Genomic DNA, 57,671 nt, shown 5'->3' on the forward strand with positions numbered 1-57,671 from the left:
CGCACCAGCAGGTCCAGGCCCTGCAGGGCCTGGACCTCCACGCCCTGGGCGGTGAAGATCCGCACCAGGCGGTCGCAGACGATCAGGGCGTCGTGGCCGTAGGCGGGCTGCTCCCGGCTTTCGGTGACGCGTCGTTCCAGGTCGGCCAGTGTGACGTTGCCGCGCTCGGTGGTNCCGGACGTGTNCTGACTCATGATCGTTCCCCCATCCGGAGTTCGGTTCCTTCTCCCCGTCGTCCTGTCAGCCAGGCCTGCACCGCCAGCACCACGCAGGCCAGCACCACCAGCGAGGCCGACGGCAGAAGCAGCGACAGCGGATCCGTGCGAAGCACCGCCTGGGACACCCCGGTGACCGGCTCGCCCGCGGAGAAGGCCAGCGCGGTCAGATCCACCCCCTGACGCAGCAGCGGCACCGTGGCCAGGCTGACCAGGATGCCGCCCAGCGCACCGAGCAGGACCTGCGGCAGCGTCTCCAGGACGGCGATCCACTGCCGTTGGCGGCTCGTCATGCCCATCGTCCGCAATCGGGAGAGGAGCGCCTTGCGCTGCGGTGTGTGCACCATCAGGGACAGCAGCAGGGCCAGTGCGCTGTAGCCGGCGCCCGCCGCCACGGCCGCCAGATACACCTGGCGCGCACCGGTCTGGAGGGCCGAGGAGGTGAACGAGGCGCGCTCCTGCGAGCGCAGAGTGGCCGTCAGGTCCGATGCGGCGGTGCGCGCGACGGCGTCCAGCGCCCGTCCGTCCACCCGCGGCCCGGTCACATAGAGCGCGGTGGCGGCCTGGACGGGGGAGCGGGCGGTCTCGGGATGCGTGCGGGCCAGCCCCTCGGCGGAGATGATCACGAAGTCGCCGCCCAGGACGGCCGGGGTCACGTCGCGCACGGCGACCGTGCGCACCGGCGTCGCCCCGGCGGAGGCCTGCACGGTCGTGGTCGTCGTGCCGAACTCCCCTTCCAGCCCGGGGGAGACGACTGCGGGGAGCGGACCGGTGCCGTCGCCCTCCAGGCTCGCGGCGGGGAAGGGGGCCCCGATCCCCGTCGACGCCACCAGGGCGGCGTAACGCGCCGGATCCACGACCACCAGGTCGTAGGAGGTCCCGGCGGGCGTCGTCGACAGTCCCGTCTCGATCCGCACGGGCGAGGTGCCGAGCACGCCGTGCACCCGGCGGACCCGCGCGTCCAGCCCCTCCGGGAGCGTGGCGAGCGACTCGATCCGCGCGTCGCCGCCGACCGCGCGCGTGGCGGCGCGGTCGCGGCCGCTCTCGACGCCGGTGAGGACGGAGCCGCCGAACGATGTCACCGCCAGCGCCACCAGCACCGCCACCAGCGGCAGTGCCGTGGCGGAGGGCGTACGGCCGGCACGGGCCAGCCCCAGGTACAGGACGGTGCCCCGCAGCCGGGCCGCGGGGCGGGACAGCAGCCGCAACGGCAGCGGGTACAGCCGCAGCAGGACGAGCGCCCCGATGACTGCGACCAGCACCGGTGCCGCCGCGGTCAGCAGGTCGGCGCCGCCCTCCGCGGTGCCACGGCGCCGCAATGCCACGACCGCGCCGGTCACGACGACCGCCACCGTCAGCTCGGCCACCGTACGGCGGCGCGAGGGCCGGGTCTGCACGAGGTCGTCGCGCTGCTCCGGTCCCGTCCGGCGGGCGAGCACCACTGCCCGCAGTGGCAGCGCCGGGACGGCGACCGCCGCCACCAGCACCCCCGCGAGAACGGACACCGCCGTCCGTTCGGCCGGTACCAGCAGCAGCGCGAGCAGCACCCCGGCCGCCGCGCACGGGACGACCACGACCGCGCTCTCCGTCAGCAGCCGGGCGCACAGGCCCGTCAGGCTGCTCCCGCGAGCGCGCAGCAGCCGCAGTTCGGCCCGGCGGCGGGTCGCCGACAGGCCGCCCGCCATCAGCAGCACGATGCCCGCCACCGTGCCCACGCCCACCGTCGCTATCAGCACCAGCGGTGCGGCGGCCTCCCGCTCCCGTACGAACGGCCCCAGCAGTTCGGCGAGTCCGTCCTGGCCCACGGTGATGGCCGGGCTGCCCGTCGTCAGGCGCAGCCGGGTGGAGTCCGGCCCGCCCGACAGCGACGCCAGCCGGTCGCGCAGCGCGGGCACGTCGCGGGCGGAGAGCGCGCCGACGTCGGCGGGGTGGTGCCAGTACAGGCGGGCGCCCTCGGGCAGGTCGAGCACCACGCCCGCCGCGTCCTGGCCGATCAGCGCGGTGAAGTGCCAGTAGTGCTCGGGGTCCTCGCCGGGCGGTCCGGGGACGCTCACCAGGGTCGGGGCCAGCAGGTCCTGCTCGGCGTTCCAGAAGGCCTCGCCGGGCGAGCGGGGCTGGACGATCCCGGTGATCCGCACGGTCAGTCCGGCCCCGGTCGTGTCCATCAGGCGGACCGAGGAACCCGCGCGCAGCCCCATCACCTTCGCGGTCCGGGCGGTGAGCGCCGCCTCCACCTCGCGTTCACCGGAGGTGGACGCGGGCATGCGCCCCGCGAGGAGCCGGGAGCGGGCGGCGAGGCCCGGCTGCGAGACGAGCGTCGCCCGCGGGTCGCGCTCCTTGGTCGGTCGCGGCAGGCCGGGATCGGTCGCGGCCGCCGCCACCGCGTTGCGTACCCCGTACACCGTCTGCGCGGTGTCCAGGGCCAACGGGGGCCGCACCACACCGCGGAACGCGTCCTCGGTCCTGGCGAGGGCGCTTGCTTGGAACGGTGAACCGCCCCCGACGCGCACCCCGGAGTACGACACGTCCAAGGTGGCGGTGACGCTGCGGTCGGAAAGGGAGGCCCGCCGCAGGGTGTCCCGCAGCGCGGTGTCCTCGTAGCCCTCGACGGTGCGCGGCAGCGCGGCCGCCAGGAACGCGGTCACCAGCACCAGGGCCGCCAGTGCCAGCGCCCCGCCCGGGGCGGCGCGCAGACGGGCGGCGGTCCACGAGGACTGCCGGGCCGAACGCGTCTCGGTCAACTCACTCCCCTCCCTGCCGGCGCAACGCGCGGACCGGATCGGCCGTGCGCAGTGCCGCCACCGCCACCGCGAGCAGCGGCAGCACCGCCACCGCGGCCAGCAGCTCCAGCAGCGGCACGGCCGGCAACTCCACTCGCACCGCGGGCACCGGGCTGTCCGCCCGCGCCGTCAGCACGATCAACGGCACGATCGAGCGGGTCAGCAGACCGCCCAGCAACGCCCCCACCGCGACGGCCGTGAGCACCAGCAGCCCCTGCTCCGCCGCGATGACCCGGGCCAGCGACCTCCTTGGCGCCCCCAGCGCCCGCAGCACCGCGAACTCCTCCGAGCGCTCCCGTACGGCACCCGCCGCGGCGACCGCGAAACCGACGGCGGCCAGCACGGCGGCCGCCACCACCGCCGCCGGCAGGGCCGACAGCGGACCCGCGCCCAGCGGATCACGCCGCAACTCCGCCCGCGCCTCGTCGCGGACCACGATCGTGGCGGCGTCGCCCCGGGCCCGCAGGGCCGAGGCCACCCGGGGCGCGCCGGCCGGCCCCGCGGCGAGCCACCACTCGGTGGGTTCCAGCGGGCGCTGTTCCTGGAAGGCGAGCGCGCGGTCGAGGCTCGCCAGGTCCAGCAGGACGGCGCCGCCACCGGTTCCGGTGGAGCCGTCCCGCCCGGTGGTGGGCAGCGCGCGGACCGACCCCGTGATGCGCAGGGACAGCCGTGTGCCGCTCAGTTCGACCGGGACGGTGCTGCCGGGCCTCGCGTCGACCGCGTCCAGGAAGGCGTCGGTGACGACCGCGGGCAGCACCGCGGGCGGCGGAGGCCCCGCCCGCAGGGTGAGGGAGGCCGCGTCGGCGCCGCCCGGTGTGTCCTTCTGGAAGGGCTCCTCGCCCGTGTCGTAGCGGACGCTCAGCGGGGCTCCGGCCGTTGAGCGCGGTGTGCCGGCGTGCGAGGGGCGGTAGCCGAGGCCGGGAGCCTCGGGGAAGTCGGGGTTGTCGATCTGCGTGCGGGCGGACCACGTCGTCGTGGTGGGGGCGGGCACCTCGCGCGGGCCGCCACCGGTCACCGCGTGTACGCCGGTGACGGTCAGGCTGTGCCGCTCGTTGCGCCGGGGCACCGGGTACTCGGCCCGCAGGCCCGTCAGACGCAGCGGCCCGGCCGGGGCCGCGCCCCGCGCGCGGCCGGTCACGTATCCGAAGTCGGCCTCCAGCACGTGCTGCTCGCCGTCGGCCCGGACCTCGCCCAGAGGGAGGGTGTACGGGACGCCGTAGCGGTCGGTCAGCGTCGCGAACAGCAGGTCGGTGACGGTGCCCGCGACGGTACGGTCCCCGGCCCCCAGGGACCGGAGGCGGACCGCCAGGCGGAGCCGGTCCGTGCCGTCGGGCAGTGCGAACCCGGCGCTGCGGGCGGCGGGGCCGCCGTCCGCCCGCAGCGGCCGCATGAGGTCGGCGAGGGGCTGGGCGGACAGGTCGTCGCGTAGTCGCAGGACGCGGGCGGCCGAGGTGGTGTCCACGGCGACGACGGTGGCGTCGCGGTCGCGGGGCAGGGACACCGTGTCGCGGACGGCCGGGGTGACGGCCGCGATGCCGGGTACGTCGTCGTAGCTGCCGCCCTGTCCGAACGCGGGTGTGGCGGAGCCGGACACGCGAAGGTCCGCGCCGACCGCGAAGTCCGCCTGGTCGGCCTGCGAACGCGTCCAGGTGCCGTTCTCCCCGATCGCGAACATGCTGATCGACACGGCGAAGACGAGCAGCAGGGCGGGCCCCGCCCCGCGCCCCGGACGGCGCGCCAGCTGCCAGCCGACCAGGGACGCCGGCAGCCCGCGGGCCCTCGCCGCGCGGCGCTCGCCGAGCCGGGCCGCCAGCGGCAGCAGCCGCAACGCCAGCACCGCACCCGCCAGCAGGCACAGCGCGGGCGCCCCGACCAGGACCGGGTCCAGCCCCAGCCGTCCCGAGGTGTCCGTGCTCAGCGCCCCGCTGCCCGCCTCGCGACGGGACAACTGCCAGAACGCCAGGCCGGCCACGAGCACCAGACCCGCGTCCGCACCCGCCTGCGCGGCGGCGGGCAGCGCCCGCCGACGCCGCCGTGCGGTGGACTGCTGCGCGTACGTCCCCGAGTGCCGCAGTACGGGTCCGACGACGGCGAGCGCGCAGGCGAACGCGGTGAGCGCCGCCACCCACCAGGCGGTCGCGGGCGAGGGCTCCAGCCGTACCCCCGCCCTGGACAGCGCACCGTGACCGGCCAGCAGCCGCACCAGCGGCCCGGCCAGCAGCGGGGCCAGCACCACGGCCGGAACGGTCAGCAGCAGGGCCTCGGCCGCGGCGAGGCCGGCCATCTGGGCGCGCGAGCCGCCGCGGGCCCGCAACTGCGCGGTCTCGCCGGATCGTTCCTCCACGAGCAGCCCGGCCACCAGCAGCAGCGACAGCGCCGCCAGCAGCATCAGCTGCAGCACGCTGATCAGCAGGGTCGACCGGCTGACCAGCAAGGTGCCGCGCAACTCGGTGAGCAGGCCGGGCAGTTCGCTGTCCGCCGTGACGGAGTTCGCGGCCCGCAGGGTGTCCAGCCGCTGCACGGTCCGCCGGACGCTCCCGCTGACGTCGTCGGCGCGGGCGGTGGTCATCGCCGTGAAGTCCCCGCGGGTCTGCCACACCATCTGCACCGCGGGGACGCCGCCGGAGCCGAAGGCCGCCGGGTCGGCGAGCATCGGCCCGTACGTGGTGAAGGAGAGCGTGCGCACGCCGCGGCCCTCCAGCGGGTCGAGCCGCCAGTACAGGGCGTACCGGTCGACCGGCCGGTACGTCCCGGTCACGCGCACCCGCAGCGCGCCGCGGTGCAGGCGGTCGGTCAGGGAGATCACCTGCCCGGTGCGCACCTTCAGCGCCGCGGAGGCCGCTTCCGGCAGTGCCACCGGGACGGGGCCACCCTCCGCAGGCGGACCGGGCAGGGCGCCCTCGGTCATGGTCACCCGCGCCCGGTCCAGCGTCGACAGCACCGTCAGGTCCGGGTCCACGGTGCGCGGGGAACCGGGCGGGCGGAGCGCCGCCGGCAGCCCGTACGGGCCGGAACGGGTGACCCCGGCGACGGAGACCGGAAGGCCGTCGTAGGCGCCGCTCAACGTCGCGCGCACGGCCCTGTCCGCGGCGCCCGGGTCCTTGCCGTCCACGTCGGCGGTGATCTCGACCAGCGTCCGTGCGGCCGACTGCTCCTGCAGCGCGCGGCGCAGACCGGCGTCCCCCACGGCCGAGCTGAACGCGGCGAGCGCCGCGACCGCGCAGGTGGTGAGAAGCACGGAGAGCACCGCCGCGCCGAGCAGCAGACGATGCGCGCGCAGACGCAGGAACACGAACGCCGACACCACGCCCCCCGTTCTCGATGGCCCGTGCAATGAGATGGCACAGACTAACGCCCGCCCGGCCCGGGTGAGAGGCTTCGTCGGTCACCGGTTGCGGACCCAACACGCGTTGCCCTGAGCGTTGTTGGACGAACGGCGCGGACGGTGCCCCCGGCGGTGGCCGGGAGGCACCGTGCGGCCGGGGCCGGCGGCTCAGCGGGTGGCGCGCCCGGCGCGCTCGTAGAGCGGCCCGGTGACGGCGGAGGCGGGTTGCCGGACGACGGCCGGGTCAGCGCCACGATCCGCTCCGGCGTCCAGTGGTCGAGGACGGCCCGCCGCTCGGCCCGGCTGACCGCCTGGTCGTGGGTGGCCGCGGCGGCAGTGTCCGGCGGGACGGCCCCGAAGGCGTCCGCCGCCGGGGCCGTGACGAGCACGGCCGCGGCGGCGAGGACGGCCGCGAGGAGCGGCCGGTGGAAGTGCGCGGAACGCGGTGGCTGATGTGACGGCATGCTGCTCCTCGGGACGCCGATCGCCCGCCCGGGAGGCCGCGCGCCGGATGGCACGGGGACCTCCGGGCGGAAGGACGTGCGATACAGACGTCCGGGAGGGGCAGTCGGTTGGGACGGATCCCGGGGCGCCCGCGGCGGGGCGTGCCTCAGGCCTTCGGCTGTGTGAAGCGGATGCTGTTGCCGAAGGGGTCGCGCAGACCGCAGTCGATCCCGTACGGGCGCTCGGTCGGCTCCTCGGTGAACTCCACGCCGAGGTCCCGGAGCGTCTCGTACGTCTTGCGGCAGTCATCGGTGCTGAAGATCAGGTGGCCGCCCATGGCGCCCTTGGTGACCAGCTCGCGGACCTGCCGCGCGGTCTCCTCGGACAGCGCCGGCGGGCCCGGCTTCTCCAGCAGGATCTGGCGCTCCGGGTGGCCGGGGACGCTCACCGTGAGCCAGCGCATGAAGCCCAGGTCGACGTCGGCGTTCACCTCCAGGCCGAGCTTGCCGACGTAGAAGTCGAGGGCCTCGTCCTGGTCGAGGACGTAGATCTGTGAGTGCGTGATGGCGTTGAACATGGACATCACGCTACTGGCCGGGCCGGCGGAAAACTTATCCAAAACTGCTCGGTCGGCCGGGTCGGCCGGGTCGGCCGGGTAGGCGGGGCTTGGCCGGCCCACGAGGTCCGCCCGCCTCCGCCGGCGGTCAGGCCCTCGGCCGCATCCAGGCCTTGGCGAAGCAGGTCGGCACGTCCACCGCCGTCGCCTGCCCGCGGTACGCCCGCGGCGACGTGCCCACGATGTCCCGGAAGGTGCGGCTGAAGGTCCCAGGGCTGCCGAAGCCGACCTCGAAGCAGATGTCCGTCACGCTGCGGTCGCTCTCCCGCAGCAGGAACATCGCCCGCTCGACCCGGCGGCGCTGCAGGTAGCGGTGCGGCGTCTCGCCGAAGGTGGCCCGGAAGGTGCGCGTGAAGTGCGCCTCCGACACATGGGCGATCCGCGCCAGCGCCGGTACGTCCAGCGGCTGGGCGTACGCGCGGTCCATCGCGTCCCGTGCCCGGAGCATCCGGCGGTTGGTCTCTTCTGCGGCGCGCCTCACGCAGCCCATGAGACCACAGGTTTCCGGCGCCCCGGACAGGGGCGGTGGACGGCGTACGCGACGGCCGCCCTCACACCGGGTTCACCAGGACCGGCACCCGTCGGGCGAGCCGGAAGGCCGGACCGCCCGGTGGACGCCCTGGGCCGACCGGCGGGTCCGGCATTCCGACGACCCCGGCCGGCGGCCCTGGCCGTCCCGGCACGAGTCGGTGCCGTAGGAGCAGTACTCGGCGGGGGTCACCGTGACCGTCGCCTTGGCGTTCGAGGCGAAGCAGTTGACGTTCCCGTTGTACGCGGCCGTGATCGTGTGCGTCCCGGTGGCCGCGAACCTGGCCACGTAGCTGGCGAACCCGTTGGCCACGACCGGCCGCGTATCGAGGATGTTCCCGCCGTCGAAGAACGTCACTCCGAGGCCGACGCCACCGCCCGGCTCACCGGGGCAGAACACCCGCGCGGTCAGCTGCACGGGTGACCCGGCGGCGGCTGTCGTGGGTGAGATCTGGAGCGTCGTCGTCGACTGATCGGCCGCCGCCGCCGGCGAGGCGGCACCCACCACCGCGGTCATCGCGGCGAAGGCCGCGGCCGTCCACGTCCTTCGTATATCCCAAGGCTTCACGGAACAGGCTCCTTGTTCGACTCTGAGCGGAATGTCACAGCTGGTCATGGAGCGTCACGTTACGTTGCCGTACCGGGTCCCGCACGTGGAACCAGGCGCCCTTTGCCCCCGGACCTGCGGTCTCGGCCTAGATCTCCGGAGCCGCAACACGGGTGTAGACGAGGGAGTTGCTGGTGCCGCCGGATGTGGTGACGTCGACCGGGACGGTGCCCGCGGCGCCGGCCGGGGCGACGGCGGCGACGGTGGTGTCGGAGAGCACGGTGAACGCGGCGGATGCGGCGCCGAAGTGCACGGCGATCGTGGTGGTAAGCCCCGTGCCGGTGAGGGTGACGCCGGATCCCGCACCGGTCGGTCCCTGCGAGGGGGTGAGGGCGGTGAGGACCGGGGACCCCACATAGCTGTAGGCGACGGAGTTGCTGGTGCCGCCCGGTGTGGTGACGGTGATCGCGACGGATCCCGTTCCCGCCGGGGCGACCGCGGTGATCTGCGTGGGGGAGTCGACGGTGTAGCCGGTGGCGGGCGTGGCGCCGAAGACGACCGCCGTGGCCCCGCTGAGGTTCGTTCCGGTGAGGGTGACCGCCGTCCCGCCGGCGCTCGGCCCCTGAGCCGGCGAGACGGAGACGAGAACGGGCGCGTTCAGGTAGAAGAAGAACACGGAGTTGCTGGTGCCGCCCGGTGTGGTGACGGTGACGGGGGCGGCTCCGGTACCCGCCGGGGTGACCGCGGTGATCTGCGTGGCCGAGTTGACCGTGTACGACGTCGCCGCCGTCGTGCCGAACTTGACGGCGGTGGCTCCGGAGAAGCCCGAACCGGTGAGGGTGACCGTCGTGCCGCCGGTGGCCGGTCCCTGACTCGGTGAGACGGAGACGAGAGCGGGCTGCGCCGTGTAGGTGTACGTCAACGAGTTGCTGGTGCCGCCCGGTGTGGTGACGGTGATCGCGACGGATCCCGTCCCCGCCGGGGCGACAGCGGTGATCTGCGAGGCCGAGTTGACGATGTAGCCCACCGCCGCGATGGCGCCGAACTTGACGGCGGTGGCTCCGGTGAAGCCGCTGCCGCCCAGGACGACGTTGTTGTTGCCCGCCGCGGGGCCGGTGTTGGGGACGGCCGAGGTGAGGACGGGGGCGGCGGCGACGGCGGAAGGGCGGGCCGCCGCCGACCGTGCTGTGTCTTTCACGGGATCTCCGTACGTGTCGGACCGGCCCGGAGGCCTGTCGGTGTCCTTGCGCGGCGCCCGGTCGGGCCGGGCGTCGGGCCCGTGCGGGCCGTCCGGGCCGGGGCCCGGGAGGCGCGGGTGAGGTCAGATGCCCGGGCCCGCGAGGTAGGTGTACGCGCCCACCGCGGTCGCGCTGCCCCCGTCGGTGGTCACGGTGACGTCGACGGTGCCGACGGTCCCCGCAGGAGCGGTCGCGGAGACCACGCTGCTGTTGATCACCGTGAAGTGCGCCGGGTTGCCGTCGAAGGTGACCGAGCTGGTGCTGGTGAGCGCCGTGCCGATCAGGGTCACCGAGGTGCCGCTGGAGGCCGGGCCCTGTGCCGGGGTGACGCTCGTCAGCGTGGGAGCGTCGAAGTAGGTGTACGTGAACCCGTTGTTGGTGCCGCCGGCGGTGGTGACGCTGACGCTCACCGACCCGGCCGTACCGGACGGTGTGACAACCGTGATCTGCCCGTCGGACACCACGGCGGGCACCGCGGTGTTGGAGCCGAAGGCGACGCTGCTCGCGGTGTACAGGCCGGTGCCGTTGATGGTGACCGACTGCCCGCCTGCCGACGGTCCGCTGATCGGGCTGATGCTCTGCTTGAACGGCGCCCCGATGTAGTAGAAGGGGAGCGGGTTGCTCGTTCCGCCCGCGGTGGTGACGGTGACGTTGACCGCCCCGCTGCCGGAGGGCGAGACGACGGTGATGCTCGTCGGCGTGTTGGCGGTGATGGTCGCGAGCCGCGTTCCGAAGCGCACGGCGGTGGCACCCGCGAGGTTGACGCCGGTGATGGTGACCACGGTGCCGCCGGCGGTGGATCCCTGGTTCGGGCTGATGGGCATGAGCGGTTCCTCCTGGCTCGGAATGCGCTACACCGACGAGCGGTGATGAGGGTTTTCGGTCAGCACGCGTACCGGGGTGGTGCGAGTCGGTTCTCGTGTCCACCGGCCGGGTGGCGACCCGATGGCCCCTACACCGGTGAATTCGGCCGGCGGTGTTTCGCCGCCGTCCGAGCGCGGGGCTCGTCGGGGGAGAACGGTCGCTGCCCAGGTGTGAGTTGACAACCGAACAGGGGCTTGCCCACGTCCGTCTGCAAAGTCGAATGCCGCCGATACGGACCCTCGAAGTAACCCATAAGGGTGATTGAGCGACAAGGCTTCAGTCGGGAAATCTACCTTTCGGGTGAGCGTCACGGCGTGAACAGGAGCGGTCCACCGGCGTATTCACGACTTTCTTTTCATATGCCAATCATTCCGGCGAGGAATCGCCTGTGCCGATGGGAGAGAAGGCCCGGCCGCGGGAAGCCGAACGGCGAGCGGCCCGTCCGGTGGACGCCGCCGATGGGGGCGCGGGTGCTCGTCCGGTCCGGGACCAGGCCGAGCGCGCCGAAGGGGGATCTCGACGACGTATCGATGCCCCAGGCCGTGGCGCCCGTGATGGACACGGCGTGCGGCAGGGCGTCCGTCAGGTCAGACCGCGACCGGGTCCGGTGCGCAGGCCTCCATCAGGTGCGCCGCGGTGTCCGGGGCGAAGAGCGCGGCCGCGGCCGGGGAGGGGGTGCGGCGCTCGCGGCGCGGACGGGTGAGGCCGTCCAGGACGTCGATCAGCGTCCACGGGTCGGGGGCGAAGCGGGTCAGCCCGAGCGCGGCCATCTGGTGCGCCCCGGCCTTGCCGTGGCCCGGGATGGGGCGGTGGCCGACGACGGGCAGGCCCATCGCCAGCGCCTCCAGCGCGGTCTGCCCGGCGGCGTTGTCCACCAGCGCGTCCGCCGCGCTCATCAGCGCGGGCATGTCCCGCTCCCAGCCCAGCGCGAGCGTCCCGGGGACGCGGGAGAGGCGGGCCCGCAGCCGCCGGTTCTCGCCGCACAGCGCCACCGGCAGGAAACCGGCCCGGGCGAGCAGGGCGGCGGTGTCCGCCAGGTGTGTGCCGGCTCCCCAGGCGCCGGCGGAGAGCAGGACGGCCGGCCGCTCCGGGGCCCGGGCACGGAACACCCGCTGCCAGGGCCCGGCGTCCGGGGCGGGCGCCAGGAAGCGGGAGGCCACCAGGGGCCCGGTCGCCGCGGCCGGCCGGCCGGTGGCCTCCCGCACCCGGCGGGCGGCGCTCTCCGTGAGGCAGCAGTACAGGTCGTTGCCGGGGTGCAGCCACTGGCCGTGCACGTCGAAGTCCGTGACGACCACCGCGCTCGGCACCTGCAGCGATCCGCGCGCCCGCATCCCGCCGGTGAGCTGGGCCGCCAGGTGGAAGACCGGGACGACCAGCCCCGGCCGCTCGCGCCGGACGAGTTCGGCGAGCCCGCGCTCGGCGAGCCCGGCGAGCCCGCCCGGGCCGGGGGCGCGGCGTGACCCGCCCGGACGCAGGAACGTCGCGTAGATGCCCGCGTAGAGCAGCGGGAGGTGCAGGACAGTGGCGCGGTAGAACCCGCGCAGCGCCGCGCCTGCGTGCGCGGGCAGGAGGTCCAGGACATCGGCCCGTTGGGCCTGCCCGCCGCGGGCGGTGAGCCGCGCGACGAGCTCGTCGGCGACGGCGTCGTGACCGGCGCCCATGGAGGCGCTGAGCACGAGGAAACGCCGGGGCGCACGGGCCGCCCGCCCGGTGTGCGTCACCGCGACACCCCGCCCCGCCGGGAGGAAGCGGGCGGGGCAGCTGCGAGCACATCCGGCACGTGATCACCTCGTACACCAGTCGCGGACTACTCGGGTCTAACCGATTTGCCCCGTCTTGAAACGAATCGTGGATGCCTCTCCGTTTCACCCCCGACGATCCGGTGACGCGCGTCGCGGTGCGGCGGGCGGCAGGGCCGTCCGCGTCGCACGGTCGCGGCCCGCCGGACGTCACCCCTGGCCCGGGCGCACCGGCCCCTCGTCTCCCGGCGGGGTCGCCCACAGAGCCGGTCCGGCGATCGGGCGGTTTACTGAGACCGGAGGGGGACGTGCCCCGGGGAGCCGCACCAGGCCCTCCCGGGCGGCAGCTGCAGCGGCAGGGACAGAAAGCGGTGCCATGACCTCTCACCCTCCCCAAGCGGTCCCCGACGGCGGCAAGGCCGTGCACGGCGAGCCCGTGCGCGGCCCGGCGGACACGGGCGGCGGACCGGCCCCGGTCGCGCTGGTCACCGGCGCGTCCTCGGGCATCGGCGCGGCGGTCGCCGACCGCCTCGCCGCCGAGGGCTGGCGACTGCTGGTCAGCGGCCGCGACCACGAGCGACTGCGGGCGGTGGCCGAGCGCACCTCGGCGACCGCGCTGCCGGCCGACCTGGAGGACCCCGGGGGCACCGGCCGGCTGGTGCGCGACGCCGCGCTCGTGACGGGCGGCCGGGTCGACCTGCTGGTGGCCGGGGCGGGCATCGGCTGGGCGGGCCCCTTCGCCTCGATGCCGCAGGGCGTCATCGAACGGATCTTCATGGTGGACGTCGTCTCGGCGATGGAGCTGGTCCGCCGGGTGCTGCCTGGCATGCTGGCGCGGCGCGGCGGCCACATCGTGCTGATCGGCTCCTTCGCGGGCACCGTCGGCGTCCGCGAGGAGGCCGCCTACTCCGCGGCCAAGGCGGCACTCGGCGCCTTCGCCGACTCGCTCCGCTACGAGCTGGCCGGCAGCGGGGTCAGGATCACCCATGTCGTCCCGGGCGTCGTCGACACGCCGTTCTTCGCGACGCGGGGTGTGGCGTACACCCGCTCCCGGCCCCGCCCGATGCCCGTCGAGCGGGTGGCCAGGGTGGTGACCGACGCGATCCGCCGCGGACGGGACGAGGTGTATGTGCCCCGCTGGCTGCGTATCCCGGTCGCGGTGCGCGGTGTGATGCCGTGGGTCTACCGGCGCCTCGCGGGCAAGTACGGATGACGCGGTGCCCGTCCTGACGGTCGTGCTGGCGCTGCTGGCGGCCCTCGCGAATGGCGCGGCCTCCGCGCTGCAGCGGCGCGCCGCCCTGCAGCAGGAGGAGGAAGAGGGCGCGGGGCACGGTCTGCGCGGGCGGCTGCGGCACCTGCTGGAACTGGTCCGGCGCCCGTTCTGGGCGGCCGGGATGGCGGCGCTCGTCGTCTCCGGGGCCCTGCAGGCGAGCGCCCTGGCGGTGGGGCAGCTGTCGGTCGTGCAGCCGCTGATGGCGACCGAGCTGCTGTTCACCCTGATGGCGGGAAGCCTCGCGTTCTCCCGGCGGCCCGACGCCGGGACCTGGTTGTGGTTCCTCGCGCTGGCCGGGGGACTGGCCCTGTTCCTCGGCGCCGCGAGGCCCTCCGGCGGCGAGGCGCAGGCCCTGCCGGGCACCTGGCCGCGCGCCGCCGTGCCGCTGGCGCTGCTGGTGCTCGTCCTGTGGCTCGTCGGGAGGGCGCTGAGCGGTGGCGCGCGGGCCTGCGTCCTGGGGTGCGCCACCGCGGCGTGTTTCGCATGTACGGCGGCGCTGATCAAGGACGTCACGGGCCTCGTCCCGGACGGCCTGGCCCGGGTTTTCGCCTCCTGGCAGCTGTACGCGGCGGGCGCCGTCGGGCTGCTCAGCCTGCTGCTGCTCCAGGTCACCCTGCGGGCCGGCAGCCTCGCGGCGTCCCAGCCGGCGCTCACCATCGGGGACGCGGTGGTGAGCGTGGCGCTGGGCTGGGTGATCTTCGAGGAGCGGATCGCGCTCGGGGCGCAGGTGGTGCCCGAGGCGGCGGGCGTCGCCCTGATGGCCGCCGGGGCCGTCGGGCTGTCGCGCTCGCCCGCGGTGGCCGGCGGCTGGGACGAGCCGCGGGGGCACGGCCCGGGCGCGGCGCAGGGCCGTCACCGTCCCGTCCGCGGCGGGCCGCGGTGAGGCCCGGCGGCGACGTCCGGCGGGCCGCGCTCGCGGCGGGCGTCCTGGCGGCCGGCCACATCGTCCCGGCCGCCACCTGGCTCCCCGGACTGCGCCGCCGCGCCTTCCCCGCCCTGGCCGGCCTCGGACGTCCCGACCATGTGGCCCTCACCTTCGACGACGGACCGGATCCGCTCTCCACACCGCGCTTCCTGGACGCCCTCGACGAACTGTCGGTCCGTGCCACCTTCTTCGTCCTGGGCGCACGGGTGGACGGCCATCCCCGGGTCGTGCGCGAGGCCGTCCGGCGCGGCCACGAGATCGCCGTCCACGGCTGGACCCACGACCGACCCTGGCTGCCGGACGCCGCACGCGAGCGGGTGGGCCTGGCCCGCGCCGTCCTGGCGGTCCGCGACACCTGCGGCACCGCGCCGCTCTGGTACCGCCCCCCGTACGGCATCCTCACCGGCGGCCGATGGGCGGCGGCCCGCCGCGCCGGCCTGACCCCGGTCCTGTGGAGCGCCTGGGGCCGCGACTGGACGCCCGGCGCCACCGCGGAATCCGTGCTGGCGACCCTCCGCCCCGATCTGCGCGCGGGCGCCACCGTCCTGCTCCACGACAGCGACCACGCCTCGGCCCCGGGGTCCTGGCGGGCGACCCTCGCGGCGCTCCCCGCGCTGGTCACGGCCTGCCGGGAGGCCGGTCTGACGGTCGGTCCCCTGGGGGACCACGGGGTCGGTGCGGGCGTTTGACGCCCGGCAGGAGCCGACGGAGACTCCATAGATAGGTGCCCGATACATGTCACTCGGAGTGACAATCGCGCCTCGGAGCCGGCCAGGGCCGACCCGATCCGTGACGCAGCGGACGACGGCCGGGCACAGTTAGAGCCCGGAGGCATAGGCATGTGCGGAATCGCCGGATGGATCTCGTTCCGCAGGGACCTGCGCAACGAGCAGGCAACAGTCGACGCGATGACCGAGACGATGGCCTGCCGCGGGCCCGACGACCGCGGCACCTGGGTGGACGGGCCCGCCGCGCTCGGACACCGAAGGCTCGCGATCATCGACCTGCCGGGCGGCCGGCAGCCGATGAGCGCCGAGGGACCCGAGGGCGGCGCGGTGGCGATGGTCTACTCGGGCGAGGCCTACAACTTCGCCGAACTGCGCGAGGAACTGACCGCGCGCGGCCACCGCTTCACCACCACCTCCGACACCGAAGTGGTGCTCCGCGGCTACCTGGAGTGGGGTGAGGCCGTCGCCGAACGGCTCAACGGCATGTACGCCTTCGCCATCTGGGACAGCCGTGAGCAGAAGCTCGTGATGATCCGCGACCGGATGGGGATCAAGCCCTTCTACTTCTACCCGACCGACGACGGCGTGCTGTTCGGGTCCGAGCCCAAGGCGATCCTGGCCAACCCCCTCGTCCCGCGCCGCGTGACCCTGGACGGGCTGCGGGAGCTCTTCGCCTTCGTCAAGACGCCCGGTCACGCGATCTGGGACGGCATGCGCGAGGTCGAGCCCGGCACGGTGGTCACCGTCGGGCGGGGCGGCATCCGCACCCACGTCTACTGGTCGCTGCGGACCGAGCCGCACACCGACGACAAGGAGACCTCGATCGCGCGCGTGCGCGAGCTGCTCGAGGACATCGTGCGCCGCCAGCTCGTCTCCGACGTGCCGCGCTGCACCCTGCTGTCGGGCGGCCTCGACTCCTCGGCGATGACCGCGCTAGCGGCGCGGCAGCTCGGCGAACAGGGCGAGAAGGTGCGCAGTTTCGCGGTCGACTTCGTCGGCCAGACCGAGCACTTCGTCCCCGACAGCCTGCGCGGGACGCCCGACACCCCGTTCGTCCACGACGTCGCGGAGCTGTGCGGGACCGAGCACCAGGACATCGTCCTCGACTCCGACCAGCTCGCCGATCCCGAGGTGCGGGCGAGGGTGATCCGCGCCCGCGACATCCCGGCCGGGCTCGGGGACATGGACTCCTCGCTCTACCTGCTGTTCAAGGCCATCCGGCAGCACTCCACCGTCGCCCTCTCGGGCGAGTCCGCGGACGAGGTCTTCGGCGGCTACCGCCAGTTCTTCGACGAGGAGGCCCGCAGGGCCGACACCTTCCCCTGGCTGGTGCGGTTCTCGACCGAGTTCGGCGACGACGGCAACATCCTCACGGACCAGATGGCCAAGGCCCTGGACCTGCAGGGCTACGTCCACGACGGCTACCGGCGCGCGGTCGCCGGGGTCGATCGCCTCGACGGCGAGAGCGGCTTCGAGTACCGGATGCGCGTCATCAGCCACCTGCACGTCACCCGCTTCGTGCGCATCCTCCTCGACCGCAAGGACCGGGCGAGCATGGCGAACGGGCTGGAGGTCAGGGTCCCGTTCTGCGACCACCGACTGGTCCAGTACGTCTACAACGCGCCCTGGTCGCTGAAGTCCTTCGACGGCAGGGAGAAGAGCCTGCTGCGCGAGGCCACCGCCGATGTGCTGCCCCGTTCGGTCTACGACCGGGTCAAGAGCCCCTACCCCTCCACCCAGGACCCGAGGTACTTCGTCGCGCTCCAGGACAACGCCAAGGACCTGCTGGCCAGGCCCACGCACCCGGTGTTCGACCTGGTCAGCCGGACCTGGCTGGAGGACGCGGTGAGGACCGACACCCCGGTCAGCGGCCAGGCCGCCCGGCACGGCCTGGAACGCGCCCTCGACCTGGCGCTGTGGATGGACCTGTACTCGCCGACGATCGGGATTCCCTGACCCGGCACGGACGAAGCGAGGGCGCGGACGATGGCGGCGGTCGGCGAGGAAGAGGCCCTGGACTTCGTGGTCTCCCTGCACCGCCTGGTGCGGCTGCTGCGCCGGGGCCGCCCCGAGCCGCGGGTCCAGCCGACCCCGCTGATCGTCCTCGCCCTGCTCAACCAGTACGGTCCCTGCCGCGTCGGCGTCCTTGCCGAGCGGGCCGCCTGCACCCAGCCCACGATCACCGCCGCGGTGGGCAGGCTGGAGGCGGGCGGACTGGTGCGCCGCGAACCCGACCCGGCCGACGGCCGTGCCACCCGGGTCGTCATGACCGCGCCGGGGAGGCGGGAACTCGTCCGGATGGCCCGCGGCGAGGCGGAGGCGCTCGCCGGGCGCCTCGCCACCCTGCCGCCGGAGGACGCGCGCAAGGTCCTCGAGGCGGGCCGGGTGCTGCGCCGCCTCACGGACTGCGACTGACACCCGGACGCGATCGGCACCCGGACGCGCACCCGGACGCGACCGACGCTGGACGCCACGGCCACGCGCCACCGGCCTGGCCGATCACCGCGGGTGACGGGCGATGGGCCTGAAGTACGCTCCCGGCGGGAGCACCCTCGCGGCGGGGCGGGCTCCACCGCACCCGACGACGCGATGGGGAGGCCCCGTGACCGGTACGGACGCCCGCCGGCGCGCGGACGCGCTCCGGAACCGGGAGCACATCCTGCGGGTGGCCCAGGAGGCCTTCGCCGAATCGGGCGCCGCCTCGCTCAACACCATCGCCAAGCGGGCGGGCGTCGGCGCCGGCACGCTGTACCGGCACTTCCCGACCCGCGAGGCCCTCGTCCTGGCCGTCTACCGGCACGACGTCCAGCGCCTGATCGACTCCGTCGACGACCTCCTCGCCGCGCACGGCCCGCTGGAGGCGTTCCGCATCTGGTTCACGTCCCTCGCGGACTGCGTCCGCGTCAAGCACGGACTCGGCGAGGCCCTGCACGGCGCGGCGGCCCGGGACACCGTCGTCCACGAGACCTGCGGCCGCGTCGTCGGCGCAGTCGGTACGCTGCTGCGCGCCTGCGAGGCGGACGGCAGTGTCCGCCCCGGACTCGCCCCGCAGGACGTGCTGCTGCTGATGGGCTTCCTCTGGCGCGTCGGCGGCGACACCCTCGGCCGGGACCGGGACCGGGACCGCCGTGTCACCGAGCTGGTGGTCAACGGACTGCGGGCCAACGGCGGTTGACGTGCCGGCGCCCCGTGCGCGCGTCGGCTGTGCCTGTGGCGGCGTCGAGTCATGCAGCTCGTCCACGCCCACCCCGAATGCCATGTCCCGGACGCCGAGCCGCCGTCTGACCTCGCGCCGCTCGTCCGCGAACATGCCGTCCCGGAGAGGGCCGTGGAGCACCTGGTGCTGCACGCCGAACCGCGAGTGAAGCCGATGATCGTCGCCCACGTTCCCGCCCGGTAGCCGCAGGAGGCGGAGCGCGCCGCAGGTGCCGTGGTCTGCCGGGCGCGGGCCGGCGTTCACGGGCTGAGCCTTACGGGCCGGCGCCCAGCGCCCACTCCGTGCCACTGGCGCCGGTGCGTTCGCAGAGCCGTTCCAGCGCGGTGGCGGCCGCCTCGGGCCGGCCGCTGCGGGCGGCCGCGCTCCACAGCAGCGCCACATCGCCGGTCGGTTCGGCCGCGGCGGTCAGCAGCAGCCGGCGGCTGTCCCGCGGCAGCGACAGGAACCGCCGGCGGAACGCGCTCTCCACGTGGCCCGCCGCCGCACACCTGCCCGGGAGCCAGAAGCCGCCCGCCAGCTCGGAGGGGGTGAGCGTACTCGGCAGGTGCAGCAGGACCATCGGGTTGCCGTGGGCTTCGGCGACGATCCGGTCCCGCACCAGCGGGTCGAGCGGCACGCGGGTGATCTCCTGCCTGACGTGGTCCTTTTGGTTCATTTATACGTTTTGGGGGGAGTTGCTCCGGGCTGCCGCCCCCGGGGTGCCGGGGATCACCCCGGGGGTGCGGCCCCGGGGTGATCCCCGGGGGTTCCACCGGGGCGATGCCCGCTCCTTTCGGCCACCTTGGGTGAGCCGGCGACGCAGGGTCGCCGCAGACGACGAGGAGAGCCAGATGTCCTTCACTCCGCAGAACCCGGAGATCCGTCCGTTCACGTTCGAGTTCTCCGATGCGGAACTCGCGGACCTGCGCGCACGCATCGAGGCGGCGCGCTTCCCCGAGAAGGAGACCGTCGACGACCAGTCGCAGGGCACCCAGCTCGCCACGGTCAAGGAACTCGCCCGCTACTGGGCGACGGAGTACGACTGGCGCAAGGTCGAGGCGAGGCTGAAGGCGCTGCCGCACTTCATCACCGAGATCGACGGGCTGGACATCCACTTCGTCCACGTGCGCTCGAAGCACGCGGACGCCCTGCCGGTGATCGTGACGCACGGCTGGCCGGGCTCGATCGTCGAGCAGCTGAAGATCGTCGAGCCGCTCACCGACCCCACCGCCCACGGCGGCGACGCCTCCGACGCCTTCCACGTGGTCATCCCCTCGATGCCGGGCTACGGCTTCTCCGGCAAGCCCGCCGCCAAGGGCTGGGGGCCGGAGCGCATAGCCGCCGCCTGGGGCGAGCTGATGAAGCGCCTGGGCTACACCAAGTACGTCGCGCAGGGCGGCGACTGGGGCGCGGTCGTCACGGACCTCATGGGCGTGCAGGAGCCCGAGGGACTGGCCGGCATCCACACCAACATGCCGAAGGTGATCCCGCCCGCCATCGAGGAGGCGATCGTGGCCGGCAACCCGCTGCCGTCCGACGTCGTCCTCGCCAACGACGAGGAGAAGGCCGCCGTCGAGCAGCTCGACTTCGTGTACCGGCACGTGTACTACGCGTACATGATGGGCTCGCGCCCGCAGTCGCTGACGGCCCTGGCGGACTCCCCGGTGGGCCTGGCGGCCTTCATGCTCGACCACGACAAGGCCAGCCTGGAGCTGATCACCCGCTCCTTCGAGGGCGTGAGCGAGGGCCTGTCCCGCGACGACGTCCTGGACAACATCACGCTGTTCTGGCTGACCAACACGGCGGTCTCCGCGGCCCGCCTCTACGGGGAGAACACGACCCCGTTCTTCGGTGCGAAGGGCGTCAAGCTTCCCGTCGCCGTCAGCGTCTTCCCGGACGAGCTCTACCAGGCCCCCAGGAGCTGGGCCGAGCAGGCCTACCCGAACCTGGTCCACTACAACCGGCTCCCCAAGGGCGGGCACTTCGCCGCCTGGGAGCAGCCGGAGTTGTTCGTGAACGAGCTCCGCACGGGCTTCCGCGCGATGCGCTAGGCCGTGTAGTCGAATGAGCTCCCCCGGCTACCGCTGGGAGGGGCCCCAGGTGCGGTGCGTCGCAAGGCGGAGGATCGTCCTCGTGGTGGGCTGCTCGGACGTTGCGACAACGCAGCGTGAGGGCACCTCCCGGCGTCAGTTGGGGGAGTGCGGTGCCAGGCGCCGCGGGGTGAGGACGCCCCCGGCCGAAGGTGCGGCGAGGGCATGTGACGACACGGCCCAGTCGCCCCGGGTTGCGGAATCCCACCGTCCGCGCGGACGGTGGGATTCCGGGCCCATCACAGAGGAGGTTCCGCCATGGACGTTCCGACCCTGGCCGGGCTCCTGCACGAGACCGAGGACCGCCACGGCGCGTACGAGGCGACCGCACCGGAGCACCACTGGTGGGACTGGTACGCCGCCTACCTGTTCGCCCGCGAGCAGGGCCGCACCCCGGACGAGGCCGCCCGCGAGGCCGCGGCCCACATGGAGGCGCTGCTGAAGTAGGCGGCCGCCGTCCCGGCTCAGGACGTGAGTGCCTCGGCCCAGTCCCGGTACCACTCCCGGGGCCGCAGCCCGGCGATGCCGTGCCGGCCGGAGACCCAGGTGGGCGTGGAGTGGACGCCGTACCGCACGGCGAGCGATTTCGACGCGGCCAGCGCGCCGTTCATCGCCGGGGAATCCCATGCCGCGCGCAGTCCGTCCGCGTCGCCGCCGGACTCGGCCGCGAGGGAGAGCAGCAGCTCCCGGGACTCGATGTCGAGGCGGTCGGCGAAGTTGGCGTCGAACACGGCGGCGGCGAAGCGGCAGGCGGCCTCCGGGGCGGTGGCGGCGAGCCACTCGTGGGCCGCCAGCGCCGGGCGGGAGCAGGCGACGCGGTCCGTCCAGTGCAGCGGGAGGCCGGCGGCCTCGGCCTCCCGTGCGAGGAACGCGTAGCCGGGGCCCGTGCGCGGGCCGGCCGGTACGCCGCCGGGCCCGATCCCGGGGTGGATCTGCAGCGCGTGCCCGACCACGTGGACCCCGTGCTCCCGGAGGATCCGGGAGCGGTCCTGGGCGACGTAGCAGTAGGGGCAGATGAAGTCGAACCAGTGCTCGGCGGTCGCGATGCGCGGCGGCGAGCCGGTCCCGGGGGCGAGGGTGGCAGGCATCGGGTCCTCCTCGAGGGGGGTTCCCATGTTTCGTTACGACTGATGTCCGTAACGAAGTCCTCTCCCGTCCTCTTCCCCTCACCCGGGCGCGCGTGCGTGCGGAGGTCAGGAGGCGATGAGCGTGCGCAGTGCCGTCGCGACGAGTTCCGGGTCCTCCTCCGCCATGAAGTGGCCGCAGCCGACCGTGGTGTGCGTCAGATCCGGTGCCCAGGCCTGCCAGAGTGCGCGGGCGTCGTAGCCGAGGGCGGCGCCCCAGTCCTGCTGGAGGACCGCGACCGGTATCCGCAGCCGCCGCCCCGCATCCCGGTCGGCGCGGTCGTGGTCGATGTCGACCGTCGCCGAGGCGCGGTAGTCGGCCACGATCGAGGGGACGGCCGCGCGGCACGCGTCCAGGTACGCGGTGCGCACCCCGGGCGGGACGGCGTCCGGGGACGGGTTCCACACGTCGAGGAAGTGGCCGAAGAAGGCGTCGGGCGCGGCGCCGATCAACGCCTCGGGCAGGCCCGGAGGCTGGGCCATCAGGTAGAGGTGGAAGGCGACGGCCGCGTCGGCGCCGCGCAGCACGTCCCACATGTCCAGGGTCGGCAGCACGTCGAGACAGGCCAGCCGGCTGACCGCGTCGGGATGGTCGAGCCCGGCGCGGAAGGCGACCAGGGCGCCGCGGTCGTGTCCGGCGAGCGCGAAGCGGTCGTGACCGAGCGCGCGGGCCAGCGCGACGACGTCCGCGGCCATGGTGCGCTTGGCGTACGTGGTGGGTCCCGTCGCGGCCGGCTTGTCGCTGGCACCGTAACCCCGCAGGTCGGGGCAGATCACGGTGTGGTCGGCGGCCAGGTCGGCGGCGACGTGCCGCCACATGAGATGGGTCTGCGGGAAGCCGTGCAGCAGCACGACGGGGCTGCCAGAGCCGCCGACGGCGACGTTGAGGGCGACGCCGTCGGCGACGGGGACGCGGTGGTGGGTGAAGCCGGGGACGACCGGTGTCATGGTGCGTTCTCTCGTTCCGTGGTCGGGGAGTCGGGTGCCCGCCGGCGGCGGACGAACCGAGCCTCCCGCCCGCGAATCAGCAACCGGTCAGCGCGTACCGTGGCAGCGGGGATGACGGCCGGAGAGGTGGGCAGGGTGCGGGTCGCGTTCGGTGTGCTCGGGCCGGTCGCCGCCTGGGACGGCGACGGTCGCGCGCTCGCGCTCGGGGGACCGCGGCACCGGGAGGTGCTGGCCCGGCTGGTCGTGGCACGCCGCCGCGTCGTACCGGTGAACCGCCTGGTGGCGGATCTGTGGGACGAGCCGCCGGCCGGAGCCGTCGGGGCCGTGCAGACCTTCGTAGGGGCGCTGCGCCGCGAGCTGGAACCTGGGCGGCCGCCCCGGGCACCGGCCCGGCTCCTGGTCACCGCGGGCACCGGGTACGCCCTGCGGGCGGACCCGGACAGCGTGGACGCCTGGCGGTTCGAGGCAGCCGTCGACGCCGCCGCGGCCCTGCCGCCCGCGCCGGCCCTGGCGCGGCTCGGCGAGGCCCTGGAACTGTGGCGCGGTCCCTCGTACGGCGAGTACGCCCACCGGCAGTGGGCCCGCGGCGAGCGCTCCCGCCTCGCCGAACTGCGGTTGCGGGCCGTGGAGCGGCGCGCCGAGGCCCGGCTGCGCCTCGGCCTGGCCGCCGAGGCGGTGCCCGACCTGGACGCGCACCTGACCGAGCACCCGTGGCGTGAGGACGCCTGGCGCCTCCTGGCGCTCGCGCTGTACCGCTCGGGCCGCCAGGGGGACGCGCTCGCCGTGCTGCGCAGGGCCCGGGCGATGCTGGCCCAGGGCCTGGGGCTCGACCCGGGACCGGCGCTGCGCCGCCTGGAGGCGGACGTACTCGCCCAGGACCCGCGGCTGGACGCGCAGGCGCCGTTGCCCGCCGGCCCGGGCGACACGGCCGCCCGCGTGTGGACGCGGGCGGCCGAGGCGTACGACCGCACCGTCGCCGCCGGGGCCCGCGCACGGCTGGAATCGACGGTCGGCCTGCTGCGCAATCTCGCGCTGACCGGGGGCGGCGGCCTGGAAGCCGCCCGCGAACACCGTCTCGCGGCCGTCACCGCGGCGGAGGAGACCGGCGACCCGGAGCTGGCCGCCCGGGTGATCGGCGCCTACGACGTGCCCGCGATCTGGACCCGAGGGGACGACCCGGAACAGGCCCGGAGCGTCGTCGCCGCGGCCGAGCGCACCCTGGCCGCACTGCCCGCCGACGCCGCGCACGAGACGGCCCGCTGCCGGCTGCTGGCCACGATCGCGGTGGAGACCCGCGGCGTCCGCACCCCGCGCGGACCGCTGGCGGCGCGGCAGGCCGAGGAGACGGCCCGCCGGCTCGACGATCCGGCGCTCCTCGCGTTCGCCCTCAACGGGGTGTTCATGCAGACGTGCACCCGGGCGGGCCTCGCCCCGCGCAGGGACGAGATCGGCGCCGAACTGGTCTCGCTGTCCCGGCGGCACGGCCTGACGACGTACGAGGTGCTCGGGCACCTGATCCGCCTCCAGGCCCGCAGCGCCCTCGCCGACTTCCCCGCGGCCGACGTGCACGCCGCCGCGGTCGACGTCCTCGCCGAACGTCATGAACTGCCCCTGGCGGGCCTCTTCACCCAGTGGTACGGCGCGCTGCGCACGGCCGCCTCCGGGGACGGGGGCACCGCGCGGGCCGAAGCCGCCTACCGGGCCGCCGCGGCGCGACTGGAGGGCGCCGGGATGCCGGGCGTCGAACGCGGCCTGCTCCCGCTCTCGCTGCTCTGCCTCGACCTGGCCGACGGCGCCGTCCCGGCGGCGCGGCTCGCCGAGCGCGTGGACCCGGCCGCGGACTGGGGGCCGTACCGGCCGTGGGCGGAACCCTTCGCCCTGCTGCGCGCCGGCCGCCGCGGCGAGGCCCTGGCGGCCCTGCGGGTCCTGCCCGAGCCGCCTCCCGACCTGCTGTACGAGGCGCTGTGCTGTCTGCAGGGCGTGCTCGCCGTCGAGCTCGGCGACCGCGATGTCCTCGAGGCAGTCCACGCCCGCCTGCTCCCCGCCGCCGGGCAACTGGCGGGAGCCGGCAGCGGTCTGCTCACCGCGGGCCCGGTGGACCGCCACCTGGGCGCCGTCGCGGCGGCGCTCGCCCTTTAGTCCCGGGGCCCGCGCCGCCCCCGGGGAAGAGGAAGGGCCGGCACCCCGAGAGGTGCCGGCCCCTTGCATCCCCGGTGGATCAGATGGGGAGGATGTTCTCCGCCTGCGGGCCCTTCTGGCCCTGCGTGACGTCGAAGCTCACCTTCTGGCCCTCCTGGAGCTCACGGAAGCCCGAGGTGGCGATGTTGGAGTAGTGAGCGAAGACGTCGGCGCCGCCGCCGTCCTGCTCGATGAAGCCGAAGCCCTTTTCCGAGTTGAACCACTTCACGGTGCCGGTCGCCATGGGAATCTCCTTTGGGAGCAGTACATGAAGGCCGCACTTTGCGACCTCCCGTCGCCGCAATGACCCCTCCGGAAGGACCGGAAAACAAAAGTGCACCTGTCGGTTACATCCCGGCAGGTGCACGTAAAGTTCATGGGTACCAAAACTGCAACGCGCTTAACGTAGCACAGGTGTCACCACGTGGCCGTGGAGGCCGGGTCCGCCGTCTGTGCGTGGCGGACCCGGCCCCGTGGGCCCGCGGTCAGTAGGCGAACCGCTGGAGCCCGTTGGCCCAGGGGTTCACCAGGAAGACCGTGCGCGTGTCGGTGTCGAGGAACAGCCCGCGCCGGCCGGTGAAGTCGAAGTTGCTGGTGCTGAGCGTGGAGTTGACGAGGTTGGCGACGGGGTGCCGGGCGAGCACCCTGCCCGTGTCGGGGTCGAGGACGGTGATCTCGCTCAGGGCGTTGTTGTCGCCGGTGGTGGCCTCCTCGTAGAGATGGGCGACGAGGGCGACGTGGTGCCGGGTGTCGAGCACCGGCCACATGACGCCCCGGGTGCCCAGGTCGGCCGGGGCGGCGGTGACCAGGGACTTCTGGTCGGCCGAACGCCAGGTGCTGGTGGGGAACTCGCCCGCGGTGTAGCTGGGCGTGGCCGGCCCGGCTGCGACGTAGACCCGGTCGCCCTTGCCGTCGGGCAGGAGCCCGGCGGTGCAGGCCGGCATGGTCGTCAGCGGCGACACCTTGCGGGTGCCGGGGTCGACCGAGACCGCCCAGTAGGGGACGCGTCCGGACAGGCAGGGGCCCATGGTGCCGGTGGTGGCCGCGAAGAACGTGCCGGTCGACGCGTCGACGGAGACGTTGCCGAAGGTGCGACCCGGGTTGTCCGCGTTGAGCGGGATCGGCGCGGAGACCTCGCCGGTGGCCATGTCGACGGTCCACAGCGAGGCCACGCCCGAGACCCCGTCGAAGGTCGTCACGGCCGCCCGGTGACGGGCCGGGTCGACGACTCCGCCCTGGAAGTAGACCGACGCCGAGCCGGTGCCCGGGTCGAGCGTGCCGAGCTTCACGCGCTCACCGGTCGCGGTGTCGCGCAGGTCGACCTCGGGGAGAACGCCGCCGTCGAACGGCCGGTGGCCGATGAGGGTGTGTCCCGTGCCGGGGTCGGCGCCCAGCACCTCCTGCATCATCGAGGTGCCGGTCTCGCGGGACACCGTGGTGCCGAGGGTGCCCTCGGAGAGCGAGTACGCGGTGGTGGTGGAACTCTCCAGGTGGATCCAGCCGTCGTCCCCCTCGGTGAAGTCGTCGGTGGAGAGCAACGCCTTGCCGCCGCTGACCTCGATGTTCTCCAGGGTGCCGGAGACCGTGTCGCCGTCGAGGTACTGCACGAACGACGTGGGCGAGGCCTGCCCCACGGGCTTGCCGGCCCGGGTGGGGAGGATCCGGACCGGGTACTGCAGACCGGTCGGCAGACCGAGCGCCCTCAGGTCGAGCACGGTCCGGCCCTTCAGCGACGGCAGGGGCCGGAAGAGGGTTGAGGCGTGGTCGACGCCGTTGTCGTCACGGCCGCTGCCGTTCTGGTTGGTGGCGGTGTTGAGCGCCCCGTACAGGGTGGGGGCCGGGGTGAGGAACTCGATGGCCGCGCCGTCGGCGTGCCGCACCGAGGAGGCGTCCCAGGAGACCGTCAGCCTCGGCTCCGGGCGGCTCAGTTCGACGGCGTGCGCCGTGGCGGACCTCCCCTGGCCCAGCAGCGGTGCCTGCGGCCGCTGGTCCGCGCCGGGCCCGATGCGCAGGGCGCGGAAGTCCCCGAAGACCTGGCCGTCGTAGAGCGTGACGCCGATGCCGTAGAGCCCGGAGCCACCCGGCGCGAAGGCGGAGGCGGGGATGGTCACCGTGCCCTTGGTGCCGGTGAGCGGGGTGCGCCACTGGGCACGCCACTTGTCGCTGGTGGTGAAGGGCGTCCAGTGGCCGACCGAGGAGAGCACCAGCTCGGGGGAGGTCGTGTCCCGCAGTCCGGTGAGGTCGTAGTGCACGGTGACGGGCTTGCCCAGCGGGGCCGAGCCGGGCGCGGTCGGGGCCTTGGGCTGCACGTAAGTGCCGTCGGCCGCGCCGAAGGTGAGCCGCCGGGCGGTCGAGGCGACCACCTTGCTCCCGGAGAGCGCCTCGAACGTCACTTGCAGGGTGCGCGGTTCGCCGGAGGCCGGCGGCAGGCCGGCGGCGGCCAGCAGCTCACGGGGCAGGACGCGCAGGCTCGGGCCCGCGGACGGGATCGTGCCCCTGTCGCCGACGCGCAGACGGTACGTCAGCTTCCGGTGGGCGCCGGTGAGGTCCAGACCGAAGGTGATGGGCGAGACCGCGTTCTGCCCGGACGGGTTGCCCCAGGCGTCGGCGGGGCCCGCCAGGTCGATGGCGGAGGGGTCGGTGGCCTCGACGAAGGCGGTGGTCGGGCTCACCGACAACAGTTGGCGTTCGGCGACGGACAGCCGCACCGCGGCCGGGCTGAGGTCGTGGCGCTTGGCGAGCACCTTCTCCACCGCCGCGGTCACGTCCAGCTGCGGGCCCATGCGCAGTTCCCGGTCGGCCTGCGGGGGCTGGGCGATCGGGCGGCCGGTGTCGACCAGCAGCTTCCTGACCTCACGCGGGCTGAGCTTCTGCCCGGTCGCCTCGGCGGCCGCCAGCACGTTGGCCGCCGCGGCGGCGATCATCGGGGCGGAGGCCGAGGTGCCGCCGTTGAGCACCACGCCCGGTCCCTCCGGGGTGTGGATCAGCGAGGGCAGGTTGTCACCGGGCGCCGCCAGGTCGATCCGCGTGCCGAACCCCGAGGAGTATCCGGCGGACCCGTTGTAGCGGGTCGTCGGGTAGACGGCGGTGCGTACGTCGTCCGAGCTCAGGGTGTCGTCTACGGTGGTGCCGCCGGCGGCGATCACCCCGGTGTCGCGGACCAGGGTGGGGGTGGTGGTGGGTGCGACGTCGTCGATGGACGTCTGCGCGCTGCCGTTCGACGTCACGTCGGTCGGGGTGCTGCCGCCGTCGGGGCCCACGGAGACCGGAAGCCCCAGGCGGGTGCCGTCGTTGGACGAGACGACCACGACGATCCCCGAGTCCACGATCGAGCGCAGGGTGTCCCTGATCTCCGGGTCGTCCTCCAGCCACCGCGAGGGGAAGCCGATCGAGCCGTCCGTGCCGAAGCCGAGGCTCGCGGTGATGACGTCCGGCCGGGGCTTCTGGGCGGCCGCCGCCCGCAGCGCGGCGGCGATGCCCACGGCGGAGGGCTCCTCGGGGATCACGAGCCGGTACTGCGCGCCGGGCGCGATGCCCAGCAGGTCGGTGGCGCCGCTCCCGGTGGCCTCCGGGCGCTGCCGGTCGTGCGGCAGCGGGGCCATCATCGAGAAGTCCAGGAGCACTTCGGCGAGGTTGGGGTCCTGGCCCTCGATGGCACCGGCCGGGTCGAGGCGGCCCTTGTTGTCGCTGGTGTAGGTCGGTATCAGCGGCAGGGAGGGGAAGTCCAGGTAGCGCCTGCCGTCGCGGAGCACCGTGGTCGGGCCGTTGAGGCGCACGTACTCGTCGCCCGCGTCGGCCATGCCCTGGTCGGTGAGGTCGCCCAGCGACACATTGGTGACGATCTGCCCCTTACCTGGCAGCGCGCGCAGATACGTGGCGGTGTCGTGGAAGGCGCCGACCGCGTTGACGCCGCCCGCGTTGAGGTACGACTGGAAGGACGTCGACAGGCCCTCGTTCGAGGGCAGGTCCTTGGCGCCGGTGGCGGGAGACGCGGTGCGTGCCGCGGCCCGGTCGCCGATGCCGTCGACGGCCGCGAGGACGTCCTTCGACAGCGGCACGGCACCGGAGTTCATCGTGCGGGGCCGGACCGCGGAGCCGGGGCCGGTGGACGCGCCCACGCTGTACGGCGTCAGCGCGGCGGCGTCGGCCCGGCGCCGGAGGATCTCGGCCGAGGGGGTCAGCGGGTCGCCGAACGCGCTGCGGCCCTTGCCGGCCGCCACGGGGAAGGCCCGGGTGGTGCCGTCCTTGCGGGTCAGGGTGCCTGAGCCGTCGTCGGACCAGCGCAGCACCGAACCGTCGGAGAGGGTGAGGGAGTGCGCCGAGGGGGCCGCCTGCGCCGCGGACCGGGACGCGGGGGCGTCCGGGTCCGCGGCGTGGGCGACGGAAGGCACGGCGATCGTGGACAACAGGGCGGCGAGCGCCGTCAAGCGCGCTCGTCTGAAGCGGTGGGACATGCAACGCCCTTCGGGATCGGGTGAGGAACGTGCAGAGGGCCGGCGGGTCTTCGGGACGGGCGGACGGAGCTCACCTTGACGGTGTCACGTCACGTCGGACAAGCTTCGGCAGCTGCGGGTTTGTGCAGTTGCCCACATGCGCGGGGCGTCGCCGCGGCCAGGCCGGGCGGTCACGCGCCGCCGCGCTCCGCGAGGCGGACCAGGTGTACCGCCGAGCTGGCCCAGTCCCCGGGCGGCAGGTCGAGCGAGAGCCCGTACCCGCCGAGCACGGTCGCGTGGTGCACGGTCCCCGTGCGCGTGTCGCGATAGCGTGCCCCCGGGGTGAGACCGCCCAGCCGCACCGGCCCCCGCGGGCCGCCGTGCCGCTGGACGCGCTGCCAGGCGAGCACCAGCGCCTCGCTCCCGTCGTGCGCGGCGTACTCCACCACGGTGGGGCCCTCGTCCCCGGGTCCGCGCAGGCGGTGCAGCGCGCCGTGCTGGACGAGGTGCCGGACCCGCTTGTACCCGGCCACCAGCTCGGCGCCTTCGGCCAGTTCCTCCTCGGACCAGCGGGTGAGGTCACCGCCGATGCCCAGCAGCCCGGCCATCGCGACGTGGAAGCGGAAGCGCAGCGGCACCGTGCGCCGGGTCAGCTGGTTCGGCACGTCGGTCACCCAGGCGGCCATCGTGCGCGCGGGATAGACCTGGCCGTAGCCGTGCTGGATGGCCACGCGGTCGGCGGCGTCGGTGTTGTCCGAGGGCCACGCCTGGTCGGTGCGGGAGAGGATGCCGAGGTCCACCCGGCCCCCGCCGCCGCTGCAGGACTCGATCCGCAACCGCGGGTGGTCGGCGCGGAGCCGGTCGATCACCCCGTAGAGGTTGTGCACGTACCGCGTCCACAGCCGGTCCGCGCCGTCGTCGCGGCCGGGCCAGCCGGCCTCGCTGAAGGCGCGGTTCATGTCCCACTTGAGGAAGTCCACGCCGTTCTTCGCGACGAGCCGGGTGAGCCAGTCGTACGCCCAGTCGGCGACGTCCTGGCGCGCGAAGTTGAGGACCAGCTGGTTGCGCAGCTCGGTGCGGGTGCGGTCCGGCACGTGCAGCACCCAGTCCGGGTGCTCGCGGTACAGGTCGCTGTCGGGGTTGACCATCTCCGGCTCCACCCACAGGCCGAAGCGCATCCCGAGCCGGTGCACCTCGTCGGAGAGGGGGGCGAGCCCGGAGGGGAAGCGGTCGGCGGCCGGTGCCCAGTCACCCAGTCCCGCCCGGTCGTCGCGCCGCGCCCCGAACCATCCGTCGTCGACGACGTACAGCTCCACGCCGAGCGCGGCGGCCCGGGCGGCGAGCGCCGTCTGACCGGGTTCGTCGACGTCGAAACCGGTGGCCTCCCAGGAGTTGTAGAGCACCGGAGCCGTCTCCCACGGGTGCGGCAGGACGTGGGCCAGGGCGTGGGCGTGCCAGGCGCGGCTCGCGGCACCGAAGCCACCGTCGGTGCACACGCCGGCGAAGCCCGGTGTGGTGAACTCCTCGCCGGGGGCGAGCGGCACACTCGTCCCGTCGTGCCCGGCGCCCCCGGTGAAGCCGGCCCGGCCGTCCGGGGTCCGCTGCGCGGTGATCCGCCAACTGCCGCTCCAGGCCAGGGCGGCGCTCCACACCCGGCCGTGCGTCTCGGTGGCGTCGCCCGCGTCGAGCATCACCCAGGGGTTGGCGTGGTGGCTGGTGATGCCGCGGCGGCTGGTCAGCACGGTCTCGCCGTACGGCAGCCGGTCCCGGCGCAGTTGGCTCTCCGCGGACCACTGGCCGGTCACATGGCTGAGCCGGTAGTCGGGCAGGGGCGGCAGGCTCCACGCCGCGGAGTCGGCCCGGAGCACGGTGAGGCTCCGGTCGCCCGCGTTGCGCAGGACGGTGTGCCGCTCGATGACGTCGCTGTCGTCGTGCACGCGGTACCGCAGGGTGACCTCCAGCGGGTGGAGGCGGTCACGGAACCGCAGCGACAACTCGGCCGCGCCGGGCGCGGGTTCGCGTACGTCGTGTCCCACCGGCTGCCACTCGAAGGCCCGGGTCCCGTCGGCGAAGCGGACCTGGAGTGACGGCGGCCCGAAGCGGGCCCCGCCGTCGACGGGGAGCTCCTCGCCCACGGGGGACCGGCCCTCGAAGCTGCTCGCGTCCGGCCCCGCGGGGACGGCGAGTTCCGCCGCCTCCTCGAGGGTGAGCCGCGGACCCCAGGCGACGTGGCAGGGGGCACCGGTGGCGTCGATGCGCAGCGCGTACGACGTGCGCGGGGTGCTCAGCAGCCAGATCCCGGTGTCCGGGGCATGGGAGATCACGGGCATGGGTCCTCACGTTCGGGTGGTGCCAGGGGACAGGCGGCAGCCAATCCTTACCTTGGATCAGATGTCAACACCCATCCTGGTCCGGTCTTTTCCAGCTGACAGGGCCTCACAGAGGCAACTTCCGAGGAACCTTGATTCTTTTATTGACAGCAGAAAAGAACCCACCTAGGTTCCCGGCCATGCGCTCGATCCTGCCGGGGGAGGCGTTCCCGGCCCACACGCCGGCCGCCTCCCAGATCTTCACCACCGTCCTCTGCCACGGTCCGCTCACCCGCACCGAGGTCGCCAAGCGTGCCGGGCTGTCCGCGGCCGCGGTCACCAAGGCGGTCCGGCCACTGATCGAGGCCGGTTACCTCGTCGAGGACGTGGACGAGGAGGCGCGTCCCTCCCTGGGGCGGCCGGCCAACCCCGTACGGGTGGACGGCGGCCGGGCGCTGTTCATCGGCCTGAAGATCACCGGGGACGAGATCATCGGCGTGCTCACCGACCTGTGCTGCCGGATCCGTACCTCGCGCCACGTACCGCTGGCGGCCCCCGGCCCCCGGCCCGTGCTGGAGTCGGCGGCGGCCCTCGTGCACGAACTGCTCGCGGAGGCCGACGGTTTCGGCGTACCCGTCAGCGGCATGGGCATCGCGGTCTCCGGCGACGTGGACCGGGCCGGCGGCGTGGTGCGCTACTCGCCGTTCCTCGACTGGCGCGACATCCCGCTGGCCGAGTTGGCCGGGATGACCACCGGCCTGCCCGTCACCGTCGACAACGACGTCAGGGCGCTCACCGTCGCCGAGCAGTGGTTCGGCGCCGGGGTGGGCCTGTCCGACTTCGCCGTGGTGACGGTCGGCGCCGGCATCGGCTGCGGTCTGGTCGTGCACGGGCGGGTGGTCTCGGGCGCGTACGGGGTGGCCGGTGAGATCGGGCATCTGTCCATCGACCCGGCGGGACCTCTGTGCCACTGCGGCAACCGCGGCTGCGTGGAGGCGATCGCGGCGGACCCCGCCATCGTCCGCGCCGTCCGCGAGGCGACGGGCATCCCCGTGGCCGACGCCGCCGAGGCACTGCGACTGGCCCACGGGGGCGACCCGGGGGCCAGGGAGGTGTACGCGCGGGCCGGTGAGGCGATCGGCCGGGCCATCGGTTCGGTGGCCAACCTCTTCGGCCCCGAGCGGGTGATCATCTCGGGCGAGGGCCTGGTGGCCCACGACCTGTTCGCCGACCAGATCCTCGAGGCGTTCGCCGCCTCCGCCTTCGGCACCGCCGGGCAGTGCGACCTGCGGACCCGGCCGCTGCCCTTCGAGGAGTGGGCGCGCGGGGCCGCGGCCACCGCGATCCAGTCCTTCATCAGATCAGACACGTACTAGGAGTAGCGATGACGCTGCAGAGCCGCACCGTCCTGACCGCGCCTGCGCCCAGCCGCCGCACCGTCGTCGGCGGGCTGTTCGGGCTCGGCGCCGCGGCGCTCGCCGCCCCCCTCCTCACCGCCTGCGGCGGCGGAGCGGCGGCCGACCCCAAGACGGTGACGTTCGGGTCCAACGGGGCCGACGCCACGCCCAAGTCCGCCTACGCGGCCGTGACCAAGGCCTTCGCCAAGGAGAGCGGACTGACGGTCAAGACCAACACCGTCGACCACGACAGCTTCCAGAAGGGCATCTCCAGCTATCTGCAGGGCACCCCGGACGACGTCTTCACCTGGTTCGCCGGCTACCGCATGCAGTACTTCGCCAAGAAGGGGCTCGCCACCCCCCTCGACGACGTGTGGGAGAAGATAGGCGGCGGCTTCAGCGAGGCCACCAAGCAGCTCTCCCGCGGCGAGGACGGCAAGTTCTACTTCGTTCCGCTGTACAACTACCCCTGGGGCGTCTTCTACCGCAAAAGCCTCTTCCAGGAGCGCGGCTACACCGTTCCGCGCACCTGGTCGGAGTTCACCGCGCTGGCCAAGCGGATGAAGAAGGACGGCCTCTCCCCGATCGCCTCCGGCTACGGCGGCGGCGACGCCTGGAGCATCCTGGGCGCCTTCGACTACCTCAACCTGCGGGCCAACGGCTACGAGTTCCACATGTCCCTGATGCGGGGCGAGGTCTCCTGGACCGACAAGCGCGCCGCCGCCACCCTCGACCTGTGGCGCGAGATCAGCCCGTACTACCAGCAGGGCGCCGGCGGACGCTCGTGGCAGGACGCGGCCCAGTCCCTGCTGGACAAGAAGTCCGGCATGGCGGTCATCGGCCTCTTCCTCGGCCAGCAGGTCTCCGACGACGCGCTCCGCGCCGACATCGACTTCTTCCCCTTCCCCGAGATCGACCCGGCCAACGGGCAGGACGCCGTCGAGGCGCCCACGGACGGCTTCATGCTCAGCCGCCGCCCCAAGAACGAGAAGGGCGCCAAGAAGCTGCTGGAGTTCCTCGGCAGCGCCAAGGCGGAGGGCCTCTACATGGGCGTCGACCCCAGCAACGTGGCCGTCCACGCGCAGGCCGACACCGGTTCCTACAACCCGCTGCAGAAGAAGTCCGCGGAACTCATCGCCTCCGCCAAGCACATCACGCAGTTCGCCGACCGCGACAGCGACCCCGGGTTCATCTCCACGGTCGTCCTGCCCGGGCTCACCCAGTGGCTCGGCCACCCGGACGACGGCACCGCCCTGCTCAAGCGCATCGAGTCGCAGCGCTCGCGCTTCTTCACCTCCTGACCGGACCTGGAAGGTTCACCGTGCCCTCCGCGTCCCCCACCGCAGCGCCCGTCCCCGGGCCCGAGGCCCCCGGCACCGGGGCGCCCCGCCGCCGCCGCCCCCGCCGGCTCGGTCCCGGCGACCGGCTCTTCCTGACCGTCGTCATCGGCGTGCCGCTGCTCGCCCTGCTGGTCTTCGTCTGGCTGCCGGCGCTGGCCTCGATGGGCCTGTCCTTCACCAGCTGGGACGGCATCTACCTGTCCGACATCCACTGGGTCGGGCTCGACAACTACCACCAGATCCTCACCAACTACCCGCCGTTCTGGCCGGCGGTGCGGCACAACGTCGTCTGGCTGCTCTTCACCGCGCTGCTGCCCACCCCGTTCGGGATCTTCCTCGCCTACCAGCTCGACCGGAAGCTCCGCTTCACCCGGGTCTACCAGACCGCGATCTTCCTGCCGATGGTGCTCTCACTGGCCGTCGTCGGCCTCATCTGGGAGATCATCTACAACCCCGACACGGGCCTGCTGGACGGCATCCTGGGCGCGGTGGCCCCCGGCCACCACATCGACTGGCTGGGCGACCCCGACCTGAATCTGTGGGCCGTCCTGGTCGCCTCGGCCTGGCGGCACACCGGCTACATCATGATCCTCTACCTGGCCGGGCTGAAGGGCTTCGACCCGGCCCTGAAGGAGGCCGCCGCCCTCGACGGCGCCAACGGCCGCCAGACCTTCCTGAAGGTGGTCTTCCCCGCCCTCAAGCCGGTCAACGTCATCATCCTGGTCGTCACCGTCATGGAGTCCCTGCGGGCCTTCGACGTCGTCTACGTGCTCGGCGGCGGCGTCGGCAGCAAGCCCGGCATGGAACTGCTGTCCCTGCTGATCACCGACAACATCATCGGGGAGTCCAGCCACATCGGTTACGGCTCCGCCCTCGCGGTCGTCCTGCTCCTGGTCTCCCTCGCCGCCATCGGGACCTTCCTCGTCCAGAACTTCCGCAAGGAGGACCGGTGACCACGACCGCCCCCGCGCCCGTCACCCCGTCCCACCCCCGCGACGAGCCGCCGCGCGCCGCCGCCTCCAGGCCCCCGCGGCAGACCGGCCGGCACCTGATGCTCGCCACGATCGCGCTGCTCTGGCTGCTGCCGCTGCTGTGGGCCGTCTACACCTCGCTGCGCCCGTACGCGGACACCAGCAAGCACGGCTACCTGTCGTGGCCGCGCGGCATCAGCCTGCAGAACTACACCGACGCCTGGAACCAGTCGGGCATGCCGCACTTCTTCTGGAACTCGGTCCTCATCACCGTCCCGTCCGTCCTGGGCACCCTGCTGTTCTCCGCGGCCGTCGCCTTCTTCGTCTCCCGCTTCGACTTCCGCTGGAACATCGCGCTGCTGATGCTCTTCACCGCGGGCAACCTGCTGCCCGCGCAGGTGCTCATCACCCCGCTCTACCGGCTCTACCTGCTGGTCCCGCTGCCGGCGTGGATGAGCGACTCGCTGCTCCTGTACAACTCGACGTGGGGCATCATCGCCATCCACATCGCCTACCAGTGCGGCTTCTGCACCTTCGTGCTGAGCAACTACATGAAGACGATCCCGGCGGAGATCTCCGAGGCGGCCCTCGTGGACGGCGCCCAGGTGTGGCGGCAGTTCTTCCAGATCATCCTGCCGCTGTGCAGGCCGGCCTTCGCCGCGCTGGCCACCCTGGAGTCCATCTGGATCTACAACGACTTCTTCTGGCCGCTCGCCCTCATCGAGACGGGTGACAAGCGCCCCATCACCTCCGCCCTGGCCAACCTGCAGGGCCAGTACTTCACCAACCCCAACCTCATCGCCGCCGGCGCGCTGATGACCGCCGTTCCCACCCTGCTCGTGTACTTCGCGCTCCAGCGGCAGTTCATCAGCGGCCTGACCATCGGCTCGGGCAAGGGCTGACGCCCGGGCCCGGAACACCCCGCACCGCACCCGCCGTACCCCACCCCCAGGAGGCCCGACCCATGCGGTCACCCTCGCGCTCCACCCTGCCCTCGACCGCCGCCAGGACCCTGCTCGTCCTGGCCCTCACCGCCGGAGTGTCGGCGGCCGTCCCCGCGGCCGGGGCCACCGGCCCGGACACCGCGCCCAGGGCGACCGCGGCCACCGCGCACCAGGCCGCCGCCAAGCCCTACATGGGCTGGTCGAGCTGGAGCATGCAGTCCTCGAAGTACCCCGGACTCAACCCCACCGGCGACTACAGCTACCTGACGGAGGCGAACGTCCTCAAGCAGGCCGACGCCATGGCCGCCAAGCTGAAGAAGTACGGCTACGACTACGTCAACCTGGACGCCGGCTGGTGGCGCGACCAGTCCTGGAAGCCCGAGTTCGACGCGTACGGCCGGCAGACCCCCGACCCCGAGCGCTTCCCCCGCGGCATGAAGGCGGTCGCCGACCACGTCCACGCCAAGGGCCTGAAGGCCGGTATCTACCTGCCCGTCGGCCTGGAGAAGGAGGGCTACGGCGACGGCAAGGTGCCGATCTGGAACACCACCGACTGCACCACCGCCGACATCGTCTACGACGACCTGCGCACCACCAACGGCTGGGACAGCTCCTACAAGATCGACTTCTCGAACCCCTGCGCGCAGAAGTACGTCGACTCGCAGGCGCGGATGATCGCCGACTGGGGCTACGACTTCCTGAAGATCGACGGCGTCGGTCCCGGCTCCTTCAAGAGCGGCGACAACTACGACAACCGCGCCGACATCGCCGCCTGGCAGAAGGCCATCGCCGCCACCGGCCGTCCCATCCACCTCGAACTGTCCTGGTCGCTGGACATCGGCCACGTCGCCGACTGGAAGAAGTACTCCAACGGCTGGCGCATCGACACCGACGTCGAGTGCTACTGCGACACCCTCGTGTCCTGGGAGAACTCGGTCGACGACCGCTTCGACGACGCCGCGGCCTGGAGCCGGCACGGCGGCCCCGGCGGCTGGAACGACCTGGACTCCCTCGACGTGGGCAACGGGGAGATGGACGGCCTCACCAAGGCCGAGCGGCAGAGCTACATGACGCTGTGGGCGATCGCCAAGTCCCCGCTGTACACCGGTGACGACCTCACCCGCCTCGACGACTACGGGCTCTCCCTGCTGACCAACCGCGAGGTCATCGCCCTCAACCAGTCGAGCACCCCGCCGGCCCGGCCCGTCACCCCCGCCGACGACCAGCAGGTCTGGGCCGCGAAGAACGCCGACGGCAGCTACACCGTCGCCCTGTTCAACCTCGGTGACACCCCCGCGGCCGTGACCGCCGACTGGACCTCGCTCGGCTTCTCCGGCCGGGCCGCCGTCCGTGACGTGTGGAGCCACGAGGACCTCGGCTCGTACCGGGACGAGATCACCAAGTCCCTCCCGGCGCACGGCTCGAGCCTGTTCACCGTCACCCCGCACGGACCCGCCCAGCGCACCACCGGCTACGAGGCGGAGGCCGCCGGCAACACCCTGTCCGGCAACGCCTCCCTCGCCGACTGCTCCGCCTGCTCCGGCGGCCGCAAGGCGGGCAACCTCTACCTCGGGGGCGCGCTCACCTTCAACGACGTCGTGGTGAAGAAGCCCGGCACCTACCTGGTCAAGGTCGCCTACGTGAGCGGTGACGTCCGCACCGTCCAGGTCTCCGCCAACGGCGCCGGCGCCACGGGCCACCGCTTCCCCTCCACGGGCGACTGGGGCACCGTCGAGACGGTCAGCCTCCCCGTCACGCTCAAGGCGGGTGCCAACACCATCACCTTCGACAGCGGCCCCTCGTACGCCCCGGACATCGACCGGATCGACGTGCCCAAGCTGTCCTGACGCCCCGTGGGGCCCGGCCCGCGCCGGGCCCCACGGCGGCCGGAAGGCAGGACGGGCCGGCAGACACGGACGGGGGAGCGCGTATCTGCCGACCCACGATCACCCTAGGGCCCCTCGGGGGGCGGCCGCCCGCTCATCGCGGATGTCCGCCGGTTTCGGCCACGAACCCGGCGGGAACGGCCGCCCCCTTCGCACACTCCCCTTCCACCGGGCCCCGCGTGCCTCACACGCGGGCGGCGGAGCGCAGATCGTGGTCGAAGGCGCGGATGTCCTCGGTCGTGAGGGTGGCGCGGGTGCGGGCGACCGCCTGGAGGTAGTCCTCGGTGCGGTGCGTCAGGTCCGCCGAGGTGCGCGGGTCCGTGGCCAGGTGCCGTTCGAAGGCGGTCTGCGCGGCGGCCTGGGCCGCGTACTCGATGTCCGCCGGTGTGAAGCGGTCGCTGGCCTCGACCAGCGCGTCCAGGTCGATGTCCGCCACCCGGTCCGGCCCGATGTAGCGGATCCAGATGGCCCGGCGGGCCGAGGGGTCGGGCGGGCCGACCGGGATCAGGAAGTCGAAGCGGCCCGGGCGCAGGAAGGCCGGGTCCAGCGAGCGCACCGCGTTGGTCGCGCAGATCAGCAGCCGGCGCTCACCGCGCCGGAACTGCGGGATGAGCTTGAGGAGCTCGTTGGTCACCCGGTGGGCCAGGGTGGAGGGGTCCTGCCGCTCCGAGGCGATCTCCTCCGCCTCGTCGAAGAAGAGCACCACCTGCTCCAGGTGCTCGACCCGGGCGAACAGGCGCCGCAGCCCGTCCGCCACGCCGTGCGCGTCCTCGGCCAGCTGGTACGGGAGCACCTCGATGAACGGCCACGCCAGCCGGGAGGCCACGGCCTTGGCGAACGTCGTCTTGCCCGTACCCGGCGGACCGAAGAGGACCACGGCACGCGGCGGCACGAGGTGGTAGCGCTCCGCGACCCCCGGGTTCTCCAGGGGAAGCACCAGCCGCCGCTCGATGAGCGTCTTCTCCGCGGTCATGCCCGCGATGCGGTCCCACAGCCCCTCCTCGGGGACCGCGCCACCGAGCTGGTCGAGCAGGGTGTCCTGCGCGGAGTCGGCCGACAGCAGCTTCTCGAAGTAGCCGAGCCCGGGGCGGAAGGAGTACCCGGAGTTCCGGAACGCCTGCTCACCGACCTCGCCCTCGGGTAGCAGCGCCCCGATCCGGCGCATCCCGGCCTGGCTGAGGCTGCCCTCGAGGGCGGCCAGCAGCGCCGAGCCCATCCCGTGGTGGCGCCACTGCCGGGCGATGGCCAGCCGCAGCACCCAGGCGCGCTCCTGGGCCGTCGAGGACACCGCCGCCCCCACGACCCGGTCACCGACCATCGCCACCACGGCGGGGGCTCCCGCGCGCAGCGCGCCCACCACCTCGGCCAGGGTCACCGCGGGGTCCTCGGCCGTGTCGCGCGACTCCTCCCAGATGCGCACGACCTGGTCCAGGTCGCCTTCCTCCAGATCACGTACCCGCCAAGGCGTCATCGCGCTCACCTCCCGACCATTCTGGCCCAGCCGGCGCCGGAACGCTCAGCCGGCGGGGTGGCTGACGTGCTCGTCCGCGTGGGCGGGCGGGGCGTCGGCCTGGCGGAGTTCCGCGAGCAGCTCGGTCTGGCCGGCGAGGAGTTCGGTGAGGATGCGGCGGGCCGCGCGCAGGAGTTCGGCGACGTCACCGCCGGCGAGCGCGTAGCTGACGGTGGAGCCCTCGCGAATCGACACCACGATGCCGGACCGGCGCAGCACCGCGAGCTGCTGGGACAGGTTCGACGGCTCGATCTCGATCTCGTTCAGCAGGTCCCGCACCGGCACCGGGCCGTTCTGGAGCAGCTCCAGGACCCTGATCCGCACGGGGTGCCCGAGCATGCGGAAGAACTCGGCCTTGGCCTGGTACAGGGGTACCTGCATCGTCTGATCGCTCCTGCCCGGATTCCGACGGCCCTTCCCGCACCCGCCGGCGGCGGCTCCCGCTGCCACCGGCGCGACGCTGGGTCCAATCCTTCCCTCTCCGGGGTCCGTGCACCGCCGTGCTTGTGCGGATCAGGATGTGCCGAATTGAAGGAATCTTCAATTCCCGGGCGCACGGAGCCCCGAGGAAGGACCGGCGGCTACAGCTCGAGGTCGGCCTCGATGCGCCTGAGGCGGTGCCGGGCCATCGCCAGATTGGCGTTGCGCCGGTCGAGCACCAGGTAGAGGAACAGACCGTTGCCGTCACGGCTCTTGAGCAGCCGGATCAGGTGGTACTGCGTGCCCATCGTGATCAGGACGTCCTCGATCTCCTCCTTGAGGCCCAGTTCCTTCATCGTCCGGGCCTTGGCGCGGATCACGTCGGTGTTGCCGGCGGCCGCGACGGTCAGGTCGAGGTCCTTGCCGCCACCGATCGTGCCCAGCGCCATGCCGCTCGTGTAGTCGACAAGGGCAGCACCCACGCTGCCCTCGATCGACGTCATCGTCTCCTTGAGGGAGGTCTCCACATTCGCCATCGGCGTTCGCTCCTTGCCGTCGCTCTCCGGCGTCCGCGCGCCCGCGCGCCGCCGCCCCGGTTGGTGACGGTAAAGCTACTGAAAGTGACGGGGCCGGTGGGGGAATCGCCGATGCCGGCGAGCGGCCCGGAGGCCCCCGCTAGGATGCGCGGCCCTCTTCGGTCAGCCTTTCCCGCCGGCGAGCAGTTCGCCGAGGACGGACCGGGCGATCGAGGCCATTCGCTCGTGGGTGCCCCGGTAGTGCCGCAGCTCCATCAGCGCGATCGACAGCGCCCAGCCGCGACCGCGCGCCCAGGTCGCGTCGTCGGTGCCCAGCACCGCGCGGAACACACCGCGGGCCGCGGCGGGCAGCACGTACCACGCGGCGATCGTGTCCACGGCGGGGTCGCCGAGGCCGGTGCAGCCGAAGTCGATGACCGCGGACAGGCGGCCGTCCGCCACCAGGAGGTTGCCCGGCTGCAGGTCCGCGTGCACCCACACCGGCGGCCCCTGGGGTTCCGGCGCCGCCAGCGCGGCCTCCCACACCGCGCCGGCCGCCGCCGCGTCCACCTCCGTGCGCAGTACGTCGATCGCGGAGCGCGTCGCGCGATCGCGGGCCGCGAGGGGCTCGCCGCGGTACGCGGGCGGGGCGCCGGCGGGGCCGACACGCTGCAGGGCGGCGACGAACGCCGCCAAGTCGCCCGCGAGCGCGGCGGGTTCGGCGAGACGGTCCACGACCGGGTTCTCGCCCTCCAGCCAGCCGTACACCGACCACGGCCAGGGGTAGCCCTCGACGGGAGCCCCCCTGCCCAGGGGCGTGGGGACGGAGGCGGGGAGCCCCGGCGCGAGCCGCGGCAGCCAGCGGTGCTCCTTGTCGACGTCGTCGGCGGCACCCGCGGTCCTGGGCAGCCGCACGACCATGTCCGTTCCCAGCCGGTACATGGCGTTGGAGGTGCCGGCCGACCCGGTGGGGGTGAGCGGGAGGTCCGCCCAGTGCGGGAACTGCGCCTGCAGCAGTCGGCGTACCAGGGCCGTGCCGTCGCCGGCCCCGTCGCCGTCAGGGGTGCGTGGGGGCATGTCCGCCTTCCGATGTGGTTGTGCCGGATCATGATGAGCGCACAGGGGATCTGCGCACCAACGCATTTTCCGCGTGCCCGGAGCCCCGGCCGCGGGGTTGCCCGGGCCATGGGCTTGGATGTGCGCGTGACCGTCCACGATGTTGCCCCGCTCCTGCCCTCCATCGCCGAACTGCGCGACCACTGCCGCGCCCTGGCGATGCTCGACGCGATCCTCAGCCCCGAGTGGGAGATGCGCTACCACTCCTTCGACGCCGCGTGGGACACCGGCGAGGAGATGGCCTCCCTGCGCAACGGCTCGGGCGACGAATACGCGATCGTGTTCTCCGGCGCCGGGGCCTTCGTCCGCGGCTTCGACCACGAGTCGCCCATGAGCCCCTATGGTCCGGGGGGATCCAAGCCCTGGCCGGGCGTGGTCGACGAGGTACCCGAGGTGTTCCGGCCGTACGTCGAGGAGCCTGCCTTCTGCGACGAGGACGGCGTGCCGGTCGCGACCGTCTGCCTGTGGCGCGGCGCCGGGGACGACGCGTGGCGGCACGGCCCGGTCGACCTGCCGGCCGACCGCGAGGACGCCGACGGCGCGTCGTACCTGTTCGAGTTGCTGACCGACCGTTCCCCTGAGGCGTTCCGCGCGTTCGCCGAGGACTACTACGAGGTGCCGGTCGACCTCGACGCGGTCCGCCACATCAAGGCGCTGCGCCCACTCACCCCGGAGGTCGTCGCGACGCTGAACGCGGACGTGACGATCGAGGGGCTGGCCGAGGACGTCGCGGGCATCGGCTATCCGCAGGGCGGCGCCTGACGATCGCTCAAGAACGCGCGGGGGCCGCGGTGCGCCGCGCGACGTCCCGCAGCGCGACGTCCCGCAGCGCGTCGAGCAGGCTGCTGTCCGGCGTGGGTTGCCCCCAGTACCCCGGGTTCGGGGAGGGCCATTCGGCACCCGGTGCTCGTGACGCGGTTCCTGGCGGCGGCCGGCCCTCCGGGGGAGGGGGGTTCACACCGGGGAGGTCACTTCGCGGGGGCGAAGACCCGCTGCGCGGCGACGGCCGCGCCGCCGCGCGCCCACTCCTCGAAGGGCAGCGGACGCACGACGAGGTCGCAGTCGGCGGCGGCGCCGAAGGCGTGGTCGGCGAAGGTCTGCCGGATCTGGTCGGCGAACAGGTCGTAGGAGGCCGCGCCCTCGCCGGAGATGATGATGCGCTCCGGGCCGATGAGGTTGGCCACCGAGGCCATCGCCAGGCCCATCACGTGCCCGGCGCGGGAGAAGACCGCGCGGACGGCGGCGTTGTCGGCGTGGGCCAGCCGCACCGCCTCCTCCATCGTGAGCGCGGGGTCGCCGGTGGCCTGCCGGGCCTGCTCGGTGATGGCGTGCGTGGAGGCGACGGTCTCCACGCACCCGGTGTTGCCGCAGGTGCAGGTGCGGTCGGTGCCGCCCACCGGAAGGTGCCCCACCTCGCCGGACACCCCGTGGGCCCCGGACACCACCCGGCCGCCGATGGACAGCCCGCAGCCGATGCCCGCGCCGACCGTGACCAGGGCGAACGAGGACAGCCCCACCCCGGCGCCGAACCACTGCTCGGCGACGGTCAGCGCGCGCACGTCGTTCTCGATCACGGTCGGTATCCCGGACGCCGACTCCACCAGTTGCGCGAGCGGCACCCGGCGCCAGTCGAGGAACGGCGAGTACTGCACGGTGCCGGTCTGCCCGTCCACGTCCCCGGAGATCGTCACGCCGACGCTGTGGACGCCGCCGTCCTGCTCCGCGCCCGCGGCGGTGCGCAGTCGCCCGACGAGCCGGGCGATCGCCAGCACCACGGTCCCGACGTCGCGGGAGTCCAGAGCGGCGCGCAGGGAGGCCAGCGGCCGGGCGGTCAGATCGGTGAGCACGCCGATGAGTTCGTCGCCGGTCACCTTCACGCCGACGAACCGCGCGCGGTCGGCACGTACGGCCATCGGCGTCGCGGGGCGGCCGCTGGACCGCTCGCCGGCCGGTCTGCCGAGTTCGGTGATCCAGCCGTCGGCCAGCAGGGGAGTGGCGGCCTTGGTCACCGCGCCCGCCGACAGCCCCGTACGCCGCCCGATCTCGGCCCGGGTGAGGGAGCCGTGCACGAGCAGCGTCTGGAAGACCAGGACGGCGGCGGGGGGCTGGTCGGCGAGGCTCATGCCCGCGACCATACCTTTCCAACGGAAAGTAAGGAAGTGGCTCACTCATCCCATCTTTCGCGCGGGGTGAGGGGTTCGGAGGCCTGATTTCCGCCTGCAGGCTGCGGTCCGGTGCAGCAGACATCCGATTTTTGCCGCCGAATATGTTGACGCTGGAAGGAAAGCCTGGCTACATTCGCCGCACTCCTCGCCCGGAGCGGACGAAGTCCCCCCGCCGAGGAGCGTGACCGGAACCTCCCCCGGTCGCGGCACACCCGCCCTCGGTGGTGTTCCGGGACGACCGCCACCGGGGGACCCCCTTGCCTCCCGTACCCCCTGCCCACTCGAAGCGGACGCCGTCGCGCCGGGATGGAGTGCCCCCATGGCCCGTTCAGCTGTACTCGCACGTCTCAGATGGCCAATGACACACAGCCGCGGCGGCACGCGCAGGGCCGCCGTGCCCGCGCTCGTCGCGACCGCGCTCGCCACGGCCCTCGCCGTACCCGCCGCGGCGTCGCCCGCCGCACCCGCGTCCTCCGCACCCGCGTCCTCCGCACCCGCCTCGACCGCGTCGCGGGCCGGGGCCGCCGCCTCCGAGGCCGCCCCCGTGGTCGGCGCCAAGCCCTACATGGGCTGGAGCAGCTGGAGCCTGGAGTCCACCAACTTCCCCGGCTACGGCGGCTCATGGCTCACCGAGCCGCACGTGCTGCAGCAGGCCGACATCCTCGCGTCCAAGCTGAAGCGGCACGGCTACGAGTACGTCAACATCGACGCCGGCTGGAACGTCGGCAGCGAGACGAACAAGAGCCTGTCCGACGAGTACGGCCGGCCCGTCGCCGACCCCGTCAAGTTCCCGCACGGCATGAAGTGGCTCGGCGACCGACTGCACGCCAAGGGGCTGAAGTTCGGGCTCTACCTGGCGGTCGGCCTGTACATCGACACGTACAACGACGGCAGGACGCCGATCCACGGCGCGCCGGGGTGCACGACCAAGGACATCGTCTACCCGGACCTGCGCAAGACCAGCGGCTGGGACAACGTCTCCTACCAACTGAACTTCTCCAGCCCGTGCACCGAGAAGTACATCCAGTCCGTGGCCGACCAACTGGCCGGCTGGGGAGTGGACTTCCTGAAGATCGACGGAGTCGGCCCCGGCTCCAACCAGGGTGACGCGGCACACGACAACGTCCCCGACATCAAGACCTGGCACGCCGCGCTGGAGCGGACCGGCCGGCCCGTCCAGTTCGTCCTGTCCTGGTCGCTCAGCCACGACAAGGCGGACGTCTGGAAGGAGAACTCCAACGGCTGGCGCGTGGACACCGACGTCGAGTGCTACTGCGACACCCTGGTGACCTGGAACAACTCGGTCAAGCAGCGGTGGAACGACGTCGTCCCCTGGATCGACGACGCCGGGCCGGGGCACTGGAACAACCTCGACTCCCTCGACGTCGGCGCGGGCCCGCTCGACGGCCTCAACGAGGTCGAGCGGCAGAGCTACATGACGCTGTGGGCCATCGAGAGCGCCCCGCTCTACATCGGCGACGACCTCACCAAGCTCGACGCGTACGGCCTGTCTGTGCTCACCAACGACGAGGTCATCGCCGTCGACCAGGCCGGCAACCCCGCCAGGCCGCTCAGCCAGGACACCCCGCAGCAGGTCTGGTACGCCCGCAACGCCGACGGAACGTACACGGTGGCCCTGTTCAACCTCGGCAAGGGCTACTCCGACGTGACCGCCGACTGGAGCGAACTGGGCATCAGCGGCAAGCCCGCCGTCCGCGACCTTTGGAGCCGCAAGAACCTCGGCGCGGTCGCCGACGGCTTCACCGACAACCTGCCGCCGCACGGCTCCCGGCTGCTGCGCGTGACCCCGGCGAAGACGACCGGGAAGCCCGGGGTCCCCCTCGGTGTGCGCGCCACCGCCTCCACGCCCGGCAGCGTCTCGCTCGCCTGGGACGCGGTGAACACCGGCACCGCCACCACCGGTTACGAGGTGTACGCCGACGGAGCCGAGGTCGCCACGGTGGACGGCACCTCCGCCACCGTCACCGGCCTGCACGCCGCGACCGGCTACACGTTCACCGTCGTCGCCCACGACGCCAGGGGCCGTACGTCCGCACCGGGCAACGCCGTCTCCCTGACCACCCCCGCCGCCGACGGGCCCACAGCCTACGAGGCCGAGGCGTCCGGGAACCCCCGCACCGGCAACGCGAGCATCGGCGAATGCTCCCGCTGCTCCGGCGGCAAGAAGGTCGGCAACCTGGGCGTCGACGCCTCCGTGACGATCAAGGACGTGACGGCGCCGAAGGGCGGCACCTACCTGATGACGGTGGACTTCACCGACGGTTCCTCGGGCCGCACGGCCGTGGTCACCGTCAACGGCACCGCCTTCCAGCTGCCGCTGCACGGCGGCAACGACAACGACTGGGGCCGCCCGCGGTCGGTCACGGTGCCCGTCCACCTCAAGGCCGGGGCCAACACGATCGCCTTCGGCAACCCGTCCGACTACGTGTCCGACGTCGACCGGATCACCGTCTGACCGACGGCCGGCCCGGCAGTGGGCCGCCGTCCCACCCGTCCGACCCGACGCACACGAGAAGGAGAGTGCCGTGGTGGTCACATCGCAGGGCAACCACACGGCGCCGGCGGCACCACCGTCCGGCGCGGCCGGTACGGGGGCCACCACGGCCTCTTCCGCCCCGAGGACCCGCGGACCCCTCAAGGTCCGCGGCAACACCGGCGGCCGCCGGGCCCGGCGCGTGACCGCGACCCGGTCCGCGGCGGCCCGGCGGCGGGACCTGCCGGTCGCGCTGCTGCTGATCCTGCCCGCCGTGGTCGGGTTCGCGGTCTTCTACGCCTACCCGACCCTGCGCGGCATCTACCTGGGCTTCACCGAGTTCCACGTCCTCACCCCGCCGCGCTGGGTGGGACTGGCCAACTTCCGCGAGATGGCCGGTGACGGGGTCTTCTGGCACTCCCTCCTCGTCACCCTCTGGTTCGTGGCCCTCTCCGTCGTCTTCGGCACGCTGATCTCCCTGGTGACCGCGGTGGTGCTGCACTGCGTCACCGACTCCTCGCTGCTGCGCGGCGTGATGCTGCTGCCGTTCCTGATCTCCAACGTGATCGCCGCGCTGGTGTGGCAGTGGATGCTCGACCCGCACCTCGGGGTCGTCAACATCGTGCTCGACCACCTGATCGGCCACCCGGTGCTCTTCCTCGGCAGCGGCCCCTGGGCGATCCCCTCGCTCGCCGCGATCAGCGTCTGGAAGTGGATGGGCTACTACTCCCTGCTGATCTTCGCCGGGCTGCAGACCATCCCGTCCACGATCTACGAGGCCGGCCGGGTGGACGGCGCGAGCGAGTTCCAGATGTTCCGCCGCCTCACCGTGCCGCTGCTGCGGCCGATCCTCGTGATGGTGGTCGTCCTGACGGTGATCAACGCCTTCCAGGTCTTCGACATCGTCGCCGTCACCACCAGGGGCGGCCCCGCCAACGCCTCGAACGTGCTGCAGATGTACATCTACGACAAGGCCTTCCGCCAGTTCGACTTCGGCTACGCGGCGACGATGTCGCTGGCCCTGTTCGCCCTGCTCATCACGGTCACCTTCACCCAGCTCCGGCTCGCGCGGGCCGACGAATCCGACCTGAACTGAAGGAGGCCCCCGATGACGCTTCCCCTCGCTCCCCGCACGACGAGCGTGCGGCGCACCCGCTCCCGCACCCGCAAGGCGACCCCCGGCCGGATCGCGGCCTGGGCCTACCTCGGCCTCGTCTCGCTGATCACGCTCTTCCCCTTCTACTGGATCGTGCGCACCGCGCTGTCCAACAACTACCGGCTCGCCACCGACCCCTCCTCGCCGCTGCCCGTCGGCTTCACCTTCGGCGCCTTCAAACGGGCGCTGGGCCTGGCCTCCACCGCCGAGGCCCAGGCCCAGGGCGGCTCGGGCGCGTCCCTCGACATCGCGCTCTACCTGCGCAACTCGGTGATCTACGCATCGGTGCAGACCCTGCTCATCGTGCTGTTCTCCGCCTGCGCGGCCTACGCCTTCTCACGACTGCACTGGCGCGGCCGCAACCTGGTGTTCGGCGTCCTCATCAGCGCGCTGATGGTGCCGAGCGTCTTCACGCTGCTGCCGAACTTCGTCTTCATCAAGGACCTCGGCCTCACCAACACCTTCGCCGGCCTCATCCTGCCCGGCGGGCTCTTCCAGGCGTTCACGGTGTTCTTCCTGCGCCAGTTCATGCTCGGCCTGAGCAGCGAGATCGAGGAGGCCGCGATCATCGACGGCGCGGGACCGCTGCGGATCCTGTACCGCATCATCCTGCCGATGTCGGCGGCGCCGATCGCCACCGTGTCGCTGCTGATGTTCGTCAACGCCTGGAACGACTACATGTGGCCGCTGCTGGTCACCAACGACGCCGGGGTGCAGCCGCTGACGCTCGCGCTCGGCGTGTTCAAGCAGTCCTCGCCGCAGGCCGCGCCCGACTGGGCGGGGCTGATGGCCGCCGCCCTCATCGCGGCGCTGCCGATGCTGCTGCTCTTCCTCGCCTTCGGCAAGCGGATCGTCAACTCCATCGGCTTCTCCGGGCTCAAGTGACCGCGCACACGCCCCAGGACGGCACCCCATGAACCCCACTGACCTGCTGCTCCGCTGGCCCGCGCCCGCGGCCGACTGGAACGGGGCCGCACCGGTCGGCAACGGCCGCCTCGGCGCCATGGTCTTCGGCGGCACCCACCGCGCCCGCATCCAGATCAACGACTCCACCGTGTGGTCCGGCACCCCCGGCGGGCCCGCGAAGGCGCTCGCCGGCGTCGTCGCCGCCGGCGCCGGTCCGCGGCGGCTGGAGGAGGTCCGCGACGCGCTCCGCGCAGGGGAACCGCACCGGGCCGAGGAGCTCCTGATGGCCTTCGAGGGCCCGTACAGCCAGGAGTACCTGCCCTGGGCCGACCTGTGGCTGACGGTGCCCGGCGCGCGGGACGCCACCTACCGGGGCCGCACCCTCAACCTCGACAGCGGGATCGCCGAGGACGCCTTCGACCTGCCCTCGGGCCCGTCGGTCACCCGCCGGACCTGGGCCGACGCGAGCACCGGGACGCTGTGCACCGACCTGGTCGCGGCCGGCGGCACCGTGGACCTGCGGCTGGAGGTCACCACCCCCCTCCGGGAGGTGCACCGCGCCGCCGGTCCCGAGGGCGTCGTCATCGGCATCGAGATTCCCGTCGACGGGGCACCCGCCCACGAACCCGACGTCCCGGAACCGCTGCGGTACGCGGACGGCCCCGCCGACGGGTACGACCCCTTCGGCGCGCTGGCCCTGCGCGTGGCCACCGACGGAGAGGTCACCGCCGACGGGGGAGTGCTGCGCGTCACCGGAGCCACCCGGCTCCTCGCGGCCGTGGCGAGCTCCACCGAGGCGCTGCGGCACTGGCGGGGCCTCGACGCGCCGGCCGGCCGCGCGGCGCACCTCGAAGCCGCCGCCGACAGCGCCGCCCGGGCCGTGGAACGCGGCACCGACGTGCTGCTCAAGGCGCACGAGACCGAGCTGCGCGCACTCCTCGGCGGCACCTCGCTGCGCATCGGGCCGCGCCGCCCGGGTATCCACGACGTCGCCCGCGACATCCTCTCCGGCGAGGACGAACTCCTCACCGCCACCGTGCTGTTCCAGCTCGGCCGCTACCTCCTGGCCGCCGCCTCCCGCCCCCACGCCGGACCGCCCGCCAACCTCCAGGGCATCTGGAACGCCGACCTGCGTCCCGCCTGGTCGTCCAACTACACGATCAACATCAACACCCAGATGAACTACTGGGGTGCCGAGGCAGCCGGTCTCGGCCCCTGCCACGAGCCGCTGTTCGACCTCCTCGACCGCGTCGCCGCGCACGGCCGGGACGTCGCCCGGCAGTTGTACGGCGCCCGCGGCTGGGTCGCCCACCACAACACCGACATGTGGGGCTGGGCGCTGCCCGTCGGCATGGGCCGCGGCGCCGCGTCCTGGGCGATCTGGCAGATGGGCGGCGCCTGGCTCGTACAGCACCTGTGGGACCACTGGGAGTTCTCCCAGGACACCGCCTTTCTGCGCGAACGCGCCTGGCCGCTGCTCAGCGGCTGCGCCGAGTTCCTGCTCGACTGGCTGGTGGACGACGGCACGGGGCGGCTGGGCACCCTCCCCTCCACCTCGCCGGAGAACCATTACCTCACCCCCGACGGCTCCATGGCGTCGCTCACCCGCTCCTCCACCATGGACACGGCACTCACCCGGGCCGTCCTCGAACGCACCTTGCGCGCCGCCGCGGTCCTCGGCATCGACACCCCGCTGGGCGACCGCATCTCCGCGACGCTGCCGCGCCTGCACCCGCCCCGGATCGCCGCGGGCGGCTGGCTCCAGGAGTGGGCCGACGACCTCCCCGAGCAGGACCCCCACCACCGCCACCTGTCCCAACTGGTCACCGTCCACCCGCTCGGCCAGATCGACCCGGACGGCACCCCGGAACTCGCGGCCGCCGCGACGGCCCTGCTGGACCGGCGCGGTCCCGGCGCGATGGGCTGGTCCTGGGCCTGGAAGATCGCCCTGCGCGCCCGGCTGCGCGACGCCGCGACCGCCCGCTCGCTTCTGCTGGAGGCGAGCCGTCCGCTCACCGGAGACCCGGACACCGACGCGCCCGTCGACGGCTCGGAGTGGGGCGGCCTGCTCCCCAACCTGTTCTCCACCCACCCGCCGTTCCAGATCGACGGCAACTACGGCCTTATGGCCGCGCTCACCGAAATGGTGCTGCAGAGCATCGACGGCACCGTCCACCTGCTGCCCGCGCTCCCCGCGCAGTGGCGCGAGGGCGAGGCGACCGGCCTGCGCTGCCGCGGCGGCCTGGCGGCCGACTTCACCTGGCACGACGGAGCCCTCACCGCCGTGACCCTGCGCCGTCACGCAGGCGACGACAGCGAGCCGGTGACGGTCCGCCACGGCGACCGCACCACCCGGGTACGCGTCGCCACCGGCACCCCCGTCACCCTCGACGCCCACCTCACCCCGCGTCAGGAGGCCAGGCCGTGCTGACCGAGGACGACGTCCCCGAACTGTGGGCCTACCGCAGCGCGTACCGCGACCCCGCCGACTTCGACGCCTTCTGGAAGGACACCCTGGAGGCCGCCCGCGTCCACGAACCACGGCTCGAACTCACCCCGGTCGACACCGACCTGGAGACCGTGGACGTCTACGACGCCGTCTTCCCCGGCTTCGGCGGCCACCCGGTCCGCGGCTGGCTGCGGCTGCCCCGCCACCGCGACGGCCCCCTGCCCGCCGTCGTGCAGTTCCACGGCTACGGCAGCGGACGCGGCGCCCCCGTCGAGGACCTGCTCTGGGCCTCCGCCGGCTACGCCCACCTGCTGGTGGACACCCGCGGCCAGGGCGGAGCATGGGCGGGCGGCGGCGCCACCGGTGACCCGGTCGGCAGCGGCCCCTCGCATCCCGGCTTCCTCACCCGCGGCATCGAGGACAAGGACACCTACGTCTACCGCCGTGTCTTCACCGACGCCGTACGCGCCGTCGAGGCCCTGCGCTCGTCACCGCACGCCGACCCCGACCGCGTCGCCGTGACCGGCCCCAGCCAGGGCGGCGGCATCGCCCTCGCGGTCGCCGGACTCCTCCCCGGGCTGCGCGCCGCGCACTTCCAGTCGCCGTTCCTGTGCGACATCCGGCAGGCCCTCCGGCTCACCGGCGAGCAGCCGTACGCCGAGCTCATCGGCTACCTCGGCGCCCGCCGGGACCGGGTCGACCAGACCTTCCGCACCCTCGGCTACTTCGACGGACTCGCCTTCGCCCGCCGCGCCACCGCGCCCGCCTGGTTCTCCGCCGGGCTGCGCGACGAGGTCTGCCCGCCGGCCACCACGCTCGCCGCCTACCACCGCTACGGCGGGCCGAAGCAGATGCGGCTGTGGGAGTTCAACGGCCACGACGCCGGCGGCCCCGAGGACCTGGTCATCGCCCTGAGCGCCTTCCGCGCGCTCCTCAAGACGTCGTCCCACCACCCGCACCAGGATCCGTCCCGAAAGAAGGAAACATGAGAATGCGCGCAGTCGTCGCCCTCGGGGCCACGCTCACCCTCGCCGCGGTGCTGTCCGCCTGCTCGTCGGGCTCGGACACCGCGGGCGGTTCGCAGACCGTCAACTGGTGGACCTGGGACGACAAGCAGGCCGCCGCGTACAAGACCTGCGCCGCGGACTTCGAGAAGGCCAACCCCGGTACGACCGTCAAGATCTCGCAGTACAACGTCGACGACTACTTCACCAAGCTGACCGCGGGCTTCGTCGCGGGCAGCGCCCCCGACGCCTTCCAGAACAGCGTGCAGTTCTTCCAGGCCTACGCCGGCCAGAACCAGCTGCTGCCGATGGACGACTTCATCGCCAAGGACAAGTTCGACCTGTCCCGCTTCTCCGTCGGCGTGAACGCCTGGAAGTTCACCGACGGCAAGCAGTACGCGCTGCCGCTGGACTGGGCCGCGGCCGGTCTCTACTACGACCGGGACGCCCTGACCAAGGCCGGCTACAGCAAGGCCGACGTCGAGTCCGTGACGTGGAACCCCGACGACGGCGGCGAGTTCGGCAAGATGATCGCCCGTCTCACCGTGGACGAGAAGGGGCGCCGCGGCGACGAGCCCGGCTTCGACAAGGGCCACGTCAAGACCTTCGGCTTCGGCCAGATCGCCGCGAAGGACTTCATCGGGCAGACCTCCTGGAGCCCGTTCGCCTCCAGCACAGGGTGGCGGCTCGGCGACAAGGAGAGCTGGCCGACGGTCTTCAACTACGCGGACCCCCGCCTGGTGAAGACGCTGAAGTGGGCGCGCTCCCTGACGGAGAAGGGATACGCGCCCAAGCTCGGCGAGTTCACCTCCAGCGTCAGCGACGTCGACCTGCTCTCCTCCCACCGGGTGGCCATGGAGATCGGCGGCTCCTGGTCCGCCTCCACCTTCGCCAAGATCCCCGGCGTCAAGACCGGCGTCGCGGCGCCCCCGTACGGCCCCGACGGCAAGACCCGCGCCGTGATGAGCAACTCCAACGGCAACAACATCTGGGCGGGCACCAAGCACCCCGAACTGAGCTGGAAGTGGGTGTCCTACATGGGCTCCGAGGCCTGCCAGTCCAAGGCCTCCCGCACCGGTACGTTCTTCCCGTCCATCCCGGCCTCCATGGACGCCGCGACCAAGGCACTGGCCGCCGACGGGGTCGACCTGTCGGTCTTCACGAGCATGCTGAAGGACAAGGTCCTGTACCCGTCCCCGGTCTACGGCAACGGCGCCGCCGTGCAGGACGCCCTGAACCCGCTGTTCGAAGGCTACTTCGCCGGCCAGAAGGACGACTCCGTCTTCGCCGACATGGAGAAGCAGAGCAAGACCCTCCTCGCGAAGAACTGAGCCACCGGAAGCGAATTGCGCCCCCCGCCGCCGGACGCGCCCCCATCCCGGGGCGTCCGGCGGCGGGGCACACCCGAAAGGAATCCCCCCCATGGCAGACAGCACCGCGCGGATCGTCCCGCTGCGCGCGGCCGGCACCGCGTTCGTCGTCGAACTGACCGAGCCGGTGCCCAGGGTGCTCCACTGGGGGGCCGACCTCGGGCCGCTGTCCGCCGACGACCTGGCCGCCCTCAGCCTCACCGCCGAGCCCGCGGTCCTCAACAACTCCCTCGACGCGCCGCGCCGCTTCACCGTCTGGCCCACCGAGGCGGACGGCTGGGCCGGCACCCCCGCGCACCACGGGCACCGGGGCGGCGGCGCCGCCGCCCCCCGGCTGACCACGACGGGTACCTCCGTCCGGCAGGACGCCGAGGGCGGCGAACTCGCCGTCTGCCTCACCGACGCCGCCGCGGGGCTCGACATCGCGATCACCTACCGGCTGGAACCCTCCGGCGTGCTCGCCGTGCACAGCGAGATCACCCGCCATCCGGACGCGGACCCGGCCCCGTACGACCTCGTGCAGGTCACCGCGCTGCTCCCGCTGCCCCGCCGTGCCGGTGAGATCCTCGACTTCACCGGCAAGTGGAGCCGCGAACGCTCCCCGCAACGCCGCCCGCTCGCCCACGGCACCTACGCCCGCGACGTCCGGCGCGGCAAGCCCGGCCTGGACTCGCCGTACCTCGTCGCCGTCGGCGTACCCGGCTTCGGCTTCCGAGAGGGCGAGGTCTGGGGCGTGCACGTCGCCTGGAGCGGCGACCAGCGCTACCTCGTCGAGCAACTGCCCGAGGGCGCGGGCGTCCACGCCGCCGTGCTCGGCGGCGGGGAACTGCTGCGCGCCGGCGAGGTCCGGCTCGCACCCGGGGACACCCACCGCACGCCCGTCTGCCACTACGCCTGGTCCGGCGCCGGCCTGGACGGGCTCGCCGGCCGCTTCCACACCCTGCTCCGGGACCGCCCCGGCCACCCGCGCCGCCCCCGGCCGGTCATCCTCAACAGCTGGGAGGCGGTGTACTTCGACCACGACCCGGAACGCCTCCTGCGGCTCGCCGACCGCGCCGCCGAGGTCGGTGTGGAGCGCTTCGTCCTGGACGACGGCTGGTTCCGCGGGCGCCGCTCCGACCGCGCGGGGCTCGGCGACTGGACGGTCGACCGGGAGGTGTGGCCCGACGGGCTGACGCCGCTCGCCGACCATGTGCGCTCCCTGGGCATGGAGTTCGGCCTGTGGGTCGAACCCGAGATGGTCAACCTCGACTCGGACCTGGCCCGGCGGCACCCGGAGTGGGTCCTCGCCCCCGCGCGCGGCGCCGGTCCCGCGGCCCGGCAGCAGCATGTCCTCGACCTGTCCCACCCCGGCGTCGTCGACCATCTGCTCGGGGCGCTGGACGCCCTGGTCACGGAGTACGGCATCGCGTACCTCAAGTGGGACCACAACCGCGAGGTGCACGAGGCCGTGAACGGACCGGCCGACCGCCCTGCGGCGCGCGCCCAGGTCGAGGCGCTGTACAGCCTGCTGGACACCCTCCGGCAGCGCCACCCGTCCCTGGAGATCGAGAGCTGCGCCAGCGGTGGCGGCCGCGTCGACCTGGGCATCCTCGCCAGGACCGACCGGGTGTGGGCCTCCGACTGCAACGACCCGGTGGAACGGCAGTCCATCCAGCGGTGGACCGGGCAACTGCTCCCCCCGGAGCTGGTCGGCGCCCACGTCGGGCCCGACCCCAGCCACACCACCGCACGTGTCAGCTCCGACACCTTCCGCCTGGCCACCGCGCTCTTCGGCCACCCCGGCATCGAGCAGGACCTCACCCGCTGCACGGAGGAGGAGGTGGCCCGGCTCACCGCGTGGACCGCCCTGTACCGGGAACTGCGCCCGCTGCTGCACGGCGGACGCACCGTCCGCGCCGACCTCTCGGGCGACGCGACGCTGCTGCACGGCGTCGTCGCCCACGACGGCACGGCCGCGCTCTACTGCTGGGCCCGCGTGGCGACTTCCCCCGAGGGCCAGCCTGGCCGGGTACCGCTGCCCGGCCTCGACCCCGCCCGCCGCTACCGCGTACGCGTCCGCACGGACGTCGGCCTGCCGTCCTTCCACCACAGGAGCGGCCCGGCCTGGCTCACCGAGGCGATCGACGACCGCCTCACCCTCCCCGGCGCACTCCTCACCGCCGCGGGCCTGCCGATGCCGCAGCTCAACCCCGAACAGGCCCTGCTGATCGAGCTGCGCCGGGCCGACTGACCCGTCCCGCGCCCGGGCCCGGACCGTTTCGCGGGAACCGGGGCCCCTACTCCTCCTCGGTGTCCCCGGACGTCGGCGCGGCCTGGCGGCCGAGCCAGTACAGGGCTGTGTCGACGTCGCGGGCGGTCCAGCCGTCCGCGTCGGGGCCCGAGCGGACGAGGAGGTCGTCGAGAAGGTCCATGTAGCGGCCGTAGCGGCCCGGTGCCGGTGTCAACTGGTAGCCCAGCCGCTCCAGGCCGAACTGCGCGCGGCGGTCGTAGACGGCCATCCGGTCCGGCGCGGCGGCGGTGAGCAGCGCCGAGGCCAGTGCGTCGCCGTTGCGGCAGCCGGGCAGGGGGAGCAGGGCCCGGCGGCCCTCGCGGGCGGCCGCGCCGCGCGGGGCCTGCGGGTCGCGGACCGCGTCCACGGCCGCGGACGTGACGGCCCGGACCTCCGCGTCGCGCAGGTTCATCAGCTCGACGACCCACGCGGTGCTCGCCTGCAGCCGCTTCCACACCACCAGCGCGGCGACGTCCGTCTTGCCGAGGCTTCCGGTGTCCCGGACGCGCTCCGCGATCTCCGTCAGCACCTCGTCGTACGCGGCCGGGACGGCGGCGCGGTACGCCTCGCGGGCGGCGGAAAGGGTGGACCAGACCCCGTCGGGGAGCGGGGTGAGGGCGGCGGTCGCGGATGCATTCATACGCCGATGGTGACCCGTCTCGGCCCGCTCCGTGTGCACTTGGCCGCTTGTGATCGATTCGGTGTGATGTGCCGTCAGGAAGGATCAGATCCAGCCACGCGCGTGGGCCTCCGCCCCGGCCTGGAAGCGCGTGCTCGCGTCCAGCCGAGCCATGAGCGCCGCGATGCGGCGGGTCGCCGTCCGTGTGCTCAACCCCAGCTGACGGGCGATCGCCTGGTCCTTGAGTCCGGCCCGGAGCATCGTCAGCAGCGCGACCTCCTCCGTGGTGGGACCCTCCTCCCCGGCCGCCCGGGCCGGTGCGCCGATCGGTTCGGCCCGGGCCCAGTACGCCTCGTACAGCTCGATGAGGGCGTCCAGCAGACCGGACGGGTGCACGACGGCGAGGCTGTCGTAGACCCCGCCGACCAGCGGGACGAGGGCCACGCGGCGGTCGATGATGTGCAGCTTGAAGGGGAGGCTGGGCAGCATCCGGGCCTGCTCGCCGAGCGCGGCCATCTCCAGCACCGTCTCGAACCGGCCGGGCCGCTCCATGGACTCCGGGCAGTACACCGACCGGATGTCGACGCCGTCGCGCGCCCACGCGGCGGTCGACGCCCTCTCGGCCTCGTTGGTGTGGGGGAGCCCGTCCGCGCGGTCGAGGTAGGGCGGCTTGTCGAGGATCCATATGTGCGTGCTGACCGAGCGGTTGAGCTCGTCGATGCGCGGCGCGACGACGTCGCGTCCCGACAGCACCTCCACCAGGCTGCCCGGGTCGCTGCGCAGCCGTCCCGCCCGGTACTCCTCGGCGAGGCCGTCGACGACCGACCGCACTCCTGCGAAGGCCGCCTCGGCCTCCAGCCGGCGCTGGTCGAGCAGGGCGGTGAGCGCGGTGCCGGGCCCGACGGGGCGGAATTCGCCCCGGCCGTCGCGGCGCAGGAGACCGAGCCCGGCCAGCCGCGCCACGGCGCGGCGGACGCGGTCCGGGGAGACCCCCGCGGTTCGGGCGTACTCCCGTGCGTCGAGGCCGGCCCGGGTGAGGAAGGCGCGGTAGACGGCCTCGTCGAACTCGCTGATACCCAGGGCCTGCAGCACGTACGCGCTCCTTGTGATGGCGTGGTCCGCCAGCTGTCCGAAGACGCCACAAGATTATCTGGACATCACACGGCCGTGGGCCGTTCACTTTTGAATCGTTCCTCACACCGCACCGGGAGCGGCGGTCCCGTACCCGCCCCCCGCACACCCCATCGCGCCCGGACGTGCGGTGACGTCCCTGGCCTCTTCCCTCTGGAGGACCGAACGTGACCTCGAAGTCACGCATCAGACCGGCCGCCCTGGTGGCGGCCACCGCCGTCGCACTGGCCCTGTCGTCCGCCGTCCCCTCCCAGGCCGCTCCCGCCGCCGGCACCGAGCCGGTCCCGGTGGCGGGCCACCTCGTCGCGGGCCGCTACATCGTGACCCTCGCCGACCGGCCGATCGCCGCCTACCGCGGCGGAGTCGACGGCATACCCGGCACCGCCCCCGCGCCGGGCGCCAAGGTCGACCTGGCCGACGCGGACGCCGTGCGCTACCGCGCGCACCTCACCGACGCCCAGCGCGCCGCGGCCGCCTCGGTGGGCGCGCGCATCAAGCGCCGGTAC

The 57,671-nt window shown here is 73.4% G+C and carries 46 protein-coding genes and 1 pseudogene (1 of these 47 running past the window's edge); 25 read left to right on the forward strand and 22 right to left on the reverse strand.

The features are described 5' to 3' along the window. From B085_RS44990 to B085_RS0137060, 3 genes and pseudogenes are all read right to left on the reverse strand, one after another. A pseudogene (locus B085_RS44990) lies at positions 1-194 on the reverse strand (ABC transporter ATP-binding protein); the annotation flags it as partial. Continuing rightward, positions 191-2,956: an FtsX-like permease family protein gene (locus tag B085_RS0137055; RefSeq protein ID WP_018563650.1), complete on the reverse strand. Its 2,766-nt coding sequence runs from the start codon at positions 2,954-2,956 to the stop codon at positions 191-193. The pseudogene B085_RS44990 and the gene B085_RS0137055, both read right to left, overlap by 4 nt. A gap of 1 nt (position 2,957) precedes the next feature. Beyond that, a complete protein-coding gene (locus tag B085_RS0137060; protein WP_026251839.1) occupies positions 2,958-6,299 on the reverse strand; it encodes an ABC transporter permease in 3,342 nt (1,113 codons plus the stop codon). A gap of 246 nt (positions 6,300-6,545) precedes the next feature. On the opposite strand from B085_RS0137060, the gene B085_RS0137065 reads away from it, so the two are divergent. Continuing rightward, positions 6,546-6,773, forward strand: coding sequence for a hypothetical protein (locus B085_RS0137065; protein WP_158689906.1), 228 nt, complete (start codon positions 6,546-6,548; stop codon positions 6,771-6,773). A 157-nt stretch (positions 6,774-6,930) separates the two neighbouring features. Here B085_RS0137065 and B085_RS0137070 read toward each other — a convergent pair whose 3' ends face one another. The 6 genes from B085_RS0137070 to B085_RS0137105 all read right to left on the reverse strand — a co-directional run bounded on the left by B085_RS0137070 (position 6,931) and on the right by B085_RS0137105 (position 12,278). Then, positions 6,931-7,341, reverse strand: coding sequence for a VOC family protein (locus B085_RS0137070; protein ID WP_026251840.1), 411 nt, complete (start codon positions 7,339-7,341; stop codon positions 6,931-6,933). Between the two features lie 127 nt (positions 7,342-7,468). Continuing rightward, positions 7,469-7,870 carry a helix-turn-helix domain-containing protein gene (locus tag B085_RS0137075; protein ID WP_018563654.1) on the reverse strand — a complete coding sequence of 134 codons (402 nt, stop codon included), beginning with the start codon at positions 7,868-7,870 and terminating at the stop codon, positions 7,469-7,471. A 72-nt stretch (positions 7,871-7,942) separates the two neighbouring features. Beyond that, the gene (locus tag B085_RS44995; protein ID WP_234018736.1) at positions 7,943-8,476 is read right to left on the reverse strand and encodes an Ig-like domain-containing protein; all 534 of its coding nucleotides are present in this window, start codon (positions 8,474-8,476) and stop codon (positions 7,943-7,945) included. Between the two features lie 127 nt (positions 8,477-8,603). Then, the gene (locus B085_RS0137085) at positions 8,604-9,653 is read right to left on the reverse strand and encodes an IPT/TIG domain-containing protein (RefSeq protein WP_018563655.1); all 1,050 of its coding nucleotides are present in this window, start codon (positions 9,651-9,653) and stop codon (positions 8,604-8,606) included. Positions 9,654-9,776: 123 nt separating this feature from the next. After that, on the reverse strand, positions 9,777-10,517 hold the full coding sequence (locus tag B085_RS0137095) for an IPT/TIG domain-containing protein (protein WP_018563656.1): 741 nt from the start codon (positions 10,515-10,517) through the stop codon (positions 9,777-9,779). 627 nt (positions 10,518-11,144) lie between these two features. Continuing rightward, the gene (locus tag B085_RS0137105) at positions 11,145-12,278 is read right to left on the reverse strand and encodes an MGDG synthase family glycosyltransferase (protein WP_018563658.1); all 1,134 of its coding nucleotides are present in this window, start codon (positions 12,276-12,278) and stop codon (positions 11,145-11,147) included. Positions 12,279-12,672: 394 nt separating this feature from the next. Between B085_RS0137105 and B085_RS0137110 the strand changes: the two genes are divergently transcribed. The 7 genes from B085_RS0137110 to B085_RS49840 all read left to right on the forward strand — a co-directional run bounded on the left by B085_RS0137110 (position 12,673) and on the right by B085_RS49840 (position 18,622). Beyond that, positions 12,673-13,509, forward strand: coding sequence for an SDR family NAD(P)-dependent oxidoreductase (locus B085_RS0137110; protein ID WP_018563659.1), 837 nt, complete (start codon positions 12,673-12,675; stop codon positions 13,507-13,509). A 4-nt stretch (positions 13,510-13,513) separates the two neighbouring features. Further along, the gene (locus B085_RS48995) at positions 13,514-14,452 is read left to right on the forward strand and encodes a DMT family transporter (protein WP_018563660.1); all 939 of its coding nucleotides are present in this window, start codon (positions 13,514-13,516) and stop codon (positions 14,450-14,452) included. Continuing rightward, positions 14,449-15,183: a polysaccharide deacetylase family protein gene (locus B085_RS49000; protein WP_018563661.1), complete on the forward strand. Its 735-nt coding sequence runs from the start codon at positions 14,449-14,451 to the stop codon at positions 15,181-15,183. Before B085_RS48995 ends, B085_RS49000 begins: the two co-directional genes overlap by 4 nt. Before the next feature lie 150 nt (positions 15,184-15,333). Continuing rightward, positions 15,334-17,178 carry an asparagine synthase (glutamine-hydrolyzing) gene (gene asnB / locus B085_RS0137125; protein ID WP_018563662.1) on the forward strand — a complete coding sequence of 615 codons (1,845 nt, stop codon included), beginning with the start codon at positions 15,334-15,336 and terminating at the stop codon, positions 17,176-17,178. 30 nt (positions 17,179-17,208) lie between these two features. Then, positions 17,209-17,637, forward strand: coding sequence for a MarR family winged helix-turn-helix transcriptional regulator (locus B085_RS0137130; protein ID WP_018563663.1), 429 nt, complete (start codon positions 17,209-17,211; stop codon positions 17,635-17,637). Positions 17,638-17,824: 187 nt separating this feature from the next. Further along, complete coding sequence (locus B085_RS0137135) at positions 17,825-18,397, forward strand: TetR/AcrR family transcriptional regulator (RefSeq protein WP_018563664.1); 573 nt, start codon at positions 17,825-17,827, stop codon at positions 18,395-18,397. A gap of 51 nt (positions 18,398-18,448) precedes the next feature. After that, positions 18,449-18,622, forward strand: coding sequence for a hypothetical protein (locus B085_RS49840; protein WP_018563665.1), 174 nt, complete (start codon positions 18,449-18,451; stop codon positions 18,620-18,622). Positions 18,623-18,692: 70 nt separating this feature from the next. On the opposite strand, the gene B085_RS0137145 is transcribed toward B085_RS49840, so the two are convergent. Next, entirely contained in the window at positions 18,693-19,094 is a 402-nt protein-coding gene (locus tag B085_RS0137145) for a hypothetical protein (RefSeq protein ID WP_018563666.1), read from the reverse strand. Between the two features lie 175 nt (positions 19,095-19,269). Between B085_RS0137145 and B085_RS0137150 the strand changes: the two genes are divergently transcribed. After that, positions 19,270-20,469 carry an epoxide hydrolase family protein gene (locus tag B085_RS0137150; protein ID WP_018563667.1) on the forward strand — a complete coding sequence of 400 codons (1,200 nt, stop codon included), beginning with the start codon at positions 19,270-19,272 and terminating at the stop codon, positions 20,467-20,469. A gap of 297 nt (positions 20,470-20,766) precedes the next feature. Continuing rightward, on the forward strand, positions 20,767-20,955 hold the full coding sequence (locus tag B085_RS0137155) for a hypothetical protein (RefSeq protein ID WP_018563668.1): 189 nt from the start codon (positions 20,767-20,769) through the stop codon (positions 20,953-20,955). A gap of 17 nt (positions 20,956-20,972) precedes the next feature. On the opposite strand, the gene B085_RS0137160 is transcribed toward B085_RS0137155, so the two are convergent. Continuing rightward, a complete protein-coding gene (locus B085_RS0137160) occupies positions 20,973-21,596 on the reverse strand; it encodes a DsbA family oxidoreductase (RefSeq protein ID WP_158689907.1) in 624 nt (207 codons plus the stop codon). Positions 21,597-21,701: 105 nt separating this feature from the next. Further along, positions 21,702-22,580 carry an alpha/beta fold hydrolase gene (locus B085_RS0137165; protein WP_018563670.1) on the reverse strand — a complete coding sequence of 293 codons (879 nt, stop codon included), beginning with the start codon at positions 22,578-22,580 and terminating at the stop codon, positions 21,702-21,704. Between the two features lie 111 nt (positions 22,581-22,691). On the opposite strand from B085_RS0137165, the gene B085_RS0137170 reads away from it, so the two are divergent. Further along, positions 22,692-24,719: an AfsR/SARP family transcriptional regulator gene (locus B085_RS0137170; protein WP_037733245.1), complete on the forward strand. Its 2,028-nt coding sequence runs from the start codon at positions 22,692-22,694 to the stop codon at positions 24,717-24,719. 79 nt (positions 24,720-24,798) lie between these two features. Here the strand turns inward: B085_RS0137170 and B085_RS0137175 are convergent, their stop codons facing one another. From B085_RS0137175 to B085_RS0137185, 3 genes are all read right to left on the reverse strand, one after another. Next, positions 24,799-25,002: a cold-shock protein gene (locus tag B085_RS0137175; RefSeq protein ID WP_018563672.1), complete on the reverse strand. Its 204-nt coding sequence runs from the start codon at positions 25,000-25,002 to the stop codon at positions 24,799-24,801. Positions 25,003-25,243: 241 nt separating this feature from the next. Continuing rightward, positions 25,244-29,185 carry a S8 family serine peptidase gene (locus tag B085_RS45000; RefSeq protein WP_018563673.1) on the reverse strand — a complete coding sequence of 1,314 codons (3,942 nt, stop codon included), beginning with the start codon at positions 29,183-29,185 and terminating at the stop codon, positions 25,244-25,246. Between the two features lie 197 nt (positions 29,186-29,382). Continuing rightward, positions 29,383-31,521 (reverse strand): alpha-galactosidase, encoded by a 2,139-nt coding sequence (locus B085_RS0137185; RefSeq protein ID WP_018563674.1) that lies wholly within the window; start codon positions 31,519-31,521, stop codon positions 29,383-29,385. A gap of 179 nt (positions 31,522-31,700) precedes the next feature. Here B085_RS0137185 and B085_RS0137190 point away from each other — a divergent pair, with 179 nt between their 5' ends. From B085_RS0137190 to B085_RS0137210, 5 genes are all read left to right on the forward strand, one after another. After that, on the forward strand, positions 31,701-32,876 hold the full coding sequence (locus tag B085_RS0137190; protein WP_018563675.1) for an ROK family transcriptional regulator: 1,176 nt from the start codon (positions 31,701-31,703) through the stop codon (positions 32,874-32,876). A gap of 8 nt (positions 32,877-32,884) precedes the next feature. After that, positions 32,885-34,198, forward strand: a complete 1,314-nt coding sequence (locus B085_RS0137195; protein WP_018563676.1) for an ABC transporter substrate-binding protein — start codon at positions 32,885-32,887, stop codon at positions 34,196-34,198. A gap of 20 nt (positions 34,199-34,218) precedes the next feature. Continuing rightward, on the forward strand, positions 34,219-35,190 hold the full coding sequence (locus B085_RS0137200; protein ID WP_018563677.1) for a carbohydrate ABC transporter permease: 972 nt from the start codon (positions 34,219-34,221) through the stop codon (positions 35,188-35,190). Next, positions 35,187-36,110 carry a carbohydrate ABC transporter permease gene (locus B085_RS0137205; RefSeq protein WP_018563678.1) on the forward strand — a complete coding sequence of 308 codons (924 nt, stop codon included), beginning with the start codon at positions 35,187-35,189 and terminating at the stop codon, positions 36,108-36,110. The genes B085_RS0137200 and B085_RS0137205 overlap by 4 nt, the downstream gene beginning before the upstream one ends. A 62-nt stretch (positions 36,111-36,172) precedes the next feature. Beyond that, a complete protein-coding gene (locus tag B085_RS0137210) occupies positions 36,173-37,999 on the forward strand; it encodes an alpha-galactosidase D (RefSeq protein WP_018563679.1) in 1,827 nt (608 codons plus the stop codon). Positions 38,000-38,222: 223 nt separating this feature from the next. On the opposite strand, the gene B085_RS0137215 is transcribed toward B085_RS0137210, so the two are convergent. The 4 genes from B085_RS0137215 to B085_RS0137230 form a co-directional block, all read right to left on the reverse strand. Further along, entirely contained in the window at positions 38,223-39,509 is a 1,287-nt protein-coding gene (locus B085_RS0137215) for an ATP-binding protein (protein ID WP_018563680.1), read from the reverse strand. A 45-nt stretch (positions 39,510-39,554) separates the two neighbouring features. Beyond that, the gene (locus B085_RS0137220) at positions 39,555-39,929 is read right to left on the reverse strand and encodes an ArsR/SmtB family transcription factor (RefSeq protein ID WP_018563681.1); all 375 of its coding nucleotides are present in this window, start codon (positions 39,927-39,929) and stop codon (positions 39,555-39,557) included. A gap of 200 nt (positions 39,930-40,129) precedes the next feature. After that, on the reverse strand, positions 40,130-40,504 hold the full coding sequence (locus B085_RS0137225; protein ID WP_018563682.1) for a hypothetical protein: 375 nt from the start codon (positions 40,502-40,504) through the stop codon (positions 40,130-40,132). Between the two features lie 162 nt (positions 40,505-40,666). Next, on the reverse strand, positions 40,667-41,560 hold the full coding sequence (locus B085_RS0137230; RefSeq protein ID WP_018563683.1) for an aminoglycoside phosphotransferase family protein: 894 nt from the start codon (positions 41,558-41,560) through the stop codon (positions 40,667-40,669). 108 nt (positions 41,561-41,668) lie between these two features. Here B085_RS0137230 and B085_RS0137235 point away from each other — a divergent pair, with 108 nt between their 5' ends. Further along, entirely contained in the window at positions 41,669-42,361 is a 693-nt protein-coding gene (locus tag B085_RS0137235) for a hypothetical protein (protein ID WP_018563684.1), read from the forward strand. Between the two features lie 206 nt (positions 42,362-42,567). Here B085_RS0137235 and B085_RS0137240 read toward each other — a convergent pair whose 3' ends face one another. Continuing rightward, positions 42,568-43,722, reverse strand: coding sequence for an ROK family transcriptional regulator (locus B085_RS0137240; RefSeq protein ID WP_026251843.1), 1,155 nt, complete (start codon positions 43,720-43,722; stop codon positions 42,568-42,570). A 400-nt stretch (positions 43,723-44,122) separates the two neighbouring features. Between B085_RS0137240 and B085_RS0137245 the strand changes: the two genes are divergently transcribed. The 7 genes from B085_RS0137245 to B085_RS0137275 all read left to right on the forward strand — a co-directional run bounded on the left by B085_RS0137245 (position 44,123) and on the right by B085_RS0137275 (position 55,376). Further along, positions 44,123-46,240: a fibronectin type III domain-containing protein gene (locus B085_RS0137245; RefSeq protein ID WP_026251844.1), complete on the forward strand. Its 2,118-nt coding sequence runs from the start codon at positions 44,123-44,125 to the stop codon at positions 46,238-46,240. A gap of 70 nt (positions 46,241-46,310) precedes the next feature. Next, the gene (locus B085_RS0137250; RefSeq protein WP_018563687.1) at positions 46,311-47,354 is read left to right on the forward strand and encodes a carbohydrate ABC transporter permease; all 1,044 of its coding nucleotides are present in this window, start codon (positions 46,311-46,313) and stop codon (positions 47,352-47,354) included. A 12-nt stretch (positions 47,355-47,366) separates the two neighbouring features. Beyond that, positions 47,367-48,299, forward strand: coding sequence for a carbohydrate ABC transporter permease (locus B085_RS0137255; protein ID WP_018563688.1), 933 nt, complete (start codon positions 47,367-47,369; stop codon positions 48,297-48,299). Between the two features lie 28 nt (positions 48,300-48,327). Further along, positions 48,328-50,751 (forward strand): glycosyl hydrolase family 95 catalytic domain-containing protein, encoded by a 2,424-nt coding sequence (locus B085_RS0137260; protein ID WP_018563689.1) that lies wholly within the window; start codon positions 48,328-48,330, stop codon positions 50,749-50,751. Next, a complete protein-coding gene (locus B085_RS0137265) occupies positions 50,745-51,758 on the forward strand; it encodes an acetylxylan esterase (RefSeq protein ID WP_018563690.1) in 1,014 nt (337 codons plus the stop codon). Before B085_RS0137260 ends, B085_RS0137265 begins: the two co-directional genes overlap by 7 nt. After that, positions 51,755-53,104 (forward strand): ABC transporter substrate-binding protein, encoded by a 1,350-nt coding sequence (locus tag B085_RS0137270; RefSeq protein WP_026251845.1) that lies wholly within the window; start codon positions 51,755-51,757, stop codon positions 53,102-53,104. Before B085_RS0137265 ends, B085_RS0137270 begins: the two co-directional genes overlap by 4 nt. Before the next feature lie 91 nt (positions 53,105-53,195). Then, positions 53,196-55,376, forward strand: coding sequence for an alpha-galactosidase (locus B085_RS0137275; RefSeq protein WP_018563692.1), 2,181 nt, complete (start codon positions 53,196-53,198; stop codon positions 55,374-55,376). 46 nt (positions 55,377-55,422) lie between these two features. Here B085_RS0137275 and B085_RS45005 read toward each other — a convergent pair whose 3' ends face one another. Both B085_RS45005 and B085_RS0137285 read right to left on the reverse strand, forming a co-directional pair. After that, entirely contained in the window at positions 55,423-56,055 is a 633-nt protein-coding gene (locus B085_RS45005) for a hypothetical protein (protein ID WP_018563693.1), read from the reverse strand. 84 nt (positions 56,056-56,139) lie between these two features. Beyond that, positions 56,140-57,126: a helix-turn-helix domain-containing protein gene (locus B085_RS0137285; RefSeq protein WP_018563694.1), complete on the reverse strand. Its 987-nt coding sequence runs from the start codon at positions 57,124-57,126 to the stop codon at positions 56,140-56,142. Positions 57,127-57,332: 206 nt separating this feature from the next. Between B085_RS0137285 and B085_RS51265 the strand changes: the two genes are divergently transcribed. Further along, positions 57,333-57,671: the beginning of a S8 family serine peptidase gene (locus tag B085_RS51265; RefSeq protein ID WP_018563695.1), read on the forward strand. Its footprint extends 2,658 nt past the window's final position; only the first 339 of its 2,997 coding nucleotides appear in the window; the start codon lies at positions 57,333-57,335; the stop codon falls past the right edge of the window.

The organism is Streptomyces sp. BoleA5 (assembly GCF_000373665.1).
In the GTDB taxonomy this organism is placed as follows: Bacteria; Actinomycetota; Actinomycetes; order Streptomycetales; family Streptomycetaceae; genus Actinacidiphila.

Excerpts from the sequence above, each read along its gene's own strand:
- B085_RS45005 (WP_018563693.1), bottom strand. The coding sequence starts at position 56,055 with ATGAATGCATCCGCGACCGCCGCCCTCACCCCGCTCCCCGACGGGGTC.
- B085_RS0137215 (WP_018563680.1), bottom strand. The coding sequence starts at position 39,509 with ATGACGCCTTGGCGGGTACGTGATCTGGAGGAAGGCGACCTGGACCAG.
- B085_RS0137220 (WP_018563681.1), bottom strand. The coding sequence starts at position 39,929 with ATGCAGGTACCCCTGTACCAGGCCAAGGCCGAGTTCTTCCGCATGCTC.
- B085_RS0137110 (WP_018563659.1), top strand. The coding sequence starts at position 12,673 with ATGACCTCTCACCCTCCCCAAGCGGTCCCCGACGGCGGCAAGGCCGTG.
- B085_RS0137175 (WP_018563672.1), bottom strand. The coding sequence starts at position 25,002 with ATGGCGACCGGCACCGTGAAGTGGTTCAACTCGGAAAAGGGCTTCGGC.
- B085_RS0137210 (WP_018563679.1), top strand. The coding sequence starts at position 36,173 with ATGCGGTCACCCTCGCGCTCCACCCTGCCCTCGACCGCCGCCAGGACC.
- B085_RS0137150 (WP_018563667.1), top strand. The coding sequence starts at position 19,270 with ATGTCCTTCACTCCGCAGAACCCGGAGATCCGTCCGTTCACGTTCGAG.
- B085_RS0137145 (WP_018563666.1), bottom strand. The coding sequence starts at position 19,094 with ATGAACCAAAAGGACCACGTCAGGCAGGAGATCACCCGCGTGCCGCTC.
- B085_RS0137070 (WP_026251840.1), bottom strand. The coding sequence starts at position 7,341 with ATGTTCAACGCCATCACGCACTCACAGATCTACGTCCTCGACCAGGAC.
- B085_RS0137190 (WP_018563675.1), top strand. The coding sequence starts at position 31,701 with ATGCGCTCGATCCTGCCGGGGGAGGCGTTCCCGGCCCACACGCCGGCC.
- B085_RS0137255 (WP_018563688.1), top strand. The coding sequence starts at position 47,367 with ATGACGCTTCCCCTCGCTCCCCGCACGACGAGCGTGCGGCGCACCCGC.
- B085_RS0137240 (WP_026251843.1), bottom strand. The coding sequence starts at position 43,722 with ATGAGCCTCGCCGACCAGCCCCCCGCCGCCGTCCTGGTCTTCCAGACG.
- B085_RS0137235 (WP_018563684.1), top strand. The coding sequence starts at position 41,669 with ATGGGCTTGGATGTGCGCGTGACCGTCCACGATGTTGCCCCGCTCCTG.
- B085_RS0137195 (WP_018563676.1), top strand. The coding sequence starts at position 32,885 with ATGACGCTGCAGAGCCGCACCGTCCTGACCGCGCCTGCGCCCAGCCGC.
- B085_RS0137225 (WP_018563682.1), bottom strand. The coding sequence starts at position 40,504 with ATGGCGAATGTGGAGACCTCCCTCAAGGAGACGATGACGTCGATCGAG.
- B085_RS0137230 (WP_018563683.1), bottom strand. The coding sequence starts at position 41,560 with ATGCCCCCACGCACCCCTGACGGCGACGGGGCCGGCGACGGCACGGCC.
- B085_RS0137155 (WP_018563668.1), top strand. The coding sequence starts at position 20,767 with ATGGACGTTCCGACCCTGGCCGGGCTCCTGCACGAGACCGAGGACCGC.
- B085_RS0137165 (WP_018563670.1), bottom strand. The coding sequence starts at position 22,580 with ATGACACCGGTCGTCCCCGGCTTCACCCACCACCGCGTCCCCGTCGCC.
- B085_RS0137245 (WP_026251844.1), top strand. The coding sequence starts at position 44,123 with ATGACACACAGCCGCGGCGGCACGCGCAGGGCCGCCGTGCCCGCGCTC.
- B085_RS0137270 (WP_026251845.1), top strand. The coding sequence starts at position 51,755 with ATGAGAATGCGCGCAGTCGTCGCCCTCGGGGCCACGCTCACCCTCGCC.
- B085_RS0137275 (WP_018563692.1), top strand. The coding sequence starts at position 53,196 with ATGGCAGACAGCACCGCGCGGATCGTCCCGCTGCGCGCGGCCGGCACC.
- B085_RS0137075 (WP_018563654.1), bottom strand. The coding sequence starts at position 7,870 with ATGGGCTGCGTGAGGCGCGCCGCAGAAGAGACCAACCGCCGGATGCTC.
- B085_RS0137170 (WP_037733245.1), top strand. The coding sequence starts at position 22,692 with ATGACGGCCGGAGAGGTGGGCAGGGTGCGGGTCGCGTTCGGTGTGCTC.
- B085_RS0137260 (WP_018563689.1), top strand. The coding sequence starts at position 48,328 with ATGAACCCCACTGACCTGCTGCTCCGCTGGCCCGCGCCCGCGGCCGAC.
- B085_RS0137095 (WP_018563656.1), bottom strand. The coding sequence starts at position 10,517 with ATGCCCATCAGCCCGAACCAGGGATCCACCGCCGGCGGCACCGTGGTC.
- asnB (WP_018563662.1), top strand. The coding sequence starts at position 15,334 with ATGTGCGGAATCGCCGGATGGATCTCGTTCCGCAGGGACCTGCGCAAC.
- B085_RS0137160 (WP_158689907.1), bottom strand. The coding sequence starts at position 21,596 with ATGCCTGCCACCCTCGCCCCCGGGACCGGCTCGCCGCCGCGCATCGCG.
- B085_RS49840 (WP_018563665.1), top strand. The coding sequence starts at position 18,449 with ATGCAGCTCGTCCACGCCCACCCCGAATGCCATGTCCCGGACGCCGAG.
- B085_RS0137130 (WP_018563663.1), top strand. The coding sequence starts at position 17,209 with ATGGCGGCGGTCGGCGAGGAAGAGGCCCTGGACTTCGTGGTCTCCCTG.
- B085_RS0137185 (WP_018563674.1), bottom strand. The coding sequence starts at position 31,521 with ATGCCCGTGATCTCCCATGCCCCGGACACCGGGATCTGGCTGCTGAGC.